Origin of the sequence: Zestomonas carbonaria (assembly GCF_904061905.1) — a bacterium.
GTDB classification, from domain to species: Bacteria; Pseudomonadota; Gammaproteobacteria; order Pseudomonadales; family Pseudomonadaceae; genus Aquipseudomonas; species Aquipseudomonas carbonaria.
On record NZ_CAJFCI010000052.1, the window covers coordinates 1 to 56,390 of the forward strand.

Annotated in this window: 52 protein-coding genes and 1 pseudogene; 39 read left to right on the forward strand and 14 right to left on the reverse strand. The window is 64.8% G+C overall.

The window, feature by feature from the left end:
* Positions 1 to 215: 215 nt before the first annotated feature.
* From PSEWESI4_RS12785 to PSEWESI4_RS12830, 10 genes are all read right to left on the reverse strand, one after another.
* Complete coding sequence (locus PSEWESI4_RS12785) at positions 216 to 1,397, reverse strand: hypothetical protein (protein ID WP_408004307.1); 1,182 nt, start codon at positions 1,395 to 1,397, stop codon at positions 216 to 218.
* A gap of 95 nt (positions 1,398 to 1,492) precedes the next feature.
* On the reverse strand, positions 1,493 to 2,314 hold the full coding sequence (locus PSEWESI4_RS12790; protein WP_187671587.1) for a nitrilase-related carbon-nitrogen hydrolase: 822 nt from the start codon (positions 2,312 to 2,314) through the stop codon (positions 1,493 to 1,495).
* A 138-nt stretch (positions 2,315 to 2,452) separates the two neighbouring features.
* Complete coding sequence (locus PSEWESI4_RS12795) at positions 2,453 to 3,247, reverse strand: glycine betaine ABC transporter substrate-binding protein (RefSeq protein ID WP_408004308.1); 795 nt, start codon at positions 3,245 to 3,247, stop codon at positions 2,453 to 2,455.
* A 38-nt stretch (positions 3,248 to 3,285) separates the two neighbouring features.
* Positions 3,286 to 3,948, reverse strand: coding sequence for an ABC transporter permease (locus PSEWESI4_RS12800; protein ID WP_235978928.1), 663 nt, complete (start codon positions 3,946 to 3,948; stop codon positions 3,286 to 3,288).
* Between the two features lie 64 nt (positions 3,949 to 4,012).
* Entirely contained in the window at positions 4,013 to 5,203 is a 1,191-nt protein-coding gene (locus tag PSEWESI4_RS12805) for an ABC transporter ATP-binding protein (RefSeq protein ID WP_187671588.1), read from the reverse strand.
* Between the two features lie 40 nt (positions 5,204 to 5,243).
* Positions 5,244 to 5,864, reverse strand: a complete 621-nt coding sequence (locus tag PSEWESI4_RS12810; protein WP_328821882.1) for an ABC transporter permease — start codon at positions 5,862 to 5,864, stop codon at positions 5,244 to 5,246.
* 204 nt (positions 5,865 to 6,068) lie between these two features.
* Positions 6,069 to 6,476, reverse strand: coding sequence for a SufE family protein (locus PSEWESI4_RS12815; RefSeq protein WP_187671590.1), 408 nt, complete (start codon positions 6,474 to 6,476; stop codon positions 6,069 to 6,071).
* A gap of 31 nt (positions 6,477 to 6,507) precedes the next feature.
* A complete protein-coding gene (locus tag PSEWESI4_RS12820) occupies positions 6,508 to 7,713 on the reverse strand; it encodes an aminotransferase class V-fold PLP-dependent enzyme (RefSeq protein ID WP_187671591.1) in 1,206 nt (401 codons plus the stop codon).
* Between the two features lie 79 nt (positions 7,714 to 7,792).
* Positions 7,793 to 8,827 (reverse strand): 2,3,4,5-tetrahydropyridine-2,6-dicarboxylate N-succinyltransferase, encoded by a 1,035-nt coding sequence (gene dapD, locus PSEWESI4_RS12825; RefSeq protein WP_187671592.1) that lies wholly within the window; start codon positions 8,825 to 8,827, stop codon positions 7,793 to 7,795.
* A gap of 37 nt (positions 8,828 to 8,864) precedes the next feature.
* On the reverse strand, positions 8,865 to 9,212 hold the full coding sequence (locus PSEWESI4_RS12830) for an ArsC family reductase (protein ID WP_187671593.1): 348 nt from the start codon (positions 9,210 to 9,212) through the stop codon (positions 8,865 to 8,867).
* A 265-nt stretch (positions 9,213 to 9,477) separates the two neighbouring features.
* Between PSEWESI4_RS12830 and PSEWESI4_RS12835 the strand changes: the two genes are divergently transcribed.
* From PSEWESI4_RS12835 to PSEWESI4_RS12845, 3 genes and pseudogenes are all read left to right on the forward strand, one after another.
* The gene (locus PSEWESI4_RS12835; RefSeq protein WP_408004310.1) at positions 9,478 to 10,050 is read left to right on the forward strand and encodes a YfiR family protein; all 573 of its coding nucleotides are present in this window, start codon (positions 9,478 to 9,480) and stop codon (positions 10,048 to 10,050) included.
* Positions 10,047 to 11,354, forward strand: a pseudogene (locus tag PSEWESI4_RS12840) (diguanylate cyclase domain-containing protein); the annotation flags it as partial. The gene PSEWESI4_RS12835 and the pseudogene PSEWESI4_RS12840, both read left to right, overlap by 4 nt.
* Positions 11,329 to 11,814: an OmpA family protein gene (locus tag PSEWESI4_RS12845; protein ID WP_328821879.1), complete on the forward strand. Its 486-nt coding sequence runs from the start codon at positions 11,329 to 11,331 to the stop codon at positions 11,812 to 11,814. The pseudogene PSEWESI4_RS12840 and the gene PSEWESI4_RS12845, both read left to right, overlap by 26 nt.
* A 57-nt stretch (positions 11,815 to 11,871) precedes the next feature.
* Here PSEWESI4_RS12845 and dapC read toward each other — a convergent pair whose 3' ends face one another.
* The 3 genes from dapC to map all read right to left on the reverse strand — a co-directional run bounded on the left by dapC (position 11,872) and on the right by map (position 16,658).
* Positions 11,872 to 13,068 carry a succinyldiaminopimelate transaminase gene (gene dapC / locus PSEWESI4_RS12850; RefSeq protein ID WP_187671597.1) on the reverse strand — a complete coding sequence of 399 codons (1,197 nt, stop codon included), beginning with the start codon at positions 13,066 to 13,068 and terminating at the stop codon, positions 11,872 to 11,874.
* 67 nt (positions 13,069 to 13,135) lie between these two features.
* Entirely contained in the window at positions 13,136 to 15,838 is a 2,703-nt protein-coding gene (locus PSEWESI4_RS12855) for a [protein-PII] uridylyltransferase (RefSeq protein ID WP_187671598.1), read from the reverse strand.
* 34 nt (positions 15,839 to 15,872) lie between these two features.
* Complete coding sequence (map, locus tag PSEWESI4_RS12860) at positions 15,873 to 16,658, reverse strand: type I methionyl aminopeptidase (RefSeq protein WP_187671599.1); 786 nt, start codon at positions 16,656 to 16,658, stop codon at positions 15,873 to 15,875.
* A 304-nt stretch (positions 16,659 to 16,962) separates the two neighbouring features.
* Between map and rpsB the strand changes: the two genes are divergently transcribed.
* The 23 genes from rpsB to ispD all read left to right on the forward strand — a co-directional run bounded on the left by rpsB (position 16,963) and on the right by ispD (position 42,979).
* A complete protein-coding gene (rpsB, locus tag PSEWESI4_RS12865; RefSeq protein ID WP_187671600.1) occupies positions 16,963 to 17,703 on the forward strand; it encodes a 30S ribosomal protein S2 in 741 nt (246 codons plus the stop codon).
* 125 nt (positions 17,704 to 17,828) lie between these two features.
* Complete coding sequence (gene tsf, locus PSEWESI4_RS12870) at positions 17,829 to 18,698, forward strand: translation elongation factor Ts (RefSeq protein ID WP_187671601.1); 870 nt, start codon at positions 17,829 to 17,831, stop codon at positions 18,696 to 18,698.
* 177 nt (positions 18,699 to 18,875) lie between these two features.
* On the forward strand, positions 18,876 to 19,619 hold the full coding sequence (pyrH, locus tag PSEWESI4_RS12875; RefSeq protein WP_187671602.1) for a UMP kinase: 744 nt from the start codon (positions 18,876 to 18,878) through the stop codon (positions 19,617 to 19,619).
* The gene (gene frr, locus PSEWESI4_RS12880; protein WP_187671603.1) at positions 19,616 to 20,173 is read left to right on the forward strand and encodes a ribosome recycling factor; all 558 of its coding nucleotides are present in this window, start codon (positions 19,616 to 19,618) and stop codon (positions 20,171 to 20,173) included. Before pyrH ends, frr begins: the two co-directional genes overlap by 4 nt.
* A 12-nt stretch (positions 20,174 to 20,185) precedes the next feature.
* Positions 20,186 to 20,947: a polyprenyl diphosphate synthase gene (uppS, locus tag PSEWESI4_RS12885; protein ID WP_187671604.1), complete on the forward strand. Its 762-nt coding sequence runs from the start codon at positions 20,186 to 20,188 to the stop codon at positions 20,945 to 20,947.
* Positions 20,941 to 21,768 (forward strand): phosphatidate cytidylyltransferase, encoded by an 828-nt coding sequence (locus PSEWESI4_RS12890; protein ID WP_187671605.1) that lies wholly within the window; start codon positions 20,941 to 20,943, stop codon positions 21,766 to 21,768. Before uppS ends, PSEWESI4_RS12890 begins: the two co-directional genes overlap by 7 nt.
* On the forward strand, positions 21,765 to 22,952 hold the full coding sequence (ispC, locus tag PSEWESI4_RS12895) for a 1-deoxy-D-xylulose-5-phosphate reductoisomerase (protein ID WP_187671606.1): 1,188 nt from the start codon (positions 21,765 to 21,767) through the stop codon (positions 22,950 to 22,952). Before PSEWESI4_RS12890 ends, ispC begins: the two co-directional genes overlap by 4 nt.
* Positions 22,953 to 22,965: 13 nt before the next feature.
* Positions 22,966 to 24,318, forward strand: a complete 1,353-nt coding sequence (gene rseP / locus PSEWESI4_RS12900; RefSeq protein ID WP_187671607.1) for a sigma E protease regulator RseP — start codon at positions 22,966 to 22,968, stop codon at positions 24,316 to 24,318.
* Between the two features lie 73 nt (positions 24,319 to 24,391).
* Positions 24,392 to 26,785 carry an outer membrane protein assembly factor BamA gene (gene bamA / locus PSEWESI4_RS12905; protein ID WP_187671608.1) on the forward strand — a complete coding sequence of 798 codons (2,394 nt, stop codon included), beginning with the start codon at positions 24,392 to 24,394 and terminating at the stop codon, positions 26,783 to 26,785.
* Positions 26,786 to 26,829: 44 nt separating this feature from the next.
* A complete protein-coding gene (locus PSEWESI4_RS12910; RefSeq protein ID WP_187671609.1) occupies positions 26,830 to 27,333 on the forward strand; it encodes an OmpH family outer membrane protein in 504 nt (167 codons plus the stop codon).
* 2 nt (positions 27,334 to 27,335) lie between these two features.
* A complete protein-coding gene (gene lpxD / locus PSEWESI4_RS12915; protein ID WP_408004309.1) occupies positions 27,336 to 28,397 on the forward strand; it encodes a UDP-3-O-(3-hydroxymyristoyl)glucosamine N-acyltransferase in 1,062 nt (353 codons plus the stop codon).
* A 46-nt stretch (positions 28,398 to 28,443) separates the two neighbouring features.
* Positions 28,444 to 28,887 carry a 3-hydroxyacyl-ACP dehydratase FabZ gene (gene fabZ, locus PSEWESI4_RS12920; protein ID WP_187671610.1) on the forward strand — a complete coding sequence of 148 codons (444 nt, stop codon included), beginning with the start codon at positions 28,444 to 28,446 and terminating at the stop codon, positions 28,885 to 28,887.
* Entirely contained in the window at positions 28,884 to 29,660 is a 777-nt protein-coding gene (gene lpxA / locus PSEWESI4_RS12925) for an acyl-ACP--UDP-N-acetylglucosamine O-acyltransferase (RefSeq protein ID WP_187671611.1), read from the forward strand. Before fabZ ends, lpxA begins: the two co-directional genes overlap by 4 nt.
* 4 nt (positions 29,661 to 29,664) lie before the next feature.
* Positions 29,665 to 30,798, forward strand: coding sequence for a lipid-A-disaccharide synthase (gene lpxB / locus PSEWESI4_RS12930; protein ID WP_187671612.1), 1,134 nt, complete (start codon positions 29,665 to 29,667; stop codon positions 30,796 to 30,798).
* Positions 30,798 to 31,394, forward strand: a complete 597-nt coding sequence (gene rnhB, locus PSEWESI4_RS12935) for a ribonuclease HII (protein ID WP_187671613.1) — start codon at positions 30,798 to 30,800, stop codon at positions 31,392 to 31,394. Before lpxB ends, rnhB begins: the two co-directional genes overlap by 1 nt.
* Positions 31,395 to 31,826: 432 nt before the next feature.
* The gene (gene dnaE / locus PSEWESI4_RS12940) at positions 31,827 to 35,348 is read left to right on the forward strand and encodes a DNA polymerase III subunit alpha (RefSeq protein WP_187671614.1); all 3,522 of its coding nucleotides are present in this window, start codon (positions 31,827 to 31,829) and stop codon (positions 35,346 to 35,348) included.
* A gap of 168 nt (positions 35,349 to 35,516) precedes the next feature.
* Positions 35,517 to 36,467 carry an acetyl-CoA carboxylase carboxyltransferase subunit alpha gene (locus tag PSEWESI4_RS12945; RefSeq protein WP_187671615.1) on the forward strand — a complete coding sequence of 317 codons (951 nt, stop codon included), beginning with the start codon at positions 35,517 to 35,519 and terminating at the stop codon, positions 36,465 to 36,467.
* Between the two features lie 87 nt (positions 36,468 to 36,554).
* Positions 36,555 to 37,868: a tRNA lysidine(34) synthetase TilS gene (gene tilS / locus PSEWESI4_RS12950; protein WP_187671616.1), complete on the forward strand. Its 1,314-nt coding sequence runs from the start codon at positions 36,555 to 36,557 to the stop codon at positions 37,866 to 37,868.
* A gap of 159 nt (positions 37,869 to 38,027) precedes the next feature.
* Positions 38,028 to 39,659 carry a CTP synthase gene (locus PSEWESI4_RS12955; RefSeq protein WP_187671617.1) on the forward strand — a complete coding sequence of 544 codons (1,632 nt, stop codon included), beginning with the start codon at positions 38,028 to 38,030 and terminating at the stop codon, positions 39,657 to 39,659.
* A 4-nt stretch (positions 39,660 to 39,663) separates the two neighbouring features.
* Entirely contained in the window at positions 39,664 to 40,509 is an 846-nt protein-coding gene (gene kdsA, locus PSEWESI4_RS12960) for a 3-deoxy-8-phosphooctulonate synthase (protein ID WP_187671618.1), read from the forward strand.
* 112 nt (positions 40,510 to 40,621) lie between these two features.
* Positions 40,622 to 41,911, forward strand: coding sequence for a phosphopyruvate hydratase (eno, locus tag PSEWESI4_RS12965; protein ID WP_187671619.1), 1,290 nt, complete (start codon positions 40,622 to 40,624; stop codon positions 41,909 to 41,911).
* A 79-nt stretch (positions 41,912 to 41,990) separates the two neighbouring features.
* Complete coding sequence (ftsB, locus tag PSEWESI4_RS12970) at positions 41,991 to 42,272, forward strand: cell division protein FtsB (RefSeq protein WP_187671620.1); 282 nt, start codon at positions 41,991 to 41,993, stop codon at positions 42,270 to 42,272.
* Entirely contained in the window at positions 42,269 to 42,979 is a 711-nt protein-coding gene (gene ispD / locus PSEWESI4_RS12975; protein ID WP_187671621.1) for a 2-C-methyl-D-erythritol 4-phosphate cytidylyltransferase, read from the forward strand. The genes ftsB and ispD overlap by 4 nt, the downstream gene beginning before the upstream one ends.
* A gap of 68 nt (positions 42,980 to 43,047) precedes the next feature.
* On the opposite strand, the gene PSEWESI4_RS12980 is transcribed toward ispD, so the two are convergent.
* Positions 43,048 to 43,938: a LysR substrate-binding domain-containing protein gene (locus PSEWESI4_RS12980; RefSeq protein ID WP_187671622.1), complete on the reverse strand. Its 891-nt coding sequence runs from the start codon at positions 43,936 to 43,938 to the stop codon at positions 43,048 to 43,050.
* A 126-nt stretch (positions 43,939 to 44,064) separates the two neighbouring features.
* Here PSEWESI4_RS12980 and PSEWESI4_RS12985 point away from each other — a divergent pair, with 126 nt between their 5' ends.
* The 13 genes from PSEWESI4_RS12985 (at position 44,065) to rpoS (ending at position 56,097) form a co-directional block, all read left to right on the forward strand.
* A complete protein-coding gene (locus PSEWESI4_RS12985; RefSeq protein ID WP_187671623.1) occupies positions 44,065 to 45,177 on the forward strand; it encodes an S-(hydroxymethyl)glutathione dehydrogenase/class III alcohol dehydrogenase in 1,113 nt (370 codons plus the stop codon).
* A gap of 73 nt (positions 45,178 to 45,250) precedes the next feature.
* Positions 45,251 to 46,087: an S-formylglutathione hydrolase gene (fghA, locus tag PSEWESI4_RS12990; protein ID WP_187671624.1), complete on the forward strand. Its 837-nt coding sequence runs from the start codon at positions 45,251 to 45,253 to the stop codon at positions 46,085 to 46,087.
* 777 nt (positions 46,088 to 46,864) lie between these two features.
* Positions 46,865 to 47,314, forward strand: a complete 450-nt coding sequence (locus PSEWESI4_RS25185; protein ID WP_328821880.1) for a type IV pilin protein — start codon at positions 46,865 to 46,867, stop codon at positions 47,312 to 47,314.
* Positions 47,311 to 47,784: a pilus assembly FimT family protein gene (locus PSEWESI4_RS13000; RefSeq protein ID WP_187671625.1), complete on the forward strand. Its 474-nt coding sequence runs from the start codon at positions 47,311 to 47,313 to the stop codon at positions 47,782 to 47,784. Before PSEWESI4_RS25185 ends, PSEWESI4_RS13000 begins: the two co-directional genes overlap by 4 nt.
* Positions 47,785 to 47,812: 28 nt before the next feature.
* Positions 47,813 to 48,163, forward strand: a complete 351-nt coding sequence (locus tag PSEWESI4_RS13005) for a hypothetical protein (protein ID WP_187671626.1) — start codon at positions 47,813 to 47,815, stop codon at positions 48,161 to 48,163.
* Complete coding sequence (locus PSEWESI4_RS13010) at positions 48,160 to 48,813, forward strand: hypothetical protein (protein ID WP_187671627.1); 654 nt, start codon at positions 48,160 to 48,162, stop codon at positions 48,811 to 48,813. The genes PSEWESI4_RS13005 and PSEWESI4_RS13010 overlap by 4 nt, the downstream gene beginning before the upstream one ends.
* 15 nt (positions 48,814 to 48,828) lie before the next feature.
* Positions 48,829 to 50,781, forward strand: coding sequence for a polymer-forming cytoskeletal protein (locus tag PSEWESI4_RS13015; RefSeq protein WP_187671628.1), 1,953 nt, complete (start codon positions 48,829 to 48,831; stop codon positions 50,779 to 50,781).
* A gap of 274 nt (positions 50,782 to 51,055) precedes the next feature.
* Positions 51,056 to 51,529 carry a 2-C-methyl-D-erythritol 2,4-cyclodiphosphate synthase gene (gene ispF / locus PSEWESI4_RS13020; protein ID WP_187671629.1) on the forward strand — a complete coding sequence of 158 codons (474 nt, stop codon included), beginning with the start codon at positions 51,056 to 51,058 and terminating at the stop codon, positions 51,527 to 51,529.
* Complete coding sequence (gene truD / locus PSEWESI4_RS13025; RefSeq protein ID WP_187671630.1) at positions 51,526 to 52,584, forward strand: tRNA pseudouridine(13) synthase TruD; 1,059 nt, start codon at positions 51,526 to 51,528, stop codon at positions 52,582 to 52,584. Before ispF ends, truD begins: the two co-directional genes overlap by 4 nt.
* Positions 52,572 to 53,321 (forward strand): 5'/3'-nucleotidase SurE, encoded by a 750-nt coding sequence (gene surE, locus PSEWESI4_RS13030; RefSeq protein WP_187671631.1) that lies wholly within the window; start codon positions 52,572 to 52,574, stop codon positions 53,319 to 53,321. Before truD ends, surE begins: the two co-directional genes overlap by 13 nt.
* On the forward strand, positions 53,321 to 53,998 hold the full coding sequence (locus PSEWESI4_RS13035; protein WP_456243215.1) for a protein-L-isoaspartate(D-aspartate) O-methyltransferase: 678 nt from the start codon (positions 53,321 to 53,323) through the stop codon (positions 53,996 to 53,998). Before surE ends, PSEWESI4_RS13035 begins: the two co-directional genes overlap by 1 nt.
* A 156-nt stretch (positions 53,999 to 54,154) precedes the next feature.
* A complete protein-coding gene (locus PSEWESI4_RS13040; RefSeq protein ID WP_408004311.1) occupies positions 54,155 to 54,991 on the forward strand; it encodes a peptidoglycan DD-metalloendopeptidase family protein in 837 nt (278 codons plus the stop codon).
* 101 nt (positions 54,992 to 55,092) lie between these two features.
* Complete coding sequence (gene rpoS, locus PSEWESI4_RS13045) at positions 55,093 to 56,097, forward strand: RNA polymerase sigma factor RpoS (protein ID WP_187671633.1); 1,005 nt, start codon at positions 55,093 to 55,095, stop codon at positions 56,095 to 56,097.
* Positions 56,098 to 56,390 lie beyond the last annotated feature (293 nt).

Consider the following 56,390-nt stretch of genomic DNA (forward strand, 5'->3'; position numbering starts at 1 on the left):
ATTTCCCGGGTTGGATCCGGGCTATGTGCTTGTCTCCCCTCTCCCGTTTACGGGAGAGGGGCCGGGGGAGAGGGCCTGCACGGCAGCTCCGAGCCGCCTGAACCACCCTCTCCCCAGCCCTCTCCACTAGGCGTGCCCCCAATAAATGGGAGAGGGAGCAGACGGTGCATGGACGAGGCTATTTCTTGCCTATGAACATAGGATCTACCCAGTTCTCAGAAGTAGTAGCCGATATTGGCGTACAGGCGGTTCTCCCACTGGTCGCTGCCGCCTTCGGCCAGGCTCTGGGTGTAGCTGCTGCCGCCGATGTAGGGGTCGTTCTTGCCGTGCAGCCATTCGACGGCGATCCACAGGTCCTTGAAGGAGAAGGAGGTGCCGGCGATGAAGCGCTGGGAGTCCTTGAAGGCGCCCTTCGCTTTGTCGAAGCGGCTGTAGTTTCCATAGAACTGCACGCCGGAAACCAGCCAGTAGGTGCCGGGCAGGTCGTAGCTGAGGTGGGCCACGTAGAGGTCGCCCTTGGCCGCCACGTTGAAGGTGCCGTCGTAGCCGCCGAAGGTCACGATGTCGTTGCTGCCGGCGTTCTTCGGCTTCATGTGCTGGCGCACGGCTTGCAACGCCGTGCCCCAGGGGCCGTTCCGGCCCTGGTAGTGGAGGGCGAAGGCATTGCGTCGGCCGTCGTCCCCGGTGTCCTGGTTTTCCAGGGTGGAGGTCAGCAGCGAGCCGCCGAATTCGGAGGCCCATTCGCCGATCTCGACGTGGCGCGCCAGGCGCAGGGAAAGCTTGTGTTTCTCGACGTTGTCGCTGCCGTCGGGCACGTTGTCGTCGGCATCGGCCACGTTGGTCGAGTAGGACCTGCCGCCACGGCTGGTGCCTTTCCCCTGCCCGCCGTCGTTCAGGTAATAGGCGGCCTGCAGGTTCCATTCGGGCGTGCCGCCGAGGTACTTGATACCCAGGTTGTGCACGTCCTCCAGGCCGATGACGTTGCCCAGGCCTTCGAAGAAGGTGGTGCCGAAATAGGGCTGCAGGCCGAACGGTACCTGGTTCAGGCCGACGTGCACCTGCCGCGAGGCGTCGAACTTGTAGCCGACCCAGGCATAGGACGGGAAGGCGATGTCGCAGAGGCTGTCGACGTAGTCGTAGGGATAGGAGCCGCCGTAGCAGCGGTAGGAACCCTTGCCGATCCAGGTGTCCGAGTCGTACTTGACGTCGAGCCGGACGGTATCGAGGGACAGCTTCTGGATGTCCTGGTCCGGGTCGTAGTCGAAGCGGGCGCGCAGTGCCCCGCCGATATCCAGGTTGTCGGTGACCGGCGCCGCGATGGCCGCCTGGTCGAGCAGGGCCAGTATCGGCAGCACTGACAGGAGCATGGGGTTGCGGGTGTACTGGATGATGGACATCTGGCTGTTCCCTCTTGTTGCTTTTCCATGGGTAATAGAGGCCCGTGCCGCGCGTGCGCGGCCGCTGAGCCCGGAGTCGCTCGGGAGTCGTCAGGTCAGAGCAGGGATCTGACCAAGGGGGTATTGGCGTCGCGAATGGTGGGCAGGTCGAAACGCGCCTGGGCGATCGCCTCCAGCTCCAGCTCGGAGCAGATCAACTGTTCGTCGCCACCCGCCTGCGCCAGGGTTTCGCCGCGTGGGCCGAGTATCCGGCTGCCACCCCAGAAGACCGTGCCCTGCTCGCTGTCGCAGCGATTGGCCATGACCAGCGGGATGCCGTAGGTCATGGCGTAGAAGCGCAGGTTCAGCGCCCAGCCATCGGGGTTGGAGAACGCCGCGCTGACCACGCCCTCGGCCGAGTTGATCGGCGCCAGGAGCAGGCTCGGGCGGCGGAGCATGGCCGCATGCACCAGGCCGGGATTCCACAGGTCCGCGCAGATCAGCGTGGCGGTGGGCCAGCCCGGCTTGGCGTCGCATAGCGCCAGGTGGTCGGCGGCGGTGAACAGCTTGCCTTCCTCGAGGCCGCCATAGGTCGGCAGGTTCAGCTTGCGGTGCACGAAGCAGGGTTCGCCCCCGCGCAGCCAGACCATGGCGTTGTAGAACTCGCCAGGGGATGCCCGCTCGACGAAGCCGCAGACGATCAGCAGGTCGGGAAACTCCCTGGCGAACGTCCGCAGGCGCTCGTCGCCCGCTGTCATCGCCAGGGTCGGGACCTGGCGCCCCAGCTGGTAACCGGTCAGCGACAGCTCCGGGAACAGCAGCACCTCCGCGCCGTCCTGCAACGCCTGGCGGGCCAGGCGCCGATGGGTCTCGAGGTTGTCGTCGATGCCGCCCAGGCGGACCGGGATCTGCGCAGCGGCTACACGAATGGTCGTCATTGGATACCTGCGGGAAAAGGCGGAAGGGAAACCCGGCCGCTGTTGTCAGATCAGCCCCTGGTCTTTCAGGAACTCCCGGGCCACCGCCTCGATGGACTGCTTGGCGACGTCCACCTGGGCGTTCAGTTGCGACATGACCTAGTCATCGAGTCGGCCGGACAGCTCGTTCAGCAGGGACTCCAGCTCGGGATTGCGCGCCAGGGTCTGCGCGCGCACCACCGGGGCCAGGGCGTAGTCCGGGAAGAAGCCGAGGTCATCCTGCAAGGCGACGAAGTCGAAGGCGGGAATGCGGCCGTCGGTGGCGAACACCAGGGCGACGCTGACCTGGCCCTCCCTGAGCGCCTGGTAGGTCAGGCCGGAGTCCATGCGCTTGATTTGCGAGCGCTTGAACGTGAAGCCATAGGTTTCCTGCAGGGGCTGCAGGCCGTCGGGACGGGCGGCGAACTCGGCGTTGCAGGCCAGCAGCAGGTCGTTGCCGTCGTTGATCGCCCTGGCCAGGTCGCTCAGGGTCTCGATGCCCTGGGCCTGCGCCTCTGCGCGGCGCATCGCCAGGGCGTAGGTGTTGTTGGCCCTGGAGGGCGTCAGCCAGACCAGCCCCTTGGCGGCATCGAGTGTCTTGACCTTGGCGTAGCCGTCCTCGGCGCTCAGCCGCTCGGTGATCTTGTTGAAGGTGATCAGCGAGGTGCCGATGTATTCCCAGTAGATGTCGACCTGGCCGTTTTCCTGGGCCTTGCGCAGCACGGTGCTGCCCAGGCCGGCGCGCTTGTCCACCTTGAAGCCCTTGGCCTGGAGGTACTGGGTCGTGATGGCGGCCATGACCTGCTGTTCGGTGAAGTTCTTGCCGCCGACGACCAGCTTGTCCGCCTGCGCCAGGCCCATGGTCGAGAGCAGCAGCACGGCGGAAAGGGACTTCAGGATCGTTGTTATTTTCATGGTCGATGGCCTCGTGGTTCGAATGTTGGAAGTGCAAGTCAGCGGGCGGCCCGCAGCGGGTCGACCCCTTTGGAAATCACCACCATGGCGATGCCCGCGACGCCGATGTCCACCAGCACGGCGAGCAGGGCGGTGGGAATGGCGCCGGCCAGCAGCATCGACATCTCGTTGAGGTCGATGCCGGTGAAGATCAGTTCGCCGAGGCCGCCGCCGCCGATCAGGAAGGCCAGGGGCACGGTGCCGACATTGATGGTCAGGGCGGTGCGGATGCCGGCGAAGATCACGAAGAGGGCGTTGGGCAGCTCGACCCGCAAGAGAATCTGCCGGGCGCTCATGCCCATGCCGTCGGCGGCCTCCTTGAGGTAGGCGGGGACGCCGACCAGGCCGGTGTAGGTGTTGCGCACGATCGGCAGCAGGGTGGCGATGCACAGCGCGAAGATCGCGGGCCGGCTGCCGATCCCGAGGAGGCTCATCGACAGGGCCAGCACCGCCAGGGTGGGAATGGTCGTGCCGATATTCAGGACCTGCATGAGGCCTTCCGCCAGGCGCCGTTGGCGCGGGCGGCTCAGCCAGATGCCGAGCGGGATGCCGATGAGGATCGCCAGGCCGCCGGACAGGGCCACCAGCATCATGTGCTGCTGGCTGAGGAAGACGATGTCCTCGCGGTGCTGGAGCAGCTCGTCGATGAAGCCGCTGCCCATGCTGACCGCGCCGAGGACGAACATGCCGGCGAGGGCGAGGAGCCAGAGGAACGACGAGGCGTGCTTAGTCACAGTGCGCACTCCGGTTTTCCTGGGACTCCAGGGTGGCGGGGTGGGGATGGGCCTCGGGCGCGTCTTCCACCCGGCGGTAGGTGGCGCCCAGGTAGTGGGTCACCCCGCGCTGGGAGACTTCGCCACGGAATACGCCCTGGTCGTCCACGCAGGGTATCCAGGTGGTGTCGTGCCTGAACATCAGCGCGGCCACCGTTCTCAGGTCGTCGTCGATATTGACGATGGCGCGCAGGCCGTAGTGGTGGTCGCCGCAGGTGCCCTGCTTGGCCAGGGCCAGGGAGCGGTAGACGGAGCCGATGGGGCGGCCGTTGCGATCGACCATGGTGATGGCCATGTGGTCGCGGCTCTCCATGAGCCGCAGCGCGTGCTTCAGGTCGTCCTCGGGACGCACGGTGGGTCCCGAGGCCATCATCACGTCCTTGACCTTGACCAGGCGCAAACGCTTGAGGGTCCGGTCGCTGCCGACGAAGTCCTCGACGAACTTGTTGGCGGGATGGGCCAGGACATGGTCGGGCGAGGCGAACTGGACCAGCTTGCCGGCGTCGAAGATGGCGATCCGGTCGGCCATCTTCACCGCCTCGTCGATATCGTGGCTGACGAAGAGGATGGTCTTCTTCAATTCCTGCTGCATCTTCAGGAACTCGTCCTGGATGATCTCCCGGTTGATCGGGTCGATGGCGCCGAAGGGCTCGTCCAGCAACATCACCGGTGGGTCGGCGGCCAGGGCGCGGATCACCCCGACCCGCTGTTGCTGGCCGCCGGAAAGCTCCCGCGGGTAGCGTTTCAGGAAGGTGCGCGGCTCCAGCGCCACCATGGCCAGCAGCTCCGCGGCGCGGGCCAGGTAGCGAGCCTTGTCCCAACCCAGCAGCTTGGGCACCACGCAGATGTTTTCCTCGATGGTCATGTTGGGAAACAGGCCGATCTGCTGGATGACGTAGCCGATGTTGCGGCGCAAGGTGATGGTGTCCAGCGCGCTGGTGTCCTCGCCGCCGATGAACACCCGCCCCGAAGTGGCCGGGACGATCCGGTTGATCATCTTCAGGGTGGTGGTCTTGCCGCAGCCGGAGGGGCCCAGCAGCACGCAGATTTCGCCCTGGGGCACCTCCATGTCGATATGGTCGGCGGCGATCACCTCGCCTTCCTGCGTGTGGAAAATCTTGGTCAGGTGTTCGAGCTTTATCATCGTTGTTCTCTTTCCTGTCGCCTGGGATTCGTCGCGGCGCCTACGCGGTTGGTTGAGTACCTTGCGGGGTCAGCTTCTTCTGGCAGAACAGCAGCAGGTAGTCGGCCACCACGGCGAGGACGCTGACGGCCAGGGCGCCGGCGATCAGTTGCCGTGGGTCGGTCTGCGAGATGCCCCGGCTGATCAGCGTGCCGAGGCCGCCCGCGCCGATGTAGGCGGCGATGGCCATCACGCCGATGTTCATCACCACGGCGGTACGGATGCCGGCCATGATCACCGGGATCGCCAGGGGGATCTCGACCATTCGCAGGCGCTGGGCCGAGGTCATGCCGATGCCCCGGGCGGCTTCCCGCAGCGCGGGGTCGACGTTGTTGATCGCCGTGTAGGTGTTGCGAATGATCGGCAGTTGGGAATACAGCAGCACGGCGATCACGGCGGGCAGGTAGCCGATGCCCTGGCCGATCATCGAGAGCAGGGGAATCATCAGGCCGAACAGGGCGATGGAGGGAATGGTGATGAGGATGGAGGCGGCATAGAGCACGACATCGGCGGCACGCTTGTTCAGCGTGATGGCGATGCCGATCGGAACGCCGGTGACGATGGCGAGGCCCACGGCGATGCCGACCAGGGAGATGTGCTCGAGGGTGAGCCGGCCGATCATGCCAAGGTTGTCGACGATGAAGCCCAGGGTTTCCAAAGCCGTACCTCTCAAGCTGTTGTAGTTATGGGGCCTGCCACTGTGCGAGTGGACGGCAGCCTGTGTCTTGGAGGCTTGAAATTATCGAGGCGGGCTGCATCCCAACGAAGCGATAGCGACAAATAACGAACCTAAACCGACAATCGCTGGCGGTTTGGCGAGGGGATGCTATGGGCGAGTCAGCTCGCGCATCCGTTGCAGCACGGCGTTGAGGCCGTTGCTGCGCGAGGGGGAGAGGTGGCGCGACAGGCCGAGCCGGGCGAACCAGTCCGCCAGGTCGAGGGTGCGCAGTTCCGCGCCGTCCAGGCCGTCGACCCGTGCCAGCAGGACCGCCAGCAGGCCACGGATCAGGCGGGCTTCGCTGGCCGCGCGGAAGTGCCAGCGGCCGTCCCGCGCTTCTCCGACCAGCCAGACCCGGCTTTCGCAGCCGTGCACGAGGTTGGCGTCGTTGCGTTCGGCCTCGTCCAGCGCCTCCATGCGTTCTCCCCACTGCATCAGCAGGCGCGCGCGCTGCTCCCAGCCGGGGCATTGGCCGAAGGCTTCCAGGGCCTCCCGAGCACGCGGTGGAAGGCTCATGGGCACAGCGTCCCGTAGGCGCGGCCAGATGTCACCGCAGCAACTCCAGGGCCAGGTCGAGGGCGTTGAAGAACCGCTCCAGATCGGCCGAGTCGCTGTACAGGCCGAGTGATACGCGCACCGCGCCGCTCAGGCCGAGCGTGCCGTACAGCGGCATGGCGCAGTGATGGCCGGCGCGCACGGCGATGCCCTGTTCGCCGAGCAGGTGGGCGAGGTCGGCGTTGTGTATGCCGTCGACCACGAAGCTGGCCAGGGCCACCTGCGGCGAGCCGAGCACGCGCAGGCCGCTGCGTTGCGCCAGGCCGTCGAGCAATTGGGCGTGCAGCGTGGCTTCATGGGCGGTGACGGCCGTGGCGTCGAGGCCCTGCAGATAGTCGAGGCTGGCGCCCAGGCCGATGACTGCGCCGATCGCCGGCGTGCCGGCCTCGAAGCCCAGCGGCGCCGGGCGGAAGGTGGCGCTCTGGTAGTCGGTGACCTGGACCATCTCGCCGCCGAACTGCCAGTGGTTCAGGCGCTGCAGGGCGTCCTCGCGGCCGTAGAGCACGCCGACGCCTTCCGGACCGTACAGCTTGTGCGCCGAGAACACGTAGAAGTCGCAATCCAGCGCCTGCACGTCGGGGCGGGCGTGTACCGCGCCCTGGGCGCCATCCACCACGGTCAGCGCGCCGTTGGCGCGGGCCAGGGCGAACAGCTCCGCCAGCGGTTGCCAGCGGCCGAGCACGTTGGACAGTTGGCCGATCGCCAGCAGGCGGCAGCGCGGGCCGATCAGGCGGGCGGCCTGCTCCCGGTCGATGGCGCCGTCCTCGTCCAGCGGCAGCACCACCAGCTCCAGGCCTCGTCGCTGGGCCAGTTGTTGCCAGGGCAGCAGGTTGGCGTGGTGCTCGGCGGCGCCGACCACCAGTTGGTCACCGGGATGGAACTGCGCCTCCAGGCCGTAGGCCAGCAGGTTGAGCGCTTCGGTACAGCCTCGGGTGAAGATGATCTGCCCCGGCGACTCGGCGTTGAGCCACTGGGCGGCCTTGGCGCGGCTGGTCTCGAAGGCGCGGGTGACGCGCTCGCCAGGCAGATGCTGGGCACGATGCACGTTGGCCACGCCGCCGGCGTAGTAGCCGAGCAGGGCATCGAGCAATGCCTGCGGCTTCTGGCTGGTGGCGGCGCTGTCGAGGTAGGTCTGGCCTTCCGCCTCGAGAGCCAGGATGCCGGGGAAGTCGGTGCGCCAAGGAGAAGAAAGAGTCATAAGCTACAAGCCTCAAGCTGCAAGTTGAAACCGCAAGGGCTGGTTCTTGCAGCTTATGGCTTGCAGCTTGTCGCTGCTGTCAATTGTGCGCGTGCAGCGCTTCGTTCAGCTCGATGGCGGTCTTGTTGGTCTTGCACTCGACCGCGCCGTTCTGCGAATTGCGGCGGAACAGCAGGTCCGGCTGGCCGGCCAGGTCGCGGGCCTTGACGACCTTGACCAGGGCGTTCTGCTCGTCGAGCAGCGCCACCTTGGTGCCGGCGGTGATGTACAGGCCGGCTTCCACGATGTTGCGGTCGCCCAGCGGGATGCCGATGCCGGCATTGGCGCCGATCAGGCAGCCTTCGCCCACGGAAATCACGATATTGCCGCCGCCGGACAGGGTGCCCATGGTCGAGCAGCCGCCGCCCAGGTCCGAGCCCTTGCCGACGAACACCCCGGCGGAGACGCGGCCTTCGATCATGCCCGGGCCTTCGGTGCCGGCGTTGAAGTTGACGAAGCCCTCGTGCATCACCGTGGTGCCTTCACCGATATAGGCGCCCAGGCGTACGCGGGCGCTGTCGGCGATACGTACACCGCTCGGCACCACGTAGTCGGTCATTTTCGGGAACTTGTCCACCGAGAAGACTTCCAGCAGGTCGCCCTTCAGGCGCGCCTCCAGTTGCAGCTCGGCCAGTTCGGCCAGGTCCACGGCGCCCTGGCTGGTCCAGGCCACGTTGGGCAGCAGCGGGAAGATGCCGGAAAGATTCAGGCTGTGCGGCTTGGCCAGGCGGTGGGAGAGCAGGTGCAGCTTGAGGTAGGCCTCGGGGGTGGAGGTCGGCGCGCTGTCTTCGGCCAGCAGGGTGGCGACCAGCGGGCGATGGCTTTCGGCCAGTCGGGTGAGCAGAGCGGACTGCGCGGCGTCGATGCCTTTCAGCGCCTCGGCCAGCTTGGTGGCCTGGTTGTTGCTGATGACGATGGCCTGGTTGCCGCCGCTGTAGCCCAGCACTTCACCGACCTTGGCCACCAGTTCGGCGGAAGGGGAAAGCAGGGGCTGGGCGTAGAAGACTTCCAGCCAGTTGCCCTGGCGGTTCTGGGTGCCGACGCCGAAGGCGATGCTGAAGAGGGAGGTGGTCATGGGATCGGATTTCCTTGCAGCGAAATAAGGGATGGAGTCAGGCCAGCGCGGCGGCGTAGTTGTCAGGCTTGAAGCCGACCAGGGTGCGATCGCCGAGGTCGAGCACCGGGCGCTTGATCATCGACGGCTGGGCGAGCATCAGCTCGATGGCCTTGGCCTCGTCGAGGTCGGCCTTCTGGGCGTCGTCCAGCTTGCGGAAGGTGGTGCCGGCACGGTTCAGCACGGTCTGCCAGCCGTGCTCGGCGCACCATTTCTGCAGGCTGGCGCGGTCGATGCCGACCGCCTTGTAGTCGTGGAAGCCATAGTCCACGCGGTGTTCGTCGAGCCAGGCGCGGGCCTTTTTCATGGTGTCGCAGGCTTTGATGCCATAGAGGGTGTAAGGCATTGATTTTCCTCGAGAGAAAGGGGCTTCCCCGTGCTCCCCGAAATATCCAAGAAATTCAGGCCGTGGATTATGCCATGTCGTTCCGGCCGGCTGTCGGGATATGGGCGGCCATCTTTCCCGGCAGGTGATCCCGGCGCCAGCATTCGCTCCCGTTGTGACGAGCAGGGGTGTGGTGGTCTCGATGGCGAACTTCTCGCGTGAAGTGCGTCACATTATTTAGACTACGCCTTTGCCATCACCGCCCCGCTCAGAGCAGCCGGGAACCCTGGAGCCAATATTGACCCTCGCTTCCTTGCCGTCATTGCGACGGTTTTCCGTCTGCCTGGCCCTGCTCGGGGCGTGCCTGTCCGGGCCGATCCTGCGGGCCGAGGAGGCGCGGACGCTGCTGGCCCAGCAGAGCGAAGCCGTCGGCGAAGTGGTGCTCGGCATCCTCAGCTTCGTGCGCTGGCCGGATGAGCCCGGGGAGCTGCACTTGTGCGTGGTGGGGCCCACGGAGTTCGCCGACGACATATTGCAGGGTATGTCGCAGCCCAGCGGCAGGCCCGTGCATGCCCAGCGGCGCGCGTTGGACGATCCGCGACTCGCCACGGAATGCCATGCGCTGTACCTCGGCGTGCTTTCCGACGCGGAGAACCGCCAGCTCTTCGAGCGGCTCGCGAACCATCCGGTGCTGTCGATCAGCGAGCACGACCCGTCGTGCAGCGTGGGCAACATGTTCTGCCTGAACATCGGCCGTCCGCGGGTGACCTTCTCGATCAACCTCGATTCCGTGGCCCGGAGCGGCGTCCGCGTGCATCCGAACGTGCTCAAGCTGGCGCGCAGGAAGGCCGCGTCATGAGGATTCGTCGGCTGTTCTCGCTCCGCCCGGGCCGACCGTCGCTGCGGCGGGTCTTCTACCGCGCCAATCTGACGGTGGCGCTGGTCTCGGTCTGCATGGCCGGACTGGCGGTGACGGTGGTCGGCCTGCTGGCCCTGCGCGCCTATGCGGAGCACAACCTGCACCTGATCACCCGCTCCATGGCCTACACCACGGAAGCCGCGGTGGTGTTCCGGGACGCCGCGGCGGCAGAGGAGGCACTGCAGGCCATCGCCGCCGAGGAAGAGGTGGCCGAGGCGGCGGTGTATGACGCCAATGGTCGTCGGCTGGCTGGCTATCAGCGCCCCAGCGGGCCGATGGTCGGCCTGGAGCGCCGGTTGACGGGCTGGCTGCTGGACGATGAATACAGCCGGCCGATCCTCCATAACGACAGGCGCATCGGCGAGGTGCGGGTGAGCGGTTCCGGCGGTGGCCTGCTGACCTTCCTGCTCACCGGGCTCGGCGGCACTTTCGCCGGGCTGCTGCTGGCCGCTCTGGGCGCCCTGCACCTGTCGCAGCGCATGGTGGCCAAGGTGCTCGGTCCGCTCGACCGCCTGGCCAGCGTGGCCCACGCGATACGCCGCGACCGCGATTTCGCCCAGCGCGTGCCGCCGGCCCGGATCGTCGAGCTCAACGAGCTGAGCGAGGATTTCAACGCCCTGCTCGACGAGCTGGATTCCTGGCAAACCCACCTCGAGAAGGAAAACGCTACCCTGGCGCACAAGGCCAGCCACGACAGCCTCACCCGCTTGCCCAACCGCGCCTTCTTCGAGGGCCGCCTGAGCCGGGCGCTGCGCGATGTGGCGGCACACGGCCAGCGGGTCGCCGTACTGTTTATCGATAGCGACCGCTTCAAGTCGATCAACGACGAACTCGGCCATGCCGCCGGCGATGCCGTGCTGGTCAGCATCGCCACGCGTATCCGTGGGCAACTGCGCGAAACCGATCTGGTGGCGCGCCTGGGCGGCGACGAGTTCGCGGTGCTGCTCTCGCCGGTAGCCAGCCCGGAGGATGCCGTGCGCATCGCCGACGACATCATCGCCAGCATGGAACTGCCCATTCCGCTGCCGGATGGCGGCAGCGTGCGCACGTCCCTGACGATCGGCATCGCCCTGTGTCCGGAGCATGGCAGCACGCCGGAGGCGTTGCTGCGCAGCGCCGATCTCGCCATGTACCACGCCAAGCGCCGGCAGAGGGGAACCCGGCTCCTGGCGCAACAGCCCGTGTCACCCGTCCCCATCGAGAAACAGGAGAAGTCTCGTGAACCTGCCGAATCGCCTGCTCGCCCTGGTCCTGCTGACGCTTGCCCTGGCCGCCTGCCAGACGCAACCGCAGACCGGCCTGACGCCAGAACAGATAGCCGTCCTGAAACGGGAGGGGTTCCAGCCGACGGACGATGGGTGGGAGTTCGGCCTGTCCAGCAAGGTGCTGTTCGGCAACAACCTGGACGCCATCAACCACGATAGCCGCGCCAACCTCGAGCGCATCGGGCGTGTCCTGCGCGAAGCCGGCCTCGACAGGCTGCGCCTGGAGGGGCATACCGACTCCTACGGCGAGCCCGATTACAACCGGGAGCTTTCGGTACGCCGCGCGAACGCGGTGGCGGAGGTGCTGATCAGCGCCGGCATGCGGCCCGAAAACCTGGAGATACGTGGCCTCGGCATGAGCAAGCCGGTGGCGGACAACAATACTCCCGACGGACGCATGGAGAACCGCCGGGTGGCGATCATCGTGCCGGTGGAGTGAGCGGCCGGGAAGCGCCCTGGCGCCGGGCGCTTCCCGCCTGTTGGAGGGGGAGGGCTCTCAGAGCCCTTCGGTGAAGCGGCGGATGCGTTGCGCGGCTTCCACGCATTCGGCCAGCGGCGCGACCAGGGCCATGCGCACGCGACCGGCGCCGGGGCTGACGCCATCCACCTCGCGGGACAGGTAGGAGCCCGGCACCACGGTGACGTGTTCGCGGACGAACAGCTCGCGGGTGAAGGTCTGGTCGTCCACCGGGGTCTTCGGCCACAGGTAGAAGCCGCCGTCCGGGCGCTGCACGTCCAGCACGCCGGAGAGAATGTCCAGCACCGCATCGAATTTCTCGCGGTACAGGTCGCGGTTGGCGCGCACGTGGTCTTCGTCATTCCAGGCGGCGATGCTCGCCAGTTGGGTCTGCACCGGCATGGCGCAGCCGTGGTAGGTGCGGTAGAGCAGGAAGGCCTTGAGGATATCGGCGTCGCCGGCCACGAAGCCGGAGCGCAGGCCCGGCAGGTTGGAGCGCTTGGACAGGCTGTGGAACACCACGCAGCGCTTGAAGTCGCTGCGGCCCAGCTCGGCGCAGGCGGTCAGCAGGCCGGGCGGCGGGTTCCGTTCGTCGAAGTACAGCTCGCTGTAGCACTCGTCGGCGGCGATCACGAAGTCGTGCTCGTCGGCCAGGGCGATCAGCTTCTTCAGGACCTCCAGCGGCACCAGCGCGCCGGTGGGGTTGCCCGGCGAGCAGAGGAACAGCACCTGGGTGCGCTGCCAGACGTCGGCGGGCACCGCATCGAAGTCCGGGTTGAAGCCGTTCCCGGCCAGGCACGGCAGGTAGTGCGGGGTGGCGCCGGCGAGCAGGGCGGCGCCTTCGTAGATCTGGTAGAAGGGATTGGGGCTGACCACCAGGCCGGCGTCGTTACGGTTGACCACGGTCTGGGTGAAGGCGAACAGCGCCTCGCGGGTGCCGTTGACCGGCAATACGTGGCGCGCCGCGTCCAGCCAGCCGGTGGGTACCTTGAAACGCCGCTCGCACCACAGGGCGATGCTCTGGCGCAGTTCGGGGATGCCCAGGGTGGTCGGGTAGACCGCCAGTTTCTCCAGGTTCGCGGCAAGCGCCTCGGCGACGAAGCTCGGCGAACGGTGCTTGGGCTCGCCGATGGACAGCGCGATCGGCGCCTTGTCCGCCGGCGGCTGGGCGCCGGCGAGCAGGGTGCGGAGTTTCTCGAAGGGGTAGGGCTGGAGCTGGTTCAAGGCGTCGTTCATTTCGGTTTCCTGGCGACCGGCGTGCCGGTGCTTGCCGCTTGTGGCTTGCAGCTTGCCGCTGCGGTTCTCAAATACTGATCCGGCTGATTGCGCTGGCCGTATCGCGGGTCGGCGATAGCTGCTCGATGATCGCCTGCTGCAGGCGGGCGCAGAGTTCCGGATCGGACAGCGGCTGGTTGTGCGCGTCGGTGATGAAGAACACGTCCTCGATGCGCTCGCCGAGGGTGGCGATCTTGGCGTTCTGCAGCGACAGGTCGAAGTCGAGGAAGATCTTGCCGATCCGCGCCAGGAGGCCAGGGCGGTCCGGCGCGGTGATCTCCAGCATGGTCACCGGCCGCTGGGCATCGTTGGAGATGGTCACCTGCGGCGCGAAGGCGAAGTGCTTGAGCTGGCGCGGCACGCGGCGCTGGATGATCGCCGGGTAGTCGTCGGGGTTCTTCAGCGCGTCCACCAGGCCCTGGCGGATTTCCCTGATCCTGGCGGGGTTGTCGCCGATCTGGCCGCCATCGGCGTCGAGCACTATGTAGGTGTCGAGGGTGAACTGGCTGGTCGAGGTGATCACCCGGGCGTCATGGATGTTCAGGTTGAGCTGGTCCATGGCCGCCACGGTCACCGCGAAGAAATCGTGCTGGTCCGGCGCATAGATGAAGATCTGCGTGCCGCCCTCGAACTCGCGCTGGGTGGTTTCCTTGATCAGCACCAGCGGGCCGCCGTCCTGCGGGTGCTGGAGGATCGCCTCGGTGTGCCAGGCCACATCGCCGGCGGTGTGGCGCAGGAAGTAGTCGTCGCCGAGCTGCGACCATAGCTGCTCGGCGTCGTCCTGATCGACGCCGGCGCGCACCAGGATGTCCAGCGCGGCGCTCTGCGTGCGGCGGATCTGCTCCTCGCGGTCCAGCGGATTCTCCAGGCCACGGCGCAGGGCGCGCTTGGTCTCGGTGTAGAGCTGGCGCAGCAGGCTGGCGCGCCAGGAGTTCCACAGGCTGGGGTTGGTGGCGTTGATGTCGGCGATGGTCAGCACGTAGAGGTAGTCGAGGTGCGTCTGGTCGCCGACCTGCTGGGCGAAGTCGTGGATCACCTGCGGGTCGGAGAGGTCCTTGCGCTGCGCGGTGGTGGACATCACCAGGTGGTTCCTGACCAGCCAGGCGACCAGCCGGCTGTCCCAGGCGGGCAACTGGTGGCGGGCGCAGAACGCCTCGGCGTCCAGGGCGCCGAGCTCCGAGTGGTCGCCGCCACGGCCCTTGCCGATGTCGTGGTAGAGCCCGGCCAGGTAGATCAGCTCGGGCTTGGGCAGCTTGTCGATGACCTTGCTGGCCAGCGGGAACTTCTCGGCCAGCTCCGGCCATTTCAGTTTGCGCAGGTGCTTGATCAGGTTCAGGGTGTGGGCGTCGACCGTGTAGATGTGGAACAGGTCGTGCTGCATCTGCCCGACGATATGGCCGAACTCCGGCAGGTAGCGGCCGAGGATGCCGTAGCGGTTCATCCGCCGCAGGTTGCGGTGGATGCCCTGGCGGCACTTGAACAGCTCGATGAACAGGCTGGTGTTGCGGATGTCGTTGCGGAAGTCGTCGTCGATCAGGTGGCGATGGTCGCGCAGCAGGCGGATGGTGTCGGCGCGCACGCCCTTGATCTCCGGGTGCTGGGCCATCAGCACGAAGATCTCCATGATCGCGAACGGGGTGCGCTTGAAGACGTTCGGGTGGGTCACCTCGATGTAGTCGTCGCGCACCTGGAAGCGGCTGTTCAGTGGGCGTGCCTGGCCGCTCTCGCCGGCGCCGAGGATGGCTTCCTCGAAGTGCAGGACGATCAGTTCGCTCAGCTCGGCGATGCTCATCACCGTGCGGTAGTACTTCTGCATGAAGCGCTCGATGGTCCGCTTGGCGTCGCTGCCCTCGAAGCCGAGCAGGCCGGCGATGCCGAGCTGGTAGTCGAACAGCAGGCGGTCCTCGGCGCGGCCGGCGAGCATGTGCAGGGCGTAGCGCACCTTCCAGAGGAATTCCTGGGACGAGGCGAGCAGGGCGTATTCGCTTTCCAGCAGGAAGCCCTGGCCGACCATGGCGTGCAGGTTGAGGGTGCCGAAATGACGGCGGGCCACCCAGAGGATGGTCTGGATATCGCGCAGGCCGCCGGGCGAGCCCTTCACGTTGGGCTCGAGGTTGTATTCGGTGTCGTTGTACTTGGCGTGGCGGGCGCGCTGCTCCTTGCGCTTGGCGAGGAAGAAGTGCCGGCTCGGCCACATCCGTTCGGTGCTGGTGACCTCGATCATGCGCTGGCGCAGGCGTTCGGGGCCGGCGATGGTGCGGCTTTCCATCAGGTTGGTGATCACCGTCAGGTCGGCGCGCGCCTCCTCGGCGCATTCGTCCACCGAGCGCACGCTCTGGCCGACTTCCAGGCCGATGTCCCAGAGCAGGGTGAGGAAGCGTTCGATCGGCTCGCGGAAGGTCTCGTGGTCGGCGCTGTCGAGCAGGATCAACAGGTCGATGTCCGAGTAGGGGTGCAGTTCGCCGCGCCCGTAGCCGCCCACCGCCAGCAGGGCGATGTCGGCGTCCTCGCTCCAGTCGAGGCGCGCCCAGGCCTCGCGGAGGATCTGGTCGACGAACCAGGCGCGGTCCTCGACCAGGCGGCGGATGTCGCGACCCTTGCGGAAGCGCGCATCGAGCACCTCGTGGGCGCCGCGGATGGCCTTCTTGAAGGCGGCGATCGGGCTGGCCTTCAGGGCCAGCTCGGCCTGGAACTGTCCGCGGTCGAAAAGCTCGGGATCCACCTGCGGCATGTCGCCTTCCTTATATATGAGCAGCGCCGCGGGTTCAGTGCGGCGAGGTGCGCGCGATGGTGTCGTCGCTGCGCAGGGTGAAGATCTCGTAGCCGTCGGCCGTCACCAGCACGGTGTGCTCCCACTGCGCGGACAGCTTGCGGTCCTTGGTGATTGCGGTCCAGCCGTCGCCGAGCAGGCGGGTTTCCGGGCGTCCCTGGTTGATCATCGGCTCGATGGTGAAGGTCATGCCTTCCTTGAGCTCCATGCCGGTGCCGGCGCGGCCGTAGTGCAGCACCTGCGGCTCTTCGTGGAACACCGCGCCGATGCCGTGGCCGCAGTACTCGCGGACCACCGAGAAGCCGTTCTTCTCGGCGTGCTTCTGGATCACTTCGCCGATGTCGCCGAGGCGGGTGCCTGGGCGGACCAGCTCGATGCCCTTGTACATGCACTCCTGGGTGATCCGGCTCAGGCGTTCGGCCCACTCGGGCACCTTGCCGACCATGAACATCTTGCTGGTGTCGCCGTGGTAGCCGTCCTTGATCACGGTGACGTCGATGTTCAGGACGTCGCCATCCTTCAGCGGCTTGTCGTTGGGAATGCCGTGGCAGACCACGTGGTTGACCGAGGTACAGATCGACTTGGGGAAGCCCTTGTAGTTGAGCGGCGCGGGGATGGCCTGCTGCACGTCGACGATATAGTCATGGCAGATGCGGTCCAGCTCCTCGGTGGTGACGCCGGGCTTGACGTGTTCCCCGATCATTTCCAGCACTTCGGCGGCCAGGCGGCCGGCGATGCGCATTTTCTCGATTTCCTCGGGCGTCTTGATGGTGACGGTCATGGGGCTCTCTGGCACGTAAGGAAAGGGCGTTATCTTAACAGCTTCGAACCGCAAGCCCCAAAGGCCGCGGCAAGCCACAAGCTACAAGCTGAACGGTATGTGCGCCGATGAGAAGCTTCGCCTCTGCTTGCAGCTTGAGGCTTGTAGCTTGTGGCTGCCTTTTGTGGTATAAAACGCGCCGCTTTACGGGCATGGCGTCCGCGAAGCATTAACCCACACACGTATCGACACGATTTCCTGGGTGCCTGAAAGGGTTGGAAATTGGGATGCGTGGAGGCCTAACCCGACTTATCAAGGAACTATCATGTCCCAAGTCAATATGCGCGATATGCTGAAGGCCGGTGTGCACTTCGGCCACCAGACCCGTTACTGGAACCCGAAAATGGGCAAGTTCATTTTCGGTGCGCGTAACAAGATTCACATCATCAACCTGGAACAGACCCTGCCGATGTTCAACGAAGCCCTGGGTTTCGTTGAGAAGCTGGCTGCCGGCAAGAACAAGATCCTGTTCGTCGGTACCAAGCGTTCCGCCAGCAAGATCGTCGCCGAAGAAGCTGCCCGTTGCGGCATGCCTTATGTCGACCACCGCTGGCTGGGCGGCATGCTGACCAACTACAAGACCATCCGTGCTTCGATCAAGCGCCTGCGCGAGCTGGAAACCCAGTCCCAGGACGGCACCTTCGCCAAGCTGACCAAGAAAGAAGCGCTGATGCGTACCCGCGACCTGGAGAAACTGGATCGCAGCCTGGGCGGTATCAAGGACATGGGCGGCCTGCCGGACGCACTGTTCGTGATCGACGTCGACCACGAGCGCATCGCCATCTCCGAAGCCAACAAGCTGGGCATCCCGGTCATCGGCGTCGTCGATACCAACAGCAGCCCGGAAGGCGTCGACTACGTGATCCCCGGCAACGATGACGCCATCCGCGCCATCCAGTTGTACATGGGTTCCATGTCCGAAGCCGTGATCCGCGGCCGCGGCAACGCTGTTGGCGGCGCCGACGAGTTCGTCGAAGAAGCCGCCTCCGAGGCCAGCGAAGGCTGATAGCGGGCGACTGACGTTTCCCGTTGCGCGAAAAGGGGGCTAGGCCCCCTTTTTGCCACTTTGGAATTAGCGCACCCGGGCAGCCGGGTGGAATGGTCTAACACCGTTTCTAGAGGATTTTGAACATGGCAGAAATTACCGCAGCCCTGGTTAAAGAACTGCGCGAGCGTACCGGCCAAGGCATGATGGAGTGCAAGAAGGCACTGGTCGCCGCCGATGGTGACATCGAGAAGGCCATCGACGACATGCGCGCTTCCGGCGCCATCAAGGCCGCCAAGAAGGCTGGCAACATCGCCGCCGAAGGTTCCATCGCCGTGAAAGTGGCCGATGACAACAAGGCCGCCGTGATCATCGAAGTCAACTCGCAGACCGACTTCCTGGCCCTGCAGGACGACTTCAAGGCCTTCGTGGCCGAGAGCCTGAGCGAAGCCTTCGAGCAGAAGCTGACCGACGCCGCTCCGCTGATCGCTTCCCGCGAATCCGCTCGCGAAGCCCTGGTCGCCAAGTGCGGCGAGAACGTCAACATCCGCCGTCTGACCCGCGTCGAAGGTGATGTGGTCGGCGCCTACCTGCACGGCCACCGTATCGGCGTGCTGGTTGCCCTGAAGGGCGGCAGCCCGGAACTGGCCAAGGACATCGCCATGCATGTCGCCGCCAGCAACCCGCAGTTCCTGAGCCCGGCCGAGGTTTCCGAAGAAGCCGTCGCCAAGGAAAAGGAAATCTTCCTGGCCCTGAACGCCGACAAGATCGCCGGCAAGCCGGAAAACATCGTCGAGAACATGGTCAAGGGCCGTATCAGCAAGTTCCTCGCCGAGGCCAGCCTGGTCGAGCAGCCGTTCGTCAAGAACCCCGACGTCAAGGTCGGCGAACTGGCCAAGCAGGCCGGTGCCGAGATCGTTTCCTTCACTCGCTACGAAGTCGGTGAAGGCATCCAGAAGGCCGAAGTGGACTTCGCTGCCGAGGTTGCTGCTCAGGTAGCCGCTTCCAAGCAGTAAGACCTTTATACTGCCGTCCCGAAGAGGCTGCCCGCTTATGCGCGCAGCCTCTTTTTCAAAGTGGGGAACTTTGCTTGCCCACGATGCAATGAATGTTTCCGGACGCGGTCATAGCGTCCGACGAGTCCGGGGTTCACGATGGCTCCGGTTTCCAACAGCGCCGCAGGAGAGATACGCATGGCCCAGCAGGTGAGTGGTCGCCAACCTCGCTATAAACGCATTCTGCTCAAACTAAGCGGCGAGGCCCTGATGGGCTCGGAAGACTTCGGCATCGACCCCAAGGTGCTGGATCGCATGGCCCTGGAAGTCGGCCAACTGGTTGGCATCGGCGTGCAGGTCGGCCTGGTGATCGGCGGTGGCAACCTGTTCCGCGGTTCGGCCCTGAGCGCCGCTGGGATGGACCGGGTGACCGGCGACCACATGGGCATGCTGGCCACGGTGATGAACGCCCTGGCGATGCGCGACGCCCTGGAGCGCTCGAACATTCCCGCCATCGTCATGTCGGCGATCTCCATGGTCGGCGTCACCGACCACTATGATCGTCGCAAGGCGATGCGCCACTTGAAGACCGGCGAGGTGGTGATCTTCGCCGCCGGCACCGGCAACCCGTTCTTCACCACCGATTCGGCCGCCTGCCTTCGGGCCATCGAGATCGATGCCGACGTGGTGCTCAAGGCTACCAAGGTCGACGGCGTCTACACTGCCGATCCGTTCAAGGACCCGCATGCCGAGAAGTTCGAACGGTTGACCTATGACGAGGTGCTGGATCGCAAGCTGGGCGTGATGGACCTGACCGCCATCTGCCTGTGCCGCGACCATGCCATGCCGCTGCGGGTATTCAACATGAACAAGCCCGGCGCCCTGCTGAACGTGGTGGTGGGTGGCGCTGAAGGAACCCTGATCGAGGAGGATGAGCAATGATCAACGAGATCAAGAAAGACGCGCAGGAGCGCATGAAGAAGTCCGTGGAGTCGCTGGACCACGCTTTCGCCAAGATCCGTACCGGCCGTGCGCACCCGAGCATCCTGGACAGTGTCATGGTGTCCTACTACGGCAGCGACACCCCGCTGCGGCAGATCGCCAACGTGATCGCCGAGGACTCCCGCACCTTGGCGCTGACCGTGTTCGACAAGAGCATGATCCAGGCGGTCGAGAAGGCCATCATGACCTCCGACCTGGGTCTCAACCCGGCTACCGCCGGCACCACCATCCGCGTACCGATGCCGGCGCTGACCGAGGAAACCCGCAAGGGCTACACCAAGCAGGCGCGCGCCGAGGCGGAAAACGCCCGCGTGGCGGTGCGCAACATCCGTCGCGATGCCCTGGCGCAGCTCAAGGACCTGGTCAAGGAAAAGGAAATCAGCGAGGACGAAGAGCGTCGCGCGGCGGACGATGTGCAGAAGCTCACCGACAAGTTCGTGGCTGACATCGACAAGGCGCTGGAAGCCAAAGAAGCTGATCTGATGGCCGTCTGACGACCCGTGATCATGGACAGGAAGGAAAAGCCGGCGCCGGCCAATGCGCCGCGGCATGTGGCCATCATCATGGACGGCAACAACCGCTGGGCGAAGAAGCGCCTGCTGCCTGGCGCCGCCGGGCACAAGGCGGGTGTCGACGCGGTGCGCGCGGTCATCGAGGTGTGCGCCGAGTCCGGGGTCGAGGTGCTGACCCTGTTCGCCTTTTCCAGCGAGAACTGGCAGCGCCCGGCCGACGAGGTCAGCGCCCTGATGGAGCTGTTCCTCAGCGCCTTGCGTCGCGAGGTGCGGCGCCTGGATGCCAACGGCATTCGCCTGCGCATCATCGGCGACCGCTCGCGCTTCCATCCGGAGCTGCAGGCGGCCATGGCCAAGGCCGAGGCCACCACCGCCGCGAACTCGCGCTTCATCCTGCAGATCGCGGCGAACTACGGCGGCCAGTGGGACATCACCCAGGCCGCGCGTCGCCTTGCCCAGGACGTGGGCGAGGGGCGGTTGCGGGCCGAGGACATCTCCCCAGAAATGCTGCAAGCGCAACTGGTCACTGGCGACCTGCCTTTGCCGGACCTGTGCATCCGTACCGGTGGCGAGCATCGCATCAGCAACTTCCTGCTCTGGCAACTGGCGTATGCCGAGCTGTACTTCTCCGATCTGCTCTGGCCGGACTTCAAGCACGAGGCGATGCGCAAGGCGCTGGCCAACTATGCGACCCGGCAACGACGCTTCGGCAAGACCAGCGAACAGGTGGAAGCCGAGGCCCGTAAACAATGTTGAAACAACGCGTTATTACCGCACTGATCCTTCTGCCGATCGCGCTGGGTGGTTTCTTCCTGCTCGATGGGGCGGCCTTTGCCACCTTCATCGCGCTGGTCGTGACCCTGGCCGCCTGGGAGTGGGCGCGCCTGGCCGGCATCGAGGCGCAGGCCGGGCGCGTGGCCTATGCCACCCTGGTGGCCGGGCTGATCCTGCTGCTCTACCTGGCTCGCGGTGGCGCGCCCTGGCTGGCTGGCGCCGTCCTGCTGCTGGCGGTGCTCTGGTGGCTGCTGGCGATCGCCCTGGTGATCGGCTATCCGGCGACCAGTCGCTACTGGGCCGGCACGCCGGCCAGGCTGCTGATCGGCCTGCTGATCCTGCTGCCCGCCTGGCAGGGGCTGGTGCTGTTCAAGGAATGGCCGCTGGCCAACTGGCTGATCGTCTCGGTGATGGTTCTGGTGTGGGCGGCGGACATCGGCGCCTACTTCTCCGGCAAGGCTTTCGGGCGCCGCAAGCTGGCGCCGCGGGTCAGTCCCGGCAAGAGCTGGGAAGGGCTGTTCGGCGGGTTGCTGCTCAGCCTGCTGATCGTCGCCGGCGTGGGCCTGTATCGCGACTGGACGACCGGCGATCTCCTCTGGGGGCTGATCGGCGCCGCCGCGGTGGTACTGATCTCGGTGGTCGGTGATCTGACCGAAAGCATGTTCAAGCGCCAGTCCGGCGTGAAGGACAGCAGCAACCTGCTGCCCGGCCACGGCGGCGTGCTCGATCGCATCGACAGCCTGACCGCCGCCATCCCGGTATTCGCCGTGCTGCTGTGGGGCGCGGGCTGGGGGGCGTTGTGAGCGGGCCGCAACGGATTACCGTGCTGGGGGCGACCGGTTCGATCGGCCTCAGCACCCTCGATGTAGTGGCGCGTCACCCCGAGCGCTACCAGGTTTTCGCCCTGAGCGGCTTTTCCCGCCTGGCCGAGCTGAAAGTGCTCTGCCTGCGCCATCGGCCGCGCTATGCGGTGGTGCCGGACCAGCGTTCGGCGCGCAACCTGGGCGAAAGCCTGAAGGCGGCTGGCCTGGGTACCGAGGTGCTGGTCGGTGAGGCCGGCCTGTGCGAGGTGGCCTCCGCTCCCGAGGTGGATGCGGTGATGGCGGCCATCGTCGGCGCGGCCGGGCTCAAGCCGACCCTGGCGGCAGTCGAGGCGGGCAAGAAGGTGCTGCTGGCCAACAAGGAGGCGCTGGTGATGTCCGGCGCCCTGTTCATGCGCGCGGTACATGCCAGCGGCGCCGTGCTGCTGCCGATCGACAGCGAGCACAACGCCATCTTCCAGTGCCTGCCGGCGGACTATGCCCGTGGCCTGGCGGCGACCGGGGTGCGGCGCATCCTGCTCACCGCGTCCGGTGGCCCGTTCCGCGAGACGCCGCTGGCGGCCCTGGAACAGGTGACTCCGGAGCAGGCCTGCGCCCATCCCAACTGGTCCATGGGGCGCAAGATCTCGGTGGATTCGGCGAGCATGATGAACAAGGGCCTGGAGCTGATCGAGGCCTGCTGGCTGTTCGATGCCCGGCCCGAACAGGTCGAAGTGCTCATCCATCCGCAGAGCGTGATCCATTCGCTGGTCGACTATGTGGACGGCTCGGTGCTGGCGCAACTGGGCAACCCGGACATGCGCACGCCCATCGCCCACGCCCTGGCCTGGCCGGAGCGGATCGATTCCGGCGTGCCCCCCCTGGACCTGTTCGCCGTGGCCCGCCTGGATTTCCAGGCGCCGGACATAGAGCGTTTCCCGTGCCTGCACCTGGCGCGTCAGGCGGCCGAAGCGGGTGGCACCGCCCCGGCGATGCTCAATGCGGCCAACGAAGTGGCGGTGGCGGCATTTCTCGAACGGCGCGTCCGCTTTCCGGAGATCGCGAGTATCATCGACCACGTATTGAATGTCGAAGCGACGGGCGAGGCGAGCAGCCTCGACTGCGTGCTGAGCGCCGATGCGCGCGCGCGGGCCCTGGCCGGCCAATGGCTGGAGCGGCGGCGCTAACTGGAGGGCGGTAATGAACACCCTGTACATGATTCTCGGCCTGCTGGTGGCGCTGGGTGTGCTGGTCACTTTCCACGAGTTCGGCCATTTCTGGGTGGCGCGCCGTTGCGGCGTCAAGGTGTTGCGCTTCTCCGTGGGCTTCGGCACGCCGCTGGTGCGTTGGCACGACCGCCAGGGTACCGAGTTCGTGGTGGCCGCCATTCCCCTGGGCGGCTACGTGAAGATGCTCGACGAGCGCGAGGGCGAGGTGCCGGCCGAACTGCTCGACCAGGCCTTCAACCGCAAGTCGGTGCGCCAGCGTATCGCCATCGTCGCCGCCGGTCCGGTCGCCAACTTCCTGCTCGCGATCCTGTTCTTCTGGATCCTGGCCATGCTTGGCAGCCAGCAGGTGCGCCCGGTCATCGGCGCTGTCGAGGCCGATAGCCTGGCCGCGCAGGCCGGCCTGGTGGCGGGCCAGGAGATCGTCGCGGTCGATGGCAAGCGAACCTCCGGCTGGGCCGCGGTCAACCTGCAACTGGTCCGCCGCCTGGGTGAAAGCGGCACGCTCGCGGTCGCGGTGAAGGAGTCCGGCTCCAGCGTCGAGCGCGACTATCAACTGCGCCTGAATGACTGGCTGCGTGGTGTGGACGATCCCGACCCGATCTCGTCGCTGGGTATCCGCCCGTGGCGTCCCCGGGTGCCGCCGGTGCTCGCGCAACTGGCTTCGGACGGGCCGGCCAAGGCCGCCGGCCTGCAAGTGGGCGACCATCTGCTGGCCTTGGATGACGAGGTCCTGAACGATTGGCAGCAACTGGTCGATATCGTGCGCAAGCGGCCGGGCGAGGCGATAACGCTGCGATTCTCGCGGGATGGCCAGGAGCGGGAAGTGCGCCTGGAACTGGCTGTGCGCGGCGAGGGTGAGGCGCGTAGCGGCTATCTGGGCGCTGGCGTCCAGGGCACCGAATGGCCCCCGGAAATGCTCCGTGAAGTCAGCTTCGGACCGCTGGAGTCGGTGGCCGAAAGCCTGCGCCGGACCTGGGCGATGAGCGTGCTGACCCTTGATTCGCTGAAGAAAATGCTGTTCGGCGACCTCTCGGTAAAAAACTTGAGCGGGCCGATAACCATTGCTAAAGTGGCGGGCGCTTCAGCCCAGTCCGGGGTAGGGGATTTCCTGAATTTCCTCGCCTATCTGAGCATCAGCCTGGGGGTTCTGAACCTCTTGCCGATTCCCGTGTTGGACGGGGGGCATCTGCTGTTCTACCTGATCGAATGGGCGCGGGGCCGCCCGCTTTCGGAACGGGTGCAGGTTTGGGGGATGCAGATCGGCATCAGTCTGGTCGTGGGGGTGATGTTGCTTGCCTTGGTCAACGATCTGAGCCGACTGTAACGACATAACGAATGACAAATCTGCTGCCTTGGCGGCAGATTTTTTTATCGCCAGTTGGAATAAAAAGGACTTCATGAAACGTCTGCTGCTACCTGTGGCGCTTGCCACATTGATGATTGCCGAAGTTCACGCCGAGTCCTTCACCATCTCCGACATCCGCGTCAACGGTTTGCAGCGGGTCTCCGCCGGCAGCGTGTTCGGCTCCCTGCCGCTCAATGTCGGCGACCAGGTCGACGACCGCGAACTGGTCGAAGCGACCCGCGCGCTGTTCAAGACCGGCTTCTTCCAGGACATCCAGCTCGGCCGTGACGGCAGCGTCCTGGTCATCAGCGTGGTCGAGCGTCCGTCCATCTCGAGCATCGAGATCGAAGGCAACAAGGCCATCTCCACCGAAGACCTGCTCAAGGGCCTGAACCAGTCCGGCCTGGCGGAAGGCGAGATCTTCCAGCGGGCCACCCTCGAAGGCGTCCGTAACGAGCTGCAGCGCCAGTACGTGGCCCAGGGCCGCTATTCGGCGGAGATCGAGACCGACGTGGTGCCGCAGCCGCGCAACCGCGTGGCGCTGAAGATCACCATCAACGAAGGCACCGTGGCGTCCATCCAGCACATCAACGTGGTGGGCAACACGGTCTTCCCCGAGCAGGACCTGCTCGACCTGTTCGAGCTGAAGACCACCAACTGGCTGTCGTTCTTCAGGAACGACGACAAGTACGCCCGCGAGAAGCTGTCCGGCGACCTGGAGCGGCTGCGCTCCTACTACCTCGACCGCGGCTACATCAACATGGACGTCTCGTCCACCCAGGTGTCCATCACCCCGGACAAGAAGCACGTGTACGTCACCGTCAACATCGACGAGGGGCAGAAGTACACGGTGCGCGAGGTCAAGCTGTCCGGCGACCTCAAGGTCCCGGAAGAAGAAGTCCGCAAGCTGCTCCTGGTGCAGCAGGGCCAGGTCTTCTCGCGCAAGGTGATGACCACCACCTCCGAGCTGATCACCCGCCGCCTGGGTAACGAGGGCTACACCTTCGCCAACGTCAACGGCGTGCCGGAAGCCCATGACGACGACCACAGCGTGTCGATCACCTTCTTCGTCGACCCGGGCAAGCGCGCCTACGTCAACCGCATCAACTTCCGTGGCAACACCAAGACCGAGGACGAGGTGCTGCGCCGCGAGATGCGCCAGATGGAAGGCGGCTGGGCCTCCACCTACCTGATCGACCAGTCCAAGACCCGCCTCGAGCGGCTGGGCTACTTCAAGGAAGTCAACGTCGAGACCCCGCAGGTGGCCGGCGCCGACGACCAGATCGACGTCAACTACTCGGTCGAGGAGCAACCCTCCGGCTCGATCACCGCCAGCGTCGGCTTCGCCCAGAACGCCGGCCTGATCCTCGGCGGCTCGATCAGCCAGAACAACTTCCTCGGTACCGGCAACAAGGTCAGCATCGGCCTGACCCGCAGCGAATACCAGGAACGCTACAACTTCGGCTTCGTCGACCCCTACTGGACCGTCGACGGCGTGAGCCTGGGCTGGAACGCCTTCTATCGTTCCACCGACTACGATGACCTAGACGTCGACGTGTCCAGCTACTCGGTGGACAGCTACGGCCTGGGCGTGAACATCGGCTATCCGATCAGCGAGACCTCGCGCCTGACCTTCGGCCTCAGCGCGCAGCAGGACGACATCAACACCGGCGTCTACACCGTCGATGAAATCTTCGACTTCATCGAGAAGGAAGGCGACAACTACCTGAACTTCAAGGCGTCGGTGGGCTGGTCCGAGTCGACCCTGAACCGTGGCGTGCTGGCCAACCGTGGTCACTCGCAGAGCCTGGTGCTGGAGACCACCATCCCCGGCAGCGACCTGTCGTTCTACAAGCTCGACTACCGTGGCCAGATCTTCGCGCCGCTGACCCAGAACACCGCGCTGCGTTTCCACACCGAACTCGGCTACGGCGACAGCTACGGCTCGACCGCCGAACTGCCGTTCTACGAGCACTACTACGCCGGTGGCTTCAACTCCGTGCGCGGCTTCGAAGACAGCAGCCTCGGCCCGCGCAGTACCCCGAGCCGTGGCGTGGCCGAGACCGGCAACCAGGGAACCTTGGCCGACCCTGATCAGGACCCGTTGCCGTTCGGCGGCAACGTGCTGATCCAGGGGGGCGTCGAGTACCTGTTCCCCTTGCCCTTCGTGAAGGATCAGCGTCAACTGCGTACCGTACTGTTCTGGGACGTGGGTAACGTGTTCGACACCAATTGCAGCAGCGCGCAGAAGAATGGTGTGCCGAACGGCCGCGGCAAGGACCAGGCTTGCGACATCGACTTCAGCAACCTGGCCAGCTCCGTGGGTGTCGGCCTGACCTGGATCACCGCGCTGGGGCCGTTGAGCTTCAGCCTGGGCATGCCGATCAAGAAGCCGGACGACGCCGATACCCAGGTCTTCCAGTTCTCTCTCGGCCAGACTTTCTAACCGTGATCGTCTGATCACGACAACAGTGTTCGCAGGAGTGCATCGTGCGTAAGTTGACTCAACTGGTTCTGTTGGCCGCTGTGTTCGCGGCCTCTCCGGCATTCGCTGACATGAAGATCGCGGTGCTCAACTATCAGATGGCGTTGCTCGAGTCCGACGCGGCCAAGCGCTACGCGGTGGACGCCGAGAAGAAGTTCGGTCCGCAACTGAACAGGCTGAAGACCCTGGAGGGCGACGCCAAGCGCATCCAGGATCGCCTGGTGAAGGACGGCGAGAAAATCGCCCAGGCCGAGCGCGAGCGCCTGGAGCTCGAATTCAAGCAGAAGGCCCGTGACTTCCAGTTCCAGTCCAAGGAACTGAACGAAGCCAAGGCCGTCGCCGACCGCGAGATGCTGCAGAAGCTCAAGCCGAACCTGGACAAGGCAGTAGAGGAAGTGATCAAGAAAGGCGGCTATGACCTGGTTCTGGATCGCGGCGCGGTCGTCGATGTCAAACCGCAGTTCGACATCACCCGCCAAGTCATCGAGCGCATGAACCAACTGCGCTGATCATGACGGCTCCCGTGTTTACCCTTGGCCAGTTGGCCGAGCGTCTAGGCGCCACCCTGCGTGGCGCCGCGGACAAGCCGATCAGCGGGCTGGCCACCTTGCACGAGGCCGGGCCCGGGCAATTGAGCTTCCTGGCCAACCCGCAATATCGCAAGTTCCTTGCCGAGACCCGTGCCGGCGCCGTATTGCTGACGCCGGCCGATGCCGAAGGCTACGCCGGCGATGCGTTGCTGATCGCCAATCCTTACCTGGCCTACGCACAGCTCTCCCACCTGTTCGACCGCAAGCCGCAGCCGCTGGCCGGGGTGCACCCGACCGCGCTGGTCGCCGCCGATGCCCAGGTGGACACCAGCGCCAGCATCGGCGCCTATGCGGTGATCGAGAGCGGTGCGCTGATCGGTGCCGGCGTATCGGTTGGCGCCCACTGCTTCGTCGGCGCGCGCAGCGTGATCGGCGAGGGCGGCTGGCTGGCGCCACGCGTGACCCTCTATCACGACGTGAAGATCGGCAAGCGGGTGGTGATCCAGTCCGGTGCGGTGATCGGTGGCGAGGGCTTCGGTTTCGCCAACGAGAAGGGCGTCTGGCAGAAGATCGCGCAGATCGGCGGAGTGACCATCGGAGACGATGTCGAGATCGGCGCCAACACCACCATCGACCGTGGTGCGCTGGCCGACACCCTGATCGGCAACGGCGTCAAGCTGGACAACCAGATCATGATCGCGCACAACGTGCAGGTCGGCGATCACACCGCGATGGCGGCCTGCTGCGGGATTTCCGGCAGCACCAGGATCGGCAAGCACTGCATGCTCGCCGGCGGCGTTGGCCTGGTTGGCCACATTGAGATCTGCGACGGGGTGTTCATCACCGGCATGACCATGGTCACCCGCTCGATCACCGAGCCGGGGGCCTATTCCTCCGGCACCGCCATGCAACCGGCGGCGGAATGGAAGAAAAGCGTGGCGCGTATTCGTCAGCTCGACGACATGGCGCGCCGCCTTCAACAATTGGAAAAGCGCCTGGCAGCCGTGACCTCGGCCGGGAATGCTTCATCTGATGATGCCTGACACGCGCAGACGCGTGTCTTTTTCTTGACTACAGGCTTCCCCGAATATGATGGACATTAACGAAATCCGTGAATACTTGCCGCATCGCTACCCGTTCCTGCTGGTGGACCGGGTGGTCGAACTGGATGCCGTGGAAGGCAAGACCATTCGCGCGTACAAGAATGTCAGCGTCAACGAGCCTTTCTTCAACGGCCATTTCCCGGAGCACCCGATCATGCCGGGCGTGCTGATCATCGAGGCGATGGCCCAGGCCGCCGGCATCCTCGGCTTCAAGATGCTCGACGTGAAGCCGGCGGACGGGACCCTGTACTATTTCGTCGGTTCGGACAAACTGCGTTTTCGCCAGCCGGTGGTGCCGGGCGACCAACTGATCCTCGAAGCCCGGTTCCTCAGCAGCAAGCGCAGCATCTGGAAGTTCGAATGCCGGGCCAGTGTCGATGGCAAGGAGGTCTGCTCGGCTGAAATCACCTGTGCGGAACGCAAACTATGAGTTTGATCGACCCTCGCGCCATCATCGATCCGTCGGCCAGGCTGGCGGATGACGTCGAAGTCGGCCCCTGGTCGATCATCGGTGCCGATGTGGAAATTGGCGAGGGTTCGGTCATCGGCCCGCACGTAGTGATCAAGGGGCCGACGCGGATTGGCAGGCACAACCGCATATTCCAGTTTTCCTCGGTGGGCGAGGACACGCCCGACCTCAAGTACAAGGGCGAGCCGACTCGGCTGGTGATCGGTGACCACAACACCATCCGCGAAGGGGTCACCATCCACCGTGGCACCATCCAGGATCGTTCGGAAACGACCCTGGGCGACCACAACCTGATCATGGCCTATGCCCACATCGGCCACGACAGCGTGATCGGCAACCACTGCATCCTGGTCAACAACACCGCGCTGGCCGGCCACGTGTACGTCGATGACTGGGCGATCCTCTCCGGCTACACGCTGGTTCACCAGTTCTGCCGCATCGGCGCGCACAGCTTCTCCGGCATGGGCACCGCCATCGGCAAGGACGTGCCGGCCTACGTCACCGTGTTCGGCAACCCGGCCGAGGCGCGCAGCATGAACTTCGAGGGCATGCGCCGGCGTGGTTTCAGCGAAGAGGCCATCCAGGCGCTGCGCCGCGCCTACAAGGTGGTCTACCGCCAGGGCCTGACTGTCGACAAGGCGCTCGCCGAACTGGCCGAGCCTGCCGCGCAGTTCCCCGAGGTGGCAGTGTTCGTCGACTCCATCCGAGCCTCCTCCCGCGGCATTACCCGCTGACACCATGACACGCAGACTGCGAATCGCCCTGGTGGCCGGCGAGGCTTCGGGCGACATTCTCGGCGCCGGCCTGATGCGCGAACTGAAGCGCCAGCACGCCGATATCGAATTCATCGGCATCGGCGGCCCGCTGATGCAGGCCGAAGGGCTGAATCCCTACTTCCCCATGGAGCGCCTGGCGGTGATGGGCCTGGTCGAGGTTCTAGGCCGCCTGCCGGAGCTGCTGGCCCGCCGCAAGCGCCTGGTGCGCACGCTGATCGACGCCAGACCCGACGTGTTCATCGGCATCGACGCGCCGGATTTCAACCTCGGCGTCGAGCTCAGGCTGCGCCGCGCCGGGATCAGGACCGTGCACTATGTCAGCCCCTCGGTATGGGCCTGGCGGCAGAAGCGTGTGCTGAAGATTCGCGACGCCTGCGACCTGATGCTGGCCCTGTTTCCCTTCGAGGCGAAGTTCTACGTCGAGCACGGCGTGCCGGTGCGTTTCGTCGGCCACTCGCTGGCGGACACCATTCCTCTGGAAGCCGACCGCCACGCGGCGCGTGCCGAACTGGACCTGCCGCAGGACGTGCCGGTGGTCGCCCTGATGCCGGGCAGCCGGGGCGGCGAAGTGGCGCGGCTCGGTGCGCTGTTCCTCGATGCGGCCGAGCGCCTGCGCGCGGCGCGGCCGGGCATCCGCTTCCTGCTGCCTTGCGCCAGTCCGGAACGGCGCACCCAGGTGGAAACGCTGCTGGCCGGCCGCGATCTGTCGCTGACCCTGCTCGACGGCCGTTCGCACACCGCCCTGGCCGCTTGCGACGCGGTGCTGATCGCTTCCGGCACGGCGACCCTGGAGGCGCTGCTGTACAAGCGGCCGATGGTGGTGGCCTACCGCCTGGCACCGCTGACCTATCGCATCCTCCGCCGCCTGGTGAAGAGCCCGTACATCTCCCTGCCGAACCTGCTCGCCCAGCGCCTGCTGGTGCCGGAGCTGATCCAGGACGAGGCGACTCCGGAGGCGCTGGCCCGCACCCTGTTGCCCTTGCTGGACGACGGCGTGGTGCAGACCGAAGGCTTCGATGCCATCCACCGGACCCTGCGCCAGGACGCCTCACGTACGGCGGCGGGCGCGGTGCTCGAACTGATCGGGGTAGCCTGATGCAATTGGGTCTGGATTTCAGCCTAGTCGAGGAACTGGTCGCCGGTGTCGACGAGGTCGGCCGTGGCCCGCTGTGCGGCGCGGTGGTCACCGCCGCGGTGATCCTCGATCCGCAGCGGCCGATCCTCGGGCTCAACGACTCCAAGAAGCTCAGCGAGGCACGCCGCGACCACCTGTTCGACGAGATCCGGGAGAAAGCCCTGGCCTGGTGCATCGCCCGTGCCGAGGTGGAGGAGATCGATCGCCTGAACATCCTCCACGCCACCATGCTGGCCATGCAGCGCGCGGTGGAAGGGCTCAGCGTCACGCCGAAGCTGGCGCTGATCGATGGTAACCGCTGCCCCAAGCTGGCGGTGCCCAGCGCGCCGGTGGTCAAGGGCGACAGCCGCGTGCCGGCGATCGCCGCGGCGTCGATCCTCGCCAAGGTCAGCCGCGATCGCGAGATGCGCGAACTGGACCTCCAGTATCCGGGCTATGGGATCGCCGGGCACAAGGGCTATCCCACCGCCGAGCACCTGGCGGCCCTGCAGCGCCTGGGACCGACTCCCATCCATCGGCGCTCCTTCGCACCGGTGCGGGCGTTGCTCGAAAGCTGAAAAGCCGATCAAGAGCGCTGGAGGCTGGAAGGCTGGACGAAAAAGCGATCCGGCTTTTGTAGGGTGCCGCCGTGCGCACCGTTTACCCTGGTGCCAGCAGGGTGCTTCGCTGGAAACAGGCCCGTCCGCTTTTGTAGGAGCCAGCTTGCTGGCGATGTTTTGGACGTTGCCGGTGATCGCGCGCATGGCGCGCTCCTACAATAGGACTCCGTCGTGGGGTCGGCGGGGACGCCCAGTTCCATGGCCGCGAAAAAGCTTGACGCAGAAGGTGCATGGCCAGAACGCTGTCCAGCCTCCAGCCTCCAGCCTCCAGCCTCCAGCCTCCAGCCTCCAGCCTCCAGCCTCCAGCCTCCAGCCTCCAGCCTCCAGCCTCCAGCCTCCAGCTTGCTGCTACAATCCGCGCTTTGTCGTTTTCCTCAGCAAGGCCCATCCATGACCGTACCTTTCGTCCACCTGCGTCTGCATACCGAATACTCCCTGGTCGATGGCCTGGTACGGGTCAAACCCCTGGTCAAGGCGGTGGCCGGCGCCGGGATGCCGGCGGTGGCGGTGACCGACCAGAGCAACATGTGCTCGCTGGTGAAGTTCTACAAGACCGCCATGGGCGCCGGCGTCAAGCCGATCTGTGGCGCTGACATCTGGCTGGCCAGCGTTGATGAGGATGGCCCGCTGAGCCGCCTGACGCTGCTGGTGATGAACGCCAAGGGTTACCGCAACCTCACCGAACTGGTCTCCCGTGGCTGGACCGATGGCCAGCGCAACGGCCTAGTGGTCATCGAGCGCGATTGGGTGAAAGAGGCCGCCGAGGGGCTGATCGCCCTGTCCGGGGCCAAGGAGGGCGAGATCGGTCGCGCCCTGCTGGCCGGCGACGAGGCTGCCGCCGAAGCCCTGCTGGGCGAGTGGATGGAAGTGTTCCCCGAGCGCCTGTACCTGGAAGTGCAGCGCACCAGCAGGGCTGGCGACGAGGAGTACCTGCACGCCGCGGTGGCCCTGGCCGAACGCTGCGGCGCGCCGCTGGTGGCGACCAACGACGTGCGCTTCATCAAGCAGGACGATTTCGAGGCCCACGAAACCCGCGTGTGCATCGGTGAAGGCCGTACCCTCGACGACCCGCGCCGCCCGCGCAACTATTCCGACCAGCAGTACCTGAAGACTCCCGAAGAGATGTGGGAGCTGTTCAGCGACCTGCCCGAGGCGCTGGAAAACACCGTCGAGATCGCCAAGCGCTGCAACATCGAAGTGCAACTCGGCAAATACTTCCTGCCGGACTTCCCGACTCCCAACGGCATGGGGATCGACGACTACCTGCGGCATGTCTCCTACGAAGGGCTGGAGGAGCGCCTGGAGGTGCTGCTGCCCAAGGACACGCCGAACTACGAGGAAAAGCGCCAGGTCTATGTCGACCGCCTGGAGTTCGAGCTGGGCACCATCATCCAGATGGGCTTCCCCGGCTACTTCCTGATCGTGATGGACTTCATCAAGTGGGCCAAGAACAACGGCGTGCCGGTCGGTCCGGGCCGGGGATCGGGCGCGGGCAGCCTGGTCGCCTACGTGCTGAAGATCACCGACCTCGACCCGCTGGCCTACGACCTGCTGTTCGAACGTTTCCTCAACCCCGAGCGGATCTCCATGCCCGACTTCGACGTCGACTTCTGCATGGACGGCCGCGACCGGGTCATCGACTACGTGGCCGAGGCCTACGGGCGCAACGCGGTGAGCCAGATCATCACCTTCGGCACGATGGCCGCCAAGGCGGTGGTGCGCGACGTGGCCCGGGTGCAGGGCAAGTCCTACGGCCTGGCCGACCGCCTGTCGAAGATGATCCCCTTCGAAGTCGGCATGACCCTGGAGAAGGCCTACGAGATGGAGGAGCCGCTGCGCGAGTTCCTCAAGAACGACGAAGAGGCCGCGGAAATCTGGGAGATGTCGCTCAAGCTCGAGGGCATCACCCGGGGCACCGGCAAGCACGCCGGTGGCGTGGTCATCGCGCCGACCAAGCTCACCGATTTCGCGCCGATCGCCTGTGACGAAGAGGGCGGCGGCCTGGTGACCCAGTTCGACAAGGACGACGTCGAGCAGGCCGGCCTGGTGAAGTTCGACTTCCTCGGCCTGCGGACCCTGACCATCATCAAGTGGGCGATGGAGACCATCAACCGCGAGAAGGCCAAGAATGGCCAGGAACCGGTCAACATCGACTTCATCCCGCTGGATGACAAGCCGACCTACGCGCTGTTGCAGAAGGCCGAGACCACCGCGGTGTTCCAGCTCGAATCGCGTGGCATGAAGGAGCTGATCAAGAAGCTCAAGCCGGACTGCCTGGAAGACCTCATCGCTCTGGTGGCGCTGTTCCGGCCCGGCCCGTTGCAGTCGGGCATGGTGGACGACTTCATCAACCGGAAGCACGGCCGCGCGGAAGTCTCCTACCCGCACCCGGACTACCAGTACGCTGGCCTCGAGCCGGTGCTCAAGCCCACCTACGGCATCATCCTGTACCAGGAACAGGTGATGCAGATCGCCCAGGTGATGGCCGGCTACACCCTCGGCGGCGCGGACATGCTGCGTCGTGCCATGGGCAAGAAGAAGCCCGAGGAAATGGCCAAGCAGCGCGGTGGCTTCATCGAGGGCTGTGCGAACAACGGCATCGATGCCGACCTGGCGGGCAACATCTTCGACCTGGTGGAAAAGTTCGCCGGCTACGGCTTCAACAAATCCCACTCGGCCGCCTACGGCCTGGTTTCCTACCAGACGGCGTGGCTGAAGGCGCACTATCCGGCGCCGTTCATGGCCGCGGTGCTGTCGGCGGATATGCACAACACCGACAAGGTGGTGATCCTGATCGAGGAATGCCGCAGCATGAAGCTGCGCATCGATCCACCGGATGTGAACATCTCCGAATTCAAGTTCACCGTGAACGACGACGGCCGCATCGTCTACGGCCTCGGCGCCGTCAAGGGCGTCGGCGAGGGGCCGGTGGAAGCCATCGCCGAATGCCGTGCCGAGGGCGGGCCGTTCAAGGACCTGTTCGACTTCTGCGCCCGCGTCGACCTGAAGCGCATCAACAAGCGCACTCTGGAGGCGCTGATCCGCTCCGGTGCGCTGGACCGCCTGGGGCCGTACTACCACGACGAGGCCAAGGCCTACCAGGCCAACATCGACCGCAACCGTGCGGTGCTGCTGGCGGCCATGGAAGAGGCGGTGCAGGCCGCCGAACAGACCGCGCGCAGCCATGACAGCGGCCACATGGACCTGTTCGGCGGGCTGTTCTCCGAGCCCGAGGCAGACGTCTACGCCAACCATCGCAAGGCTCGTGAGCTGTCGATGAAGGAACGCCTGAAGGGCGAGAAGGACACCCTCGGCCTGTATCTGACCGGCCACCCGATCGACGAGTACGAAGGCGAGATCCGCCGCTTCGCCCGCCAGCGCATCGTCGAGCTGAAGCCGGCGCGCGACAGCCAGACCATCGCCGGGATGATCGTCAACCTGCGGGTGATGAAGAACAAGAAGGGCGACAAGATGGGCTTCATCACCCTCGACGACCGTTCTGGACGGATCGAGGCGTCGTTGTTCGCCGATGCCTTCGCCAGCAACCAGGCGCTGTTGCAGAACGACGCCCTGGTGGTGGTCGAGGGCGAGGTCAGCAACGACGACTTCTCCGGCGGCCTGCGCCTGCGCGCGAAGCGGGTGATGAGCCTGGAAGAGGCGCGCACCGGCCTGGCCGACAGCCTGCGCGTAAAGGTGCAGGCCGACGCGCTGAAGGGCGACCGCCTGCGCTGGCTCGGCGAACTGTGCAGTCGCCACCGCGGCGCCTGTCCGCTGACCCTCGACTACACCGGCAGCGAGGCCAAGGCCGTGTTGCAGTTCGGCGAAGCCTGGCGGATCGACCCGGCGGATACTTTGATTCAGGCGCTGCGTGACCAGTTCGGGCGAGACAACGTCTTTCTCCACTACCGCTGATATCGGATGCCCAACGCTCCGGTATCGGACGCGAATTTCCGGCGGCCGGCGGCGAAAATCGCCTGTCGCCCGATTGAGTCTCGACCTGGATGCGCCTGTCCCGTAAGGTAAGGCGCTAAACGGAATCAGCCGCCCGGCCGCCTGGCCGTCGACGCAAGACGGATGCCTATGAACCCGAACTTTCTCGATTTCGAACAGCCGATCGCCGACCTGCAAGCCAAGATCGAAGAGTTGCGCCTGGTCGGCAACGACAACTCCCTGAACATCGGCGACGAGATCGCCCGCCTGCAAGACAAGAGCAGGTCGCTCACCGAGAGCATCTTCGGCAATCTCGATAGCTGGCAGATCGCCAAGCTGGCACGCCATCCCCGCCGCCCCTATACCCTCGACTACATCCAGAACATCTTCACCGAGTTCGAAGAGCTGCATGGCGACCGCCATTTCTCCGACGACCCGGCGATCGTCGGTGGCGTGGCTCGCCTGGACGGCCAGCCGGTGATGGTCATCGGCCACCAGAAGGGCCGCGAAGTGCGCGAGAAGGTGCGCCGCAACTTCGGCATGCCGCGCCCCGAGGGCTACCGCAAGGCCTGCCGCCTGATGGAAATGGCCGAGCGCTTCAAGCTGCCGATCCTCACCTTCATCGACACCCCCGGCGCGTACCCGGGCATCGATGCCGAAGAGCGCGGGCAGAGCGAGGCGATCGCCTGGAACCTGCGCGTGATGGCCCGCCTGAAAACCCCGATCATCGCCACCGTGATCGGCGAGGGCGGTTCCGGCGGCGCGCTGGCCATCGGCGTGTGCGACCAGTTGAACATGTTGCAGTACTCGACCTACGCGGTGATCTCGCCGGAAGGCTGCGCCTCGATTCTCTGGCGTACCGCCGAGAAGGCGCCGGAAGCGGCCGAGGCCATGGGCATCACCGCCGATCGCCTGAAGGACCTGGGCATCGTCGACCAGATCATCCCGGAACCGCTGGGCGGCGCCCACAGCGATCCGGAAGCGGCTTCCGCGACCATCCGCGAGGCGCTGATCGGCCAATTGGGCAGCCTGCGCAAGCTGGATGCCGACAAGCTGCTGTCGCGCCGCTACGAGCGGCTGATGAGCTACGGCGTTTCGTGAGCCGCAAGCGGCAAGCCACAAGCTGCAAGCGGGGGCGGTCCGAGCTTGTAGCTTGTAGCTTGTAGCTTGTAGCTTGTAGCTGCCCCCATGCCCCTTTCCTCCCGCCTGCTTTCCGCCGTTTCCCCCTGGCGTTCCGCCCCGGCTTGGCGCATCGCGCTGTCCGGCGGGCTGGATTCCACCGTTCTGTTGCATCTCCTGGCGACGCTCGCCCGCTGCGAGCGTTTGCCTCCGTTGTCCGCCATCCACGTCCATCATGGTTTGCAGGTCGCCGCCGATGCCTGGCCGGCGCATTGCCAGGCGTTGTGCGCCGGGCTCGGCGTGCCCCTGCAAGTGCTGCATGTGAAGGTCGATGGCGGCGCCAGCCTGGAGCGTGCCGCGCGCGAGGCGCGCTATGCGGCGCTGGCCGGCTGCCTGGGGGAGGACGAGCTGTTGCTCACCGCGCAGCACCGCGACGACCAGGCGGAAACCCTGCTGTTCCGCCTGCTGCGTGGCGCCGGCGTGCGTGGCCTGGCCGGCATGCCGACGAGCCGGCCGCTGGGGCGTGGCACCTTGCTGCGGCCGTTGCTGGACTGTTCGCGCGCCGAGCTGGAGGATTACGCCCGCGCCCAGGGGCTGAGCTGGGTGGAGGACCCGTCGAATGCCGATACCCGGCTTTCCCGCAACTTTCTACGCCAGCGGATAATGCCGGCGTTGCGCGAGCGCTGGCCGCAGTCCGACGCCAGCCTGGCACGCGCTGCCGCGCACCTGCGCGAGGCGCAGGAACTGCTCGACGAACTGGCTGGCCAGGACCTCCTGGCCGCTCGCACCGAATCCCCCTGGCCCTGGCTGAACCTGCCGTCACTGGAGCTGGCGCCCCTGACGCGCCTGTCACATGCCCGCCAGCGCAATGCGGTGCGAACCTGGCTGGCCGGGCACACACGGATGCCGGATAGCGATCACTGGGCTGGCTGGGAAGCCCTGCGCGATGCCGCCGTCGACGCACAGCCCGTCTGGCGCCTGGGCGATGGCGAGCTGCAGCGTGCCGACGGCCGTGTCTGGTGGCTGAGCGGTGACTGGCTGCGAGTGCCGGAAGCCCCGGTTCCCTGGCCTGACCCGTCGAGCCCTCTGAAACTGCCCGGCAACGGTTTGCTGAGCCTGGAAGGCGTGCCGCCGTCGGGTGCCCTGGAGGTTCGCTATCGCCAGGGCGGCGAGGTCCTGCAACTGCCCGGGCGCGGCCGCCGCGACCTCAAGCGCCTGCTCAACGAAGCGGGCCTGCCGGCCTTCCTGCGTGGCCGGCTGCCGCTGCTCTTCCGGGACGACGAGTTGCTCGCGGTGGCCAACCTGCCGCTGCTCGGTGCTTCGGGGGCGGAGGCATTCCGGCTTCACTGGCGGGGTCCGACGAATGACCAAGGTTTGAGCTGAAAGCACCTTTGGCGTAGACTACGCTCCCGTCTAACAGAGCCCCGCCGATTCCCTCGGAACCGGCGGTGCTTGCATTTTCAAAGGTAGTGGGCAGGCTTCGGCCTTCCTTCGCATCTCCGGCGGTGCCAACCGCCTAAACGCTGACTTCTAGGGTTTTTCATGACGCGCTACATCTTCGTCACGGGCGGTGTTGTTTCTTCATTGGGGAAAGGCATTGCCTCGGCTTCATTGGCGGCCATCCTGGAGGCGCGGGGCCTGAAGGTCACGATGCTCAAGCTCGACCCCTACATCAACGTCGATCCGGGCACCATGAGCCCGTTCCAGCACGGTGAGGTGTTCGTCACCCAAGACGGCGCCGAGACCGACCTCGACCTGGGGCACTACGAGCGGTTCATCCGCACCACCATGACCCAGGACAACAACTTCACCACCGGCCGGGTCTACGCCGACGTGCTGCGCAAGGAGCGCCGTGGCGACTACCTGGGCGCCACCATCCAGGTGATCCCGCACATCACCGACGAGATCAAGCGCCGCATCATCAAGGGCGCCGCCGGGGCCGACGTGGCCCTGGTCGAGATCGGCGGCACGGTCGGCGACATCGAGTCGCAACCCTTCCTCGAGGCGATCCGCCAGTTGCGCGTGGAGGTCGGCGCCAAGCGCGCCATGCTGATGCACCTGACCCTGGTGCCCTACATCGCCACCGCCGGCGAGACCAAGACCAAGCCGACCCAGCACTCGGTCAAGGAACTGCGTTCCATCGGCCTGCAACCCGACGTGCTGATCTGCCGCTCCGACCACCCCGTGGACATCTCCTCGCGCCGCAAGATCGCGCTGTTCACCAACGTCGAGGAGCGCGCGGTGATCGGCCTGGAAGACGTCGACACCATCTACAAGATTCCCTCCGTGCTGCACGCCCAGGGCCTGGACGATTTCGTCGTCGAGCGCTTCGGCCTGGAGTGCGGCCCGGCCGACCTCTCCGAATGGGATCGCGTGGTCGATGCCAAGCTGCACCCGGAGAAGGAAGTCACCATCGCCATGGTCGGCAAGTACATGGAACTGCTGGATGCCTACAAGTCGCTGATCGAGGCGATGAGCCACGCCGGCATCCAGAACCGCACCAAGGTGAACATCCGCTACATCGACTCGGAAGACATCGAGAACCAGGGCACCAGCCTGCTGGAAGGCGTCGATGCCATCCTGGTTCCCGGCGGCTTCGGCCTGCGCGGCGTGGAAGGCAAGATCCAGACCGTGCAGTACGCCCGCGAGAACAAGATCCCCTACCTCGGCATCTGCCTCGGCATGCAGGTGGCGGTGATCGAATACGCGCGCAACGTGCTGGGCTGGACCAACGCCAACTCCACCGAGTTCGACAAGGACAGCGACCACCCGGTGATCGGTCTGATCACCGAATGGCAGGACGCCGCCGGCACCACCGAAGTGCGTACCGAGGCTTCCGACCTCGGCGGCACCATGCGTCTCGGTGCCCAGGAGTGCCAACTGGAAGATGGCTCCCGCGTACGCGAGTGCTACGCCAAGGACGTGATCGTCGAGCGCCACCGCCACCGCTACGAAGTGAACAACAACCTGCTGCCCGAGCTGCAGGCCGCGGGCCTCAAGGTCACCGGCCGTTCCGGCGACGGCGCCCTGGTGGAAGTGGTCGAGGCCCCGGACCATCCGTGGTTCGTCGCCTGCCAGTTCCACCCCGAGTTCACCTCGACCCCGCGTGACGGCCATCCGCTGTTCAGCGGCTTCGTCAATGCCGCCCTGGCGCAGAAAGTGAAGAAGGCGTAAGGACATGGCGCAGAAGATCATCCGCGTCGGCGGCATCGAGATCGCCAACGACAAGCCGTTCGTCCTGTTCGGCGGCATGAACGTGCTGGAGTCCCGCGACCTGGCCCTGCAGGTCTGCGAGGAATACGTACGGGTCACCGACAAGCTCGGCATCCCCTACGTGTTCAAGGCCAGCTTCGACAAGGCCAACCGTTCCTCGATCACCTCCTTCCGCGGCCCCGGCCTGGAAGAGGGCATGCGTATCTTCGAGGACGTGAAGAAAGCCTTCGGCGTGTCGGTGATCACCGATGTCCACGAGCCGTACCAGGCCGCCCCGGTGGCCGAGGTGTGCGAGATCATCCAGTTGCCGGCCTTCCTGTCGCGGCAGACCGACCTAGTGGTGGCCATGGCTAGGACCGGCGCGGTGATCAACATCAAGAAAGCCCAGTTCCTCGCGCCCCAGGAGATGAAGCACATCCTGCGCAAGTGCGAAGAGGCCGGTAACGACCAACTGATCCTCTGCGAGCGCGGCTCGTCGTTCGGCTACAACAACCTGGTGGTCGACATGCTTGGCTTCGGCATCATGAAGCAGTTCGAATACCCGGTGTTCTTCGACGTCACCCACGCCCTGCAGATGCCCGGCGGTCGTGCCGACTCCGCCGGTGGCCGCCGTGCCCAGGTCACCGACCTGGCCAAGGCCGGGATGAGCCAGGGCCTGGCCGGCCTGTTCCTTGAAGCCCATCCGGACCCGGACAACGCCAAGTGCGACGGTCCTTGCGCCCTGCGCCTGAACAAGCTGGAGGCGTTCCTGTCCCAGCTCAAGCAACTGGACGAGCTGGTCAAGAGTTTTCCGCCGATTGAGACTGCCTGATCGGCTCGTTCTCCGGTAAAGTGCCGCACGGACACGAACTGACTGCCTGGTCAGGTCCGTGCGCCCGCCTCGGGCGGCTGCTATTTCGTCAAACCTTGGAGTGCAAACAACAATGGCAAAGATCGTCGACATCAAGGGTCGTGAGGTTCTCGACTCCCGTGGCAACCCCACCGTGGAAGCCGATGTGATCCTCGACAATGGCATCGTCGGCAGCGCCTGCGCGCCGTCCGGTGCTTCCACCGGTTCCCGCGAAGCGCTGGAACTGCGTGATGGCGACAAGAGCCGCTACCTGGGCAAGGGCGTGCTGAAGGCCGTGGCCAACATCAACGGGCCGATCCGCGACCTGCTGTTGGGCAAGGACGCCGCCGACCAGCAAGCCCTGGACCGCGCGATGATCGAGCTGGACGGTACCGAGAACAAGGCCAAGCTGGGCGCCAACGCCATCCTCGCCGTGTCCCTGGCCGCCGCCAAGGCCGCCGCCCAGGCCAAGGGCGTGCCGCTCTACGCGCACATCGCCGACCTCAACGGCACCCCGGGCGTGTATTCCATGCCGGTGCCGATGATGAACATCATCAACGGTGGCGAACACGCCGACAACAACGTCGATATCCAGGAATTCATGGTCCAGCCGGTCGGCGCCAAGACCTTCGCCGATGCCCTGCGCATGGGCGCCGAGATCTTCCACCACCTGAAGGCCGTGCTGAAGGCCCGTGGCCTGAACACCGCCGTCGGCGACGAAGGCGGCTTCGCGCCGAACCTGGCCTCCAACGAAGACGCCCTGGGCGCCATCGCCGAGGCTGTCGAGAAGGCCGGCTACAAGCTGGGCAGCGACGTGACCCTGGCCCTGGACTGCGCCTCCAGCGAGTTCTACAAGGACGGCAAGTACGAGCTGTCCGGCGAAGGCAAGTCGTTCGACGCCGCCGGTTTCGCCGACTACCTGGCCGGCCTGACCCAGCGCTACCCGATCATCTCCATCGAAGACGGCATGGACGAGTCTGACTGGGCCGGCTGGAAAGGCCTGACCGACAAGATCGGCGCCAAGGTGCAACTGGTCGGCGACGACCTGTTCGTGACCAACACCAAGATCCTCAAGGAAGGCATCGAGAAGGGCATCGGCAACTCGATCCTGATCAAGTTCAACCAGATCGGTTCGCTGACCGAGACCCTGGAAGCCATCCAGATGGCCAAGGCCGCCGGCTACACCGCGGTGATCTCGCACCGCTCCGGCGAAACCGAGGACAACACCATCGCCGACCTGGCCGTGGGCACCGCCGCCGGCCAGATCAAGACCGGCTCGCTGTGCCGTTCCGACCGCGTGTCCAAGTACAACCAACTGCTGCGCATCGAAGAGCAGTTGGGCGGAAAAGCGCCCTATCGCGGTCGCACCGAGTTCCGCGGCTAAGCCGGGAAGTGGTAAAAGGGCAGCGCAAGCTGCCCTTTTTCTTCTATGACTATGACGGGACCCCGTGCGGTTGTAATCCATGCGCCATAGCCCCTACTGGTTGTTCGTCGTGCTGGTCCTGGCCCTGGCCGGGTTGCAGTATCGTCTCTGGGTGGGCGACGGCAGCCTTGCCCAGGTCAGCAGCCTGAAGCGCCAGATCGCCGAGCAGCAGGGCGAGAACGAACGCCTGCTCGAACGCAACCGTATCCTCGAGGCGGAAGTGATGGAACTGAAGAAAGGCATGGAAACCGTGGAAGAGCGTGCCCGCCACGAGCTGGGCATGGTCAAGGACGGCGAGACCCTGTACCAGATCACCGAATGAAGCATTCCGACCTGCCTGAATTCTGGGCGGTGATTCCCGCCGCCGGCATCGGCTCGCGCATGCGCGCCGACCGTCCCAAGCAATACCTGGAGCTGGCCGGGCGGACTATCCTCGAACACACCCTCGGCTGCTTCCTCGACCATCCGCGCCTCAGGCGCCTGGTGGTCAGCCTGGCGGCCGACGACCCCTGGTGGCCGGGCCTGGCCTGCGCCGGTGATCCACGCATCGAGCGGGTCGCCGGGGGCAAGGAGCGTGCCGACTCGGTACTCAACGCCCTGGCGCGGCTGGCCGAACTGGGCGCTGGCGACGACGACTGGGTGCTGGTGCATGACGCCGCGCGACCCAACCTGTCGGCTTTCGACCTCGACCTGCTGCTCGCCGAACTGGCCGACGACCCGGTCGGCGGCCTGCTGGCAGTGCCGGCGCGCGATACGCTCAAGCGTGCGGGGCCGGACGGCCGCGTCCGCGAGACGGTGGATCGCAGCGTGATCTGGCAGGCCTACACGCCGCAGATGTTCCGCTTCGCCGCTCTGTATCGCGCCCTGTCCGACGCGCTGGTCGCCGGCGTGGCGATCACCGACGAAGCCTCTGCCCTGGAATGGGCCGGCCAGGCGCCGCGCCTGGTCGAAGGCCGCGCCGACAACCTGAAGATCACCCGCCCGGAAGACCTCGACTGGCTGCGCCAGCGCTGGGCCGACCGCCACTGATGCTCTTGTAGGGTGCGCCGTGCGCACCGGCCTCTAGAGGCCGCTCTGTACTCTCCGCCCCGTGCACCCTACGCTCGATACTCCGGCAACTCCGCCAATCCCGTCTTCAACTCATCCACCAGTTGCCTGACCTTCGGCGACAGGTGCCGCTGCTGCGGATACAGCGCCCACACTGCGGTATTCGGTGGCCGATGCTGTTCGAGCAGCGACACCAGGGCGCCGCTGCGCAAGTGCTCGAGCACGTAGTAATCCGGCAACTGGCACAGCCCGAAGCCATGCAGCGCCGCGTCCAGCACCGCCTGGCCGCTGTTGCAGCGCCAGTTGCCTTGCACACGTAGCGACACTTCGCGGCCTTCCTGCTGGAAGGCCCAGTGGTCGGAGCTGCCGATCAGGCAATTGTGCCGCGTCAGCTCCGACAGGCTGTGCGGCCGCCCGTAGCGCTCCAGATACATGGGGGCGGCGCACAGGTACATCACCCGTGGCGCCAGGCGGGTGGCGAGCAGACGCGAATCCTGCAGGCGGCCCAGGCGGATTGCCAGGTCTATCCCTTCGTGCAGCAGGTCGAGAGTGCGGTTGCTCAGTTCGATCTCTACCCGGAGCTGCGGGTGGCGGGCCATGAAGCGGTTCACCAACGGCACGATGAAGCGCTCTCCATAGGCCACCGCGCAGGTCATGCGCAACAGCCCCTTGGGCTCGCTGGCCAGGTCGCTGACCGCGCGCAGGGCCTCTTCACGGGCGTCGAGCAGGCGCTGGCAGTGCTGGAGGAAGGTCTGCCCGGCCTCGGTCAGCGCCACCTTGCGGGTGCTGCGGTAGAACAGGCGGGTTTGCAGGCGCTCCTCCAGGCGGGCGACCTGTCGGCTGACATGCGAGGACGATACCGCCAGGCGCTCGGCGGCGGCGGTGAAGCGGCCCGTTTCGGCGACGGCGACGAACTCGTCCAATCCTTCCCAGCGGCTCATGGAGTCTCCTCGGCTCTTGCGGAGGAATAGATTATCCCCATATGACAATAATGTTTTGCCAATAGCCGGATTATTTACCAGTGGAGGGAAACTAAACTCTTGCGCAGATTTTTCAGGAGAACCGCCATGATCAAGTCCCGCGCCGCCGTTGCCTTCGCTCCCAACCAGCCGTTGCAGATCGTCGAAGTCGACGTCGCTCCGCCCAAGGCCGGCGAGGTGCTGGTGCGCATCGTTGCCACCGGTGTCTGCCACACCGACGCCTACACCCTGTCCGGTGCCGACTCCGAGGGCGTGTTCCCGTCGATCCTCGGCCACGAAGGCGGCGGCATCGTCGAAGCCGTGGGCGAGGGCGTTACCTCGCTGTCGGTCGGCGACCATGTGATCCCGCTGTACACCGCCGAATGCCGCGAGTGCAAATTCTGCAAGTCCGGCAAGACCAACCTCTGCCAGAAAGTCCGCGCCACCCAGGGCAAGGGCCTGATGCCGGATGGCACCACGCGCTTCTCCTACAACGGCCAGCCGATCTACCACTACATGGGGTGCTCGACCTTCTCCGAGTACACCGTGCTGCCGGAAATCTCCCTGGCCAAGATTCCCAAGGACGCGCCGCTGGAGAAGGTCTGCCTGCTCGGCTGCGGCGTGACCACCGGCATCGGCGCGGTGCTCAACACCGCGAAAGTGGAAGAGGGCGCCACCGTGGCGATCTTCGGCCTCGGCGGCATCGGCCTGGCGGCGATCATCGGCGCCAGGATGGCCAAGGCGTCGCGGATCATCGCCATCGACATCAATCCGGCCAAGTTCGAGGTGGCCCGCGAGCTGGGCGCCACCGACTTCGTCAACCCGAAGGACTTCGACAAACCGATCCAGGACGTGATCGTCGAGATGACCGACGGCGGCGTCGACTACAGCTTCGAATGCGTCGGCAACGTCAAGCTGATGCGCGCCGCGCTGGAGTGCTGCCACAAGGGCTGGGGCGAGTCGGTGATCATCGGCGTCGCCGGCGCCGGCGAGGAAATCAGCACCCGGCCGTTCCAACTGGTCACCGGACGCGTCTGGCGTGGCTCCGCCTTCGGCGGCGTGCGCGGCCGTACCGAACTGCCGAGCTATGTGGAAAAGGCGCAGAAAGGCGAGATTCCGCTGGATACCTTCATCACCCACACCATGGGCCTGGAAGACATCAACAAGGCCTTCGACCTGATGCACGAGGGCAAGAGTATCCGCTCCGTCATTCACTACTGATCGCTGCAAGCGGCAAGCTTCAAGCTACAAGTGGTACGTGCTGCTTGAAGCTTGAAGCTGCCCGGAGGGCCTCATGGAAATCGTCTCCAGCAACAAGAGCTTCGGCGGTTGGCACAAGCGCTACCGCCACCGTTCCAGCAGCCTCGGCTGCGACACGGTGTTCGCCGTCTACCTGCCGCCGCAGGCGGAGCAGGGCGCCCGGTTGCCGGTGCTGTACTGGCTCTCGGGGCTGACCTGCACCGACGAGAACTTCATGCAGAAGGCCGGGGCGCAACGCCTGGCCGCCGAGCTCGGGCTGGTGATCGTCGCGCCGGACACCAGCCCGCGTGGCGAGGGCGTGCCGGACGATCCGGACGGCGCCTGGGACTTCGGCCTCGGCGCCGGCTTTTACCTCAACGCCACCCGCGAGCCCTGGGCGCGGCACTATCGGATGTACGACTACGTGGTGCACGAGTTGCCGGCGCTGATCGAAGCGAACTTCCCGGTCGACGACAGGCGCGGCATCAGCGGCCACTCAATGGGTGGCCATGGCGCACTGGTCTGCGCGCTGCGCAATCCCGGCCGCTATCGTTCGCTGTCGGCCTTCGCGCCGATCGCCAATCCATCGAACTGTCCCTGGGGCGAAAAGGCCTTCTCCCGCTACCTGGGCGATGACCGCGCGCAGTGGCGCGAGTGGGACGCCAGCCTGCTGCTCGCCGAGGCCAAGGAGAAGTTGCCGATCCTCGTCGACCAGGGCGATCGCGACGACTTCCTGGCCAACCAGCTCAAGCCGGAAGCACTCCAGGCCGCGGCCAGGGCCGCTGGTCACCCGCTGACCCTGCGGATGCAGCCGGGCTACGACCACAGCTACTACTTCATCGCCAGCTTCATCGACGACCACCTGCGGCACCACGCGAAAGCGTTGTCATGACGCCCTTGTAGGGTGGAAAACCGCGAAGCGTTTTCCACCATCAGCCGGTGGATGTGAAAAGCGACATCCACCCTACGGTCCTGCCTGTGTGCCCCGGATTGCATCCGGGCTACGTCACTGCGACACCACGCGAAAGCGTTGTCATGGCGCCTTTGTAGGGTGGAAAACCGCGAAGCGTTTTCCACCATCAGCCGGTGGATGTGAAAAGCGACATCCACCCTACGGCCCTGCCTGTGTGCCCCGGATTGCATCCGGGCTACGTCACTGCGACACCACGCGAAAGCGTTGTCATGACGCCCTTGTAGGGTGGAAAACCGCGAAGCGTTTTCCACCATCAGCCGGTGGATGTGAAAAGCGACATCCACCCTACGGCCCTGCCTGTGTGCCCCGGATTGCATCCGGGCTACGTCACTGCGGCACCATGCGGAAGCGTTGTCATGGCGCCTTTGTAGGGTGGAAAACCGAGAAGCGTTTTCCACCATCGTGGCACTGTCCTACATCCGGATAACTCGCATGGTTGCGCCCTGTCGATCACGTGGATGTTTTCTGGTCGAGGCATTACGGGTATATCTGATCCAGAAGAATATTCTGAAATATCAATAAGGCACGCTTTTTTTGATGGTGTTGGTGGAATAAATCCAGAACTTATCAAGCTCGCCAATTAAGTGTGAATCTATACGGATTTTACATAAGTCGGCGTAGGTTCTTTCAAGCTCTCTAGGCTAATAATGTGCCTGTGCAGAGTCTTGCGTAGAACCTTTTAAGAGCTTTCTTAAAGTGAGCCGTCTCATGTGTGCAAGTTGTTCTTATTTTTCCAGGCAGATTGGTTTCACGCTTATCGAGTTGTTGATAGGCGTAGCTATCATCGGAATTCTGGCTGCCATCGCTTTGCCGGCATACGACTCCTATATTACCAAATCCCGTATTCGGGCCGCGCAGGTCGATCTGGTCGCTCTGAGCATGGTGATCGAGGCCAGCTATCAGCGTTCGATGGCCTATCCCGCTGGTGAGTTCAAGAGTACGGAGGCCGTAAAAGGCAAGTTCGGTGCGTGGCAGCCATCGGAGAAAAGTTTCACTTATTCGGTGGTCTCGAGTGGCTCCACTTACAAGGCCACCGCCATAGGCACAGCGAGCAGCGGCAAAGCCAAAGGCTGCACGATGAGCATCGACAATGAGGGGGAGCGTGGCAGCAGCAAATGCCCTTATGGCGGAGGGGACTGGCAATGATGCAACGCGCCAGCGGTTTCACGCTGATCGAGCTGATGGTGACGATAGCCGTCATGGCGATGTTGATCATGCTCGCGGCGCCTTTTGCATCGGGCTGGACGGAGCGCGCGCAACTGAACAGTGCGGAAAGCATCTGGCGGGAAGCCTATGGCCGGGCCAAGGCCGCTGCCTTGCGTAATCGACATGGTGCGCATGGCGATCAAGTGGTGAGTTTTCTCTGCCTGAATGACGGCGCTCTAGGTGTTCGTGTTGCAAGGGACGCAGACACGCCCGCAAGTTGCTCTTCGACCGAGCTTTGGAAGTCCGCTCTGCCAAGCCGGCTCAAGAGCCTTCGAGGAGGAGGAACAACGGAAGTCTCCTGCTTCGCCTTTGACAATCGGGGCAACCTGTTGCCGGAGAAGACTTGTGCGACCAACAACGATCTCGAACTTCGATATGGACACTCCAGTGTCTCCATTTCGCTCTACTGAACTGTACCGTCAGCGTGGCTACGTACTGATGGACGCACTTATCGGGGCGGCCATCATGTCGCTGCTCTGCCTGGGGCTCACCCTGGCGGTCGCCACGTCGGTGGTCAACCAGCGCAATACGAACCTGCAAGCGTTGGCGGTGGCCCAGATGCGTGATCTGTTGCAACGCAATGGCACCGAAGGCGTGAATCTGTGCGCCGAGGCGCCATCCATCAGTCTGCCGACTTCGTCTGACCCGATAGGGGTTTCAGTAAGTGGCTGTGATCCGATCGACATCGAGGTCGGCGGGCAAAAGCTGGCGAATATAGCCGCCCCCCTTACCTTGACGGTTTCCCTGGGTAGCGAAGAGATGCCCATTGTCGTGGGTGGTGGTTCATGAGCCGGTGGCAGCAGGGGGTGACGCTGATCAGCATGATGGTCGGTTTGCTGATTTCGCTCCTGGTGATCCTGGTCATGATGACCAGTTTCAGGACGCTGATCTCCATCAGTGCCGAGGCCTCGCGCGGCGCCTTCCAGGATGGCGAGCTGGCGACAGCGCTGACCGCACTGCAAATGGACATCCAGGGAGCGGGTTATGGGCTGGATGCGACGGTTAGCCCCGCATTGGTCAAGAGCCCGATCTCGTTACCCGAACATGGAAGTGAGGAGGCACTCCTCTGGCGATTCAAGGATGGTGGGGCACTGACCTGTGCCGGGGTGGTCGAGCGTGCCGATACCGACCCGGACAGCAGCCAGCCCATGCGTGTGGTGTCGCGCCTGCTCGCGAACGACTGCTCGGAAACTGCCGGCCTGGCAAGTTTCGAGTGGGTTCTGGGTGAAGATTTGCTGCGCTTCAAGAACCAGACTGCCAGGCAACTACGGATCACCCTGGATGAAGAGGCCTGTTCGCCATTCGGCGCCTTGGGGGAATCTGAAAACCACCCGATCGTCATCCTGTCGGCACCCAGTTCGACCCAGCACGCCGGGGCTTCTGCAGCGCCGGTCAGCTACAGCATTTGTCTCCTCAATATTCCTGTTTCCGACTCCTAATAGGAACTGACCATCATGAGATCTCCTTTCTATCAGCGAGGCGCGGCGACCGTTCTGATCGTTCTGATAACAGCATTTGCCTTGGCGGCGATTGCCCTGTCGTTGATATTCAGTGTTCGAGGTAATCAGGACAGGCAGGTGGCGGTTCACGCGGCGACCCACTCGCAGGCTGGAGCCTGGAGCGGTGTTGAGGTATTTCGCCGCTATCTCGAAAGTATCGCCGTGGATGAGCACCAACTGGCAAGCCTGCCGAAAGGGAAAAAGCTGGATGTAGAACTGGGTGACAACGAACTGACCGCGACAGTCGTCAATGTCCTGCACCCCGCTAGCGATGACCAGGACAAGATATACGAAATCACCACCGATATTCGTAACAGGCACGAAGGCGCACGCTCTGCAACGGTCGTCCGGGCTACTTATAGTGTTTCTCCCGGAACGAGAAGAAGTCCGGACCATGATGGTGTCATCAACCTCTACGATGACCTCAACCTGTCTGGAGACATTGATATAAAAGGCAAGGATAACTCGAAGATCAATGTCGACGGCTCGGCGACCCTGAAAGGCTCTGTCTCCGGAATCGAGTCGCTGCGCGCAACCAAGGATATCGAGATCAGTGGCAGCTCCAGGGTCGGGGAGGTTTTCGCCAACGGCACCTTGAAGCTGTCAGGCTCGGCATCTGTGATGAAGGGCTCTGCGCTGGGCGATATCACCACTTCCAGTGGTGGGCACAGTGGGGAGCTCAGCACCAACAGTAACCTGCGGATCACGAATGGCTCCGTCGATACCGGTAACGCCCTGGGCCTGATCGAGGCGGGTGGGGATAGGCATGGTTACCTGGTGGCTGGAAAGACCACTACCTTGAACAAGGGCATTACAGGGATAAGCAACGCTATCGGGGATATCTCCATAAGGTCATGGCTTACGGTCAATGAAGTGAATAGCAAGGCAACCGTGACTTGCCATAGTGAAACCTGGAGCGGGTTCGGGAGCATTCGAGCGCAGGCGGTCAACAACTGTCCAAGAAATTCGAAGGTGCAAGCGCCAAAGGATGTGATCTTTCAGCTAATGACGGAGCTCCAGCCATTCGATATGCCCCAGAGGCCAACGGTGGACGCCTACAAGTTCAAGGAAGCGGCCAACTACGTATTCGAGTTTGAAGGGCGCAAGCGTCGAGTTACAGTGAAAAGCGTCAATGGACTTGCCGATGGTGTCTATTACCTAGGGGACTATAAACGCGATCATCGAGGAAGGAAGGACTATCTCTGCAGCTCCGTAGACTCCAACTCGAGGTGCATTGAGCCGGTCGAGCCTGACCGCACCATCTGCCAGGGACATGCGTCGGAGCAAGGCTGCATTACCTACAAGCGTAATGAATGGACGCTTGCTGGCAAGAACCTGGCCCCAGGTGTCATGTGGTTCGAGGGAGATCTGAAAATTCAGAACGGACGCTACTACAACACATTCGTGTCTACCCGGTCGATCAGTACGGGGGGCGAAGTAGCTGTTTCGTCAGTCAACTACAGTGGATACAAGATTATCTGTGCTGTGCAATATCCAAGGAATCCCACCGGAGATTTTGCCGATCTCTATCCCTCCAATCTTTGCGATATGGAAAAGGGTTCCCTGAAAAACAATGCGGTAGGGAATATTGGGTTGCTCGCCGGCGGGATTGTCGATGGCGAGCTCCAAGGTGGGGATATCAAACTTGGAAGCCAAAGTGAGATATCCGGAAGTGTAATAGCTGGCAATCTTCTATCGAGCAGTGGTGACAGCACGATTCGTGGCTACATAAGTGCTGCTGGCTGGGGTGAGGATGGGAAAAACGAATTCGGAAACGATATTACGCTCGATCTGAACGATCTTCCCGAGGGGTATGCTCCCGGGGAGGTTCCCGGCATGGGCGAGGAGTGCACATCCAACTGCGATGCTGTCGCCACCGCCAAGGCCAAATGGGTACGTTATCTCTAAGAATGCTGTGAAAAGACCTCCTGGTCCGTACCCGTGAATGAACGGGTGATAGCTGTAGGTCGTGGGTTTGATCAGCTCCGGTCGAGCGTTCGCGCGCTCCGACGGAGCGGAATCGGCAGGGTGCTATTGTCGGATTGACGACAGGCTACGGCGTCATGGCCTGGCCAGAATCGAGCAGGATCAATAGCATGCACGCTGGCAGAGCATGGGACGGTCCACTTGCTTCCCGAGTGGCCAACCCGCTCTTTCCCCTGAATCCACGAAGAACCTTTTTATGCGTATCGGCCATGGTTACGACGTGCACCGCTTTGGAGAGGGGGATTTCGTCACCCTCGGCGGTGTGCGAATTCCCCACAAATTCGGCTTGATCGCCCATTCCGACGGCGACGTACTGCTGCATGCGCTTGCCGATGCGCTGCTGGGCGCGGCGGCGCTGGGCGATATCGGCAAGCATTTCCCGGACACCGATCCAACCTTCAAGGGGGCCGACAGCCGTGCGCTGCTGCGCCATGTCGTTGGCCTGATCCAGGCCAAGGGCTGGCGGGTCGGTAATGTCGACGCCACCATCGTCGCCCAGGCACCGAAGATGGCACCTCACATCGGAGCCATGCGCACGCTGATCGCCGAAGACCTGCGGGTCGAACTGGACGCGGTCAACGTCAAGGCCACCACGACCGAGAAGCTCGGTTTCACCGGACGAGAGGAAGGTATCGCGGTGCACGCCGTGGCCCTGTTGCTGCCGGCATGAACGAACTCGAACTGCTGGGCACCAGAGCCCATGGAGAGCCCTGCGGACGTGCGCAGCTAAAGGCGACCGCGGAGGACTTCCAAGTCGACGAAGTGCTGGATATCCCCCTGGCCGGCGAGGGCGAGCATCTCTGGCTGTGGGTGGAGAAGCGCGGTCTCAACACCGAGGAGGCGGCGCGGCGCCTGGCCCGCGCCGCTGGCGTGCCGCAACGGGCGATCAGCTATGCCGGACTCAAGGATCGCCAGGCGCTGACCCGCCAGTGGTTCAGCCTGCACCTGCCGGGCAAGGCCGATCCCGACCTGTCCGCCGCCGAAGGGCCGACGCTGGCCATCCTCAAGGCGCTGCGCCACAAGCGCAAGCTGCAGCGTGGCGCCCATTCGGCCAACGGCTTCACCCTGCGCCTGACCCGCCTGGAGGCCGACCGTGCGGCGCTCGATGTACGCCTGGAACGGTTGCGTGCAGACGGCGTACCGAACTATTTCGGCCTGCAGCGTTTCGGGCATGGCGGCGGCAATGTCGTCGATGCCCGGGCTTTCGCCGAACGCCACGAACTGCCGGAGCAACGCAACCTGCGTTCGCGACTGCTCTCGGCGGCGCGCAGCTATCTGTTCAACCGCGTGCTCGCCGAGCGGGTCGCCGAGGGTAGCTGGAACCGGGCGGAGGTCGGCGACCTGCTGGCGTTCACCGACAGCCGCAGCTTCTTCATGGCCGGCGAGGACGAATGCTCGGACCCGCGCCTGGCCATCCTCGACCTGCACCCCACCGGCCCCCTGTGGGGCGCGGGCGAGTCTCCGGCGGCGGGGCGGGGACAGGCGCTGGAGCAGGCGGTGGCGGCACGCGAGGCAGCGTTGCGCGACTGGCTGGTCGAAGCGGGCATGACGCACGAACGGCGTATCCTGCGCCTCCCCATCGGCGGTTTGACGTGGCATTATCCCGAACCTGACGTGTTGCAACTGGAATTCGTCCTGCCGGCCGGATGCTTCGCTACCGCTGTGGTACGCGAACTCGTCGATCTGCTGCCGGCGGGGCAGACGGACAATTCATGCGTATTCTGATTTCCAATGACGACGGGGTGAACGCTCCCGGCCTCGCCGCCTTGCATGCTGCGCTTGAGGATTACGCCGAGTGTGTAGTGGTCGCCCCCGACCAGGACAAGAGCGGCGCCAGCAGTTCCCTGACCCTGGACCGCCCGCTGCATCCACAACGCCTGGGCAATGGCTTCATCAGCGTCAATGGCACGCCGACCGATTGCGTTCACCTGGGCCTCAATGGCCTGCTCGAGCACACCCCGCACATGGTGGTGTCCGGCATCAACCTGGGCGCCAACCTCGGTGACGACGTGCTCTATTCCGGCACCGTGGCGGCGGCGGTCGAAGGGCGTTTCCTCGGCCGTACGGCCTTCGCCTTCTCGCTGCTGTCGCGCCAGCCGGACAACCTGGCGACCGCGGCGCATTTCGCCCGCCTGCTGGTGGAGGCGCACGAAAGCCTCGACCTGCCGCCGCGTACCGTGCTCAACGTGAACGTCCCCAACCTGCCGCTCGCCAATATCCGTGGCATCCAGTTGACCCGCCTCGGCCATCGCGCCCGGGCGGCGGCGCCGGTCAAGTCGGTCAACCCGCGCGGCAAGGAAGGCTACTGGATCTCGGTGGCCGGCGATGCCGAGGATGGTGGGCCGGGAACCGACTTCCATGCCGTCATGCAGGGCTACGTCTCGATCACGCCCCTGCAACTGGATCACACCTGCCGAGAGGCGCTTTCCGGCCTCGAATCCTGGGTGGGAGGTTTACGCTGATGGCTCGCGAACAGGACGACCTGCAGCGCCGGGGTATCGGCATGACTTCCCAGCGCACCCGTGAGCGGCTGATCCAGCGCCTCTACGAAGAGGGCCTGTCGAACGCCCAGGTGCTCGAAGTGATCCGCCGCACGCCGCGCCACCTGTTCGTCGACGAGGCGCTGGCCCATCGCGCCTACGAGGACACCGCCCTGCCGATCGGCCACAACCAGACGATTTCCCAGCCCTACATGGTCGGGCGGATGACCGAGTTGCTGCTGGCCGCCGGGCCGCTCGACAAGGTATTGGAGATCGGTACCGGTTCCGGCTACCAGACTGCGGTGCTGGCGCAACTGGTCGAGCGGGTGTTTTCCGTCGAGCGCATCCAGGGCCTGCAGGACCGCGCCAAGGAACGCCTGGCCGAACTCAAGCTGCGTAACGTGGTGTTCCGCTGGGGCGACGGCTGGGAAGGCTGGAACGCCCTGGGGCCCTACAACGGCATCATCGTCACGGCGGCCGCTGCCGAAGTGCCGCAGGCGCTGCTGGACCAACTGGCGCCGGGCGGCCGCCTGGTGATCCCGGTCGGTGCCGGCGACCTGCAGCAACTGCAGTTGATCGTTCGCGAGGAACAGGGCTTCTCCCGGCATCTGCTGGACATGGTGCGCTTCGTTCCGCTGCTGCAGGGCCCGGCCGTTTGATCGGCCGGGGACTTTTCACCGCGGCGCTTGTCCGATGCCTGGAGTGGTTTGCCATGCCGTGCTGGCGGGCATGTCGCTACCGATTGCATCTGGTATTTTTCTGTTCGATCTGCCACCAGCGTTGGGGCACCTGAAAGGGAGAGAGGGGTGAGGCTCATAGCCATTCAGCAGCGGATTCGCGTGGGCAGCATTCGGGGCCTTCTCGGCGGAGCCATCCTCGGCGCTTTACTGGCCGGCTGCAGCACACCATCGGGCCAGGTTCAGGTGGTGGATCGCAACACCCGCGCGCCCGTGGCGGCACGTCCGCCGGTGACCAGCGGGCAATACGTGGTGCAGCGCGGCGATACCCTCTATTCGATCGCATTCCGCTATGGCTGGGACTGGAAGGCCCTGGCGGCCCGCAACAATATCGCTTCTCCCTACACCATCCGCGTCGGCCAGGTGATCCGTTTCGATGGGCGTCCGCCCGCCACTGGCAACGTCGCCAGGACCACGCCCGCGCCTGCCGCCAAGCCCGCCGCTCCGGTGGCCCCGGCAACCCCGGCCAGGCCGACTGCGGCGGCTCCGGCCCCGCCCGCCGCCACGCCGGCGCAAACGCCGATCCAGCCCGTGGCGCGCTCCGCATCGGGTTGGGCATGGCCTGCGAACGGTCCTCTGATCGCGCGTTTTTCCTCAAACGGCAGTTTGAATAAAGGAATTGATATCGCTGGGGAATTAGGCCAGCCTGTTTTGGCTGCGTCTGATGGTTCTGTGGTGTACGCCGGGAGTGGTTTACGGGGCTACGGTGAGTTGGTAATCATCAAACATAGCGACACCTACGTGAGCGCCTACGGTCACAACCGCAGGCTGTTGGTACGGGAGGGACAGCAGGTCAAGGCCGGACAGACCATTGCCGAGATGGGATCGACAGGGGCGGACCGAGTGAAACTCCACTTCGAGATTCGCCGCCAAGGCAAGCCTGTAGATCCTTTGCAATACCTGCCCAAGCGTTGACTTGCGGGCCGTCCGTCCGACCGCGTCGGAGGACGGACCCAGGTGATGCCACGGAGGCGCCGCCCGGGTTCGCGGTTGAACTCAGCAAGGGACGTACAACAATGGCACTCAACAAAGAAGCGCCGGAGTTTGACTTTGACGACGAAGTTCTCCTCATGGAGCCTGCTTTTGTCTTGGAGGAAGTGCTGAGCGAGGAGCCCGAAGCTCCCGTCAAGCGCGCCAAACCAAAGGGCGCGGCAGCACTGAAGCAGCACAAGTACATCGACTACACCCGAGCGCTGGACGCCACCCAGCTCTACCTCAACGAAATCGGCTTTTCTCCCCTACTGACCCCGGACGAAGAAGTGCACTTTGCGCGCCTTGCGCAAAAGGGCGATCCGGCCGGTCGCAAGCGCATGATCGAAAGCAACCTGCGCCTGGTGGTGAAAATCGCCCGCCGCTACGTCAACCGGGGGCTTTCCCTGCTCGACCTGATCGAGGAGGGCAACCTCGGGCTGATCCGGGCGGTGGAGAAGTTCGATCCGGAACGGGGGTTCCGTTTCTCCACCTACGCCACCTGGTGGATTCGCCAGACCATCGAGCGGGCGATCATGAACCAGACCCGCACGATCCGCCTGCCGATCCACGTGGTGAAGGAGCTCAACGTCTACCTGCGGGCTGCCCGCGAGTTGACCCAGAAGCTCGACCACGAGCCTTCCGCCGAGGAAATCGCCAACCTGCTGGAAAAACCGGTCGCGGAGGTCAAGCGCATGCTGGGCCTGAACGAGCGGGTTTCCTCTGTCGACGTTTCGCTCGGGCCGGATTCCGACAAGACCCTGCTCGACACCCTGACCGACGAGCGTCCCTCCGATCCGTGCGAACTGCTGCAGGACGACGACCTGTCGCAGAGCATCGACCAATGGCTTTCCGAACTCACCGAGAAACAGCGCGAAGTCGTGGTGCGCCGTTTCGGCTTGCGTGGCCATGAAAGCTGCACCCTGGAAGAGGTCGGCCAGGAAATCGGCCTGACCCGGGAACGGGTGCGGCAGATCCAGGTCGAGGCCTTGAAGCGCTTGCGCGAGATTCTGGAGAAGAATGGCTTGTCGAGCGACGCGCTGTTCCAGTGAGACTGGAGTCGTAATAAAAACCGGCCAAGTGCCGGTTTTTTTATCGCTGATGTAAGCCATTGCTTACAAGGCGTGTAAGCCTGTGCTGATGGGGATCGCCAGAAAACCGCCACTGCCTTTTCATCTGGAGATCCAGTTGCTTGATTTCATTTATATTCCATGTTTCTGGAAAAGCGCCCCGCAGGCGATCAAGCCGTAAGGGAGGGCTTGTTAGGCAGGGATCGCGCGCTAATATCTTCACTGTGTCGATGGATCGGCACAGGCCACCAAGGATGGCGGTCAGGAAATCGCAT

Coding starts and splice junctions, on each gene's coding strand:
- PSEWESI4_RS12785 (WP_408004307.1), bottom strand. CDS start 1,397: ATGTCCATCATCCAGTACACCCGCAACCCCATGCTCCTGTCAGTGCTG.
- PSEWESI4_RS12790 (WP_187671587.1), bottom strand. CDS start 2,314: ATGACGACCATTCGTGTAGCCGCTGCGCAGATCCCGGTCCGCCTGGGC.
- PSEWESI4_RS12795 (WP_408004308.1), bottom strand. CDS start 3,247: ATGAAAATAACAACGATCCTGAAGTCCCTTTCCGCCGTGCTGCTGCTC.
- PSEWESI4_RS12800 (WP_235978928.1), bottom strand. CDS start 3,948: ATGGGCAGCGGCTTCATCGACGAGCTGCTCCAGCACCGCGAGGACATC.
- PSEWESI4_RS12805 (WP_187671588.1), bottom strand. CDS start 5,203: ATGATAAAGCTCGAACACCTGACCAAGATTTTCCACACGCAGGAAGGC.
- PSEWESI4_RS12810 (WP_328821882.1), bottom strand. CDS start 5,864: ATGATCGGCCGGCTCACCCTCGAGCACATCTCCCTGGTCGGCATCGCC.
- PSEWESI4_RS12815 (WP_187671590.1), bottom strand. CDS start 6,476: ATGAGCCTTCCACCGCGTGCTCGGGAGGCCCTGGAAGCCTTCGGCCAA.
- PSEWESI4_RS12820 (WP_187671591.1), bottom strand. CDS start 7,713: ATGACTCTTTCTTCTCCTTGGCGCACCGACTTCCCCGGCATCCTGGCT.
- dapD (WP_187671592.1), bottom strand. CDS start 8,827: ATGACCACCTCCCTCTTCAGCATCGCCTTCGGCGTCGGCACCCAGAAC.
- PSEWESI4_RS12830 (WP_187671593.1), bottom strand. CDS start 9,212: ATGCCTTACACCCTCTATGGCATCAAAGCCTGCGACACCATGAAAAAG.
- dapC (WP_187671597.1), bottom strand. CDS start 13,068: ATGAACGACGCCTTGAACCAGCTCCAGCCCTACCCCTTCGAGAAACTC.
- PSEWESI4_RS12855 (WP_187671598.1), bottom strand. CDS start 15,838: ATGCCGCAGGTGGATCCCGAGCTTTTCGACCGCGGACAGTTCCAGGCC.
- map (WP_187671599.1), bottom strand. CDS start 16,658: ATGACCGTCACCATCAAGACGCCCGAGGAAATCGAGAAAATGCGCATC.
- rpsB (WP_187671600.1), top strand. CDS start 16,963: ATGTCCCAAGTCAATATGCGCGATATGCTGAAGGCCGGTGTGCACTTC.
- tsf (WP_187671601.1), top strand. CDS start 17,829: ATGGCAGAAATTACCGCAGCCCTGGTTAAAGAACTGCGCGAGCGTACC.
- pyrH (WP_187671602.1), top strand. CDS start 18,876: ATGGCCCAGCAGGTGAGTGGTCGCCAACCTCGCTATAAACGCATTCTG.
- frr (WP_187671603.1), top strand. CDS start 19,616: ATGATCAACGAGATCAAGAAAGACGCGCAGGAGCGCATGAAGAAGTCC.
- uppS (WP_187671604.1), top strand. CDS start 20,186: ATGGACAGGAAGGAAAAGCCGGCGCCGGCCAATGCGCCGCGGCATGTG.
- PSEWESI4_RS12890 (WP_187671605.1), top strand. CDS start 20,941: ATGTTGAAACAACGCGTTATTACCGCACTGATCCTTCTGCCGATCGCG.
- rseP (WP_187671607.1), top strand. CDS start 22,966: ATGAACACCCTGTACATGATTCTCGGCCTGCTGGTGGCGCTGGGTGTG.
- bamA (WP_187671608.1), top strand. CDS start 24,392: ATGAAACGTCTGCTGCTACCTGTGGCGCTTGCCACATTGATGATTGCC.
- lpxD (WP_408004309.1), top strand. CDS start 27,336: ATGACGGCTCCCGTGTTTACCCTTGGCCAGTTGGCCGAGCGTCTAGGC.
- fabZ (WP_187671610.1), top strand. CDS start 28,444: ATGATGGACATTAACGAAATCCGTGAATACTTGCCGCATCGCTACCCG.
- lpxA (WP_187671611.1), top strand. CDS start 28,884: ATGAGTTTGATCGACCCTCGCGCCATCATCGATCCGTCGGCCAGGCTG.
- lpxB (WP_187671612.1), top strand. CDS start 29,665: ATGACACGCAGACTGCGAATCGCCCTGGTGGCCGGCGAGGCTTCGGGC.
- rnhB (WP_187671613.1), top strand. CDS start 30,798: ATGCAATTGGGTCTGGATTTCAGCCTAGTCGAGGAACTGGTCGCCGGT.
- dnaE (WP_187671614.1), top strand. CDS start 31,827: ATGACCGTACCTTTCGTCCACCTGCGTCTGCATACCGAATACTCCCTG.
- PSEWESI4_RS12945 (WP_187671615.1), top strand. CDS start 35,517: ATGAACCCGAACTTTCTCGATTTCGAACAGCCGATCGCCGACCTGCAA.
- tilS (WP_187671616.1), top strand. CDS start 36,555: ATGCCCCTTTCCTCCCGCCTGCTTTCCGCCGTTTCCCCCTGGCGTTCC.
- PSEWESI4_RS12955 (WP_187671617.1), top strand. CDS start 38,028: ATGACGCGCTACATCTTCGTCACGGGCGGTGTTGTTTCTTCATTGGGG.
- kdsA (WP_187671618.1), top strand. CDS start 39,664: ATGGCGCAGAAGATCATCCGCGTCGGCGGCATCGAGATCGCCAACGAC.
- eno (WP_187671619.1), top strand. CDS start 40,622: ATGGCAAAGATCGTCGACATCAAGGGTCGTGAGGTTCTCGACTCCCGT.
- ftsB (WP_187671620.1), top strand. CDS start 41,991: ATGCGCCATAGCCCCTACTGGTTGTTCGTCGTGCTGGTCCTGGCCCTG.
- ispD (WP_187671621.1), top strand. CDS start 42,269: ATGAAGCATTCCGACCTGCCTGAATTCTGGGCGGTGATTCCCGCCGCC.
- PSEWESI4_RS12980 (WP_187671622.1), bottom strand. CDS start 43,938: ATGAGCCGCTGGGAAGGATTGGACGAGTTCGTCGCCGTCGCCGAAACG.
- PSEWESI4_RS12985 (WP_187671623.1), top strand. CDS start 44,065: ATGATCAAGTCCCGCGCCGCCGTTGCCTTCGCTCCCAACCAGCCGTTG.
- fghA (WP_187671624.1), top strand. CDS start 45,251: ATGGAAATCGTCTCCAGCAACAAGAGCTTCGGCGGTTGGCACAAGCGC.
- PSEWESI4_RS13000 (WP_187671625.1), top strand. CDS start 47,311: ATGATGCAACGCGCCAGCGGTTTCACGCTGATCGAGCTGATGGTGACG.
- PSEWESI4_RS13005 (WP_187671626.1), top strand. CDS start 47,813: ATGGACGCACTTATCGGGGCGGCCATCATGTCGCTGCTCTGCCTGGGG.
- PSEWESI4_RS13010 (WP_187671627.1), top strand. CDS start 48,160: ATGAGCCGGTGGCAGCAGGGGGTGACGCTGATCAGCATGATGGTCGGT.
- PSEWESI4_RS13015 (WP_187671628.1), top strand. CDS start 48,829: ATGAGATCTCCTTTCTATCAGCGAGGCGCGGCGACCGTTCTGATCGTT.
- ispF (WP_187671629.1), top strand. CDS start 51,056: ATGCGTATCGGCCATGGTTACGACGTGCACCGCTTTGGAGAGGGGGAT.
- truD (WP_187671630.1), top strand. CDS start 51,526: ATGAACGAACTCGAACTGCTGGGCACCAGAGCCCATGGAGAGCCCTGC.
- surE (WP_187671631.1), top strand. CDS start 52,572: ATGCGTATTCTGATTTCCAATGACGACGGGGTGAACGCTCCCGGCCTC.
- PSEWESI4_RS13035 (WP_456243215.1), top strand. CDS start 53,321: ATGGCTCGCGAACAGGACGACCTGCAGCGCCGGGGTATCGGCATGACT.
- rpoS (WP_187671633.1), top strand. CDS start 55,093: ATGGCACTCAACAAAGAAGCGCCGGAGTTTGACTTTGACGACGAAGTT.